We start from the raw sequence: 57,671 nt of genomic DNA, 5'->3' as shown, positions 1-57,671 counted from the left end.
CGCACATTCTCCTCTTTCATCGACTGGCGCAGCCCGCTGACAAATTCCTCGATATAGTGCTCGCGGTCAATGCGGCGTTCGTGCAGCAATTTTGCAATGCGTTTGTATTCCGCCGGATGCAGGTAGCGGAAGCAGTAATCTTCCAGCTCCCACTTCAGTTGCCCGATACCCAGACGGTTCGCCAGCGGCGCATAGATATTCGTACACTCTTTGGCGGCCAGGACGCGCTCGTCTTCCGGCGCATCCTTTACTTCACGCAGATGGGCAACCCGTTCGGCCAGCTTGATCACCACGCAGCGGAAATCATCTACCATCGCCAGCAGCATACGACGAACGTTATCCACCTGCTCGGAAGAGACAGAGTCAGTTTGCGCGGCTTTAAGCTGACGAATGGCTGCCATATCACGTACGCCGTGGATAAGCGCCACGACGGACTGGCCGACGCTTTCACGCAGGACGTCTTCCGTCACCACGTCGGCGTCCGCCAGGGGGAACAGCAGTGCGGCCTGTAGCGTTTCGATGTCCATGTTCAGCATGGAGAGAATTTCAACCATCTCCACGCCGCGCCACAACAGCAGTTCAGCGTCCGGATGCCCCTGCGTTGTGCGTAAACAATAGGCCCAGGTTTCGGTTAAGCGTTCACACGACTGCTGGCTGGAAATCCCCAGACTTGCGATCCATTTTTGAGGGTCAAACTCACCAGCTTTATTTAAATGTGCACTTCTTACCGCAACCATCGTCCTCTCCTTTAGGGACAAGGGCCTGTCGAAGTCGACAAGCCAAACTCATTAGATGTGCTCGAACAACACCATCGATTCCAGATGACCAGTGTGCGGGAACATGTCCAGCATTGCCAGACGCCGAATCTGGTAACCCCCGCTCAATAATGCTTCGCTGTCACGGGCAAGCGTCGCCGGGTTACAGGAAACATAGACCACGCGTTCAGGCGCGAGTTTAATTATATGCTGCATCACGCCCGGCGCACCTGCGCGCGCCGGATCGAGCAGGATCTTATCAAAGCCCTGCTTAGCCCACGGTTGCTGAGTGACATCATCCTCAAGATTTTGATGAAAGAATGTCACATTTTGCAAACCGTTCTGTTGGGCGTTCTCCTGGCCTTTCGCCACCAGCGCCTCAACGCCTTCCACTCCGACCACGCTTGCTGCTCTGCGGGCCAGCGGCAGGGTAAAGTTCCCCATGCCGCAGAACAGATCGAGCACCCGGTCAGTGGGCTGTACGTCGAGCCATTCCAGCGCATTCGCCACCATCTGTTGGTTCACGCCGTCGTTGACCTGGATAAAATCCCGCGGGCTGAACGTTAAGCGTAGCCCGTCTGACGCATACCAGGGCGCTTCTCCGCTGACCTGCTCAAGTATCTCGCTTTGCGGCGCGAGGAAAAGCGCAAGCTCATGAGAATGCGAAAAGCGTTCCAGTTTTTCGCGATCCGCCTTTGACAGCGGCGCGGTGTGGCGCAGCACCATCAGCGGGGCACTGTTGGCCAACACCAGTTCGACATGGCCGAGCGAACGCACGCCATCCAGCGATGCAAGACAGTGGTGCACGTCCGGGAGCAATGCCTCAAGATGGGGCACCAAAACAGGGCACTGCGTGACAGAGACGATATCGCTGGAGCCGGCTTTGCGAAACCCCATCTCCAGCCGCTCGGTTTTGGGCTGGTAGCTGAGGCTCAGGCGAGCGCGGCGACGGTAGCCCCAGGGCCGATCGGCAATGATGTCATTCACGTCGTGCCCGACCAGGCGGGCCAGCGCGCTGCTTTTACTTTTTTGCTGTAATTCAGTGCTGGCATGCTGTTGCTGGCAGCCACCGCAGACGCCAAAATGGGGGCAGCGAGGCGTCACGCGCTCCGGGCTATCATTAAGACGGCGCTTGACCTGACCGCGCGCATACTGACGTTTGTCTTCCGTCAGCGTAATATCTGCACGTTCTCCTGGCAGCAAACCTGTGATAAACAGTGTTTTACCCTTGTGACGCGCCACCCCCTGTCCAAAAGGATCGAGGTCAGAGGCTTCAACAGTTATGATCTGACGCGTCGTCACGCGTCGTTTTGCAGAGTAGAATTGCGCCATCGCCGAGATTGTTCTCAAATAAACATAATTAGCCTGATTGTCCCATAACGGAACTCCATGACCAACTACAGCCTGCGCGCGCGCATGATGATTTTGATCCTCGCTCCTACCGTTCTCATCGGTTTGCTGCTGAGCATTTTCTTTGTGGTGCATCGCTATAACGATTTGCAGAGACAGCTTGAAGATGCCGGGGCCAGCATTATCGAACCGCTGGCCGTCTCCAGCGAGTACGGTATGAACCTGCAAAACCGTGAATCCATTGGTCAGTTAATCAGCGTGCTGCACCGCCGTCATTCAGAGATTGTGCGCGCCATTTCCGTTTACGATGAGCATAACCGTCTGTTCGTCACCTCGAATTTCCATCTGGATCCCACGTCGCTGAAAATCCCGGATGGTACCCCCTTCCCGCGTCATCTTACGGTGTTGCGGCGAGGCGATATCATGATCCTGCGCACGCCGATTATCTCCGAAAGCTATTCACCCGATGAATCCGCCCAGTCCGATGCGAAGTCCAGCAATAATATGCTGGGATATGTGGCGCTGGAGCTGGATCTTAAGTCGGTACGGCTCCAGCAGTACAAAGAAATATTCATCTCCGGCGTGATGATGCTGTTCTGCATCGGCATAGCGCTGATCTTCGGCTGGCGACTGATGCGCGACGTCACGGGGCCTATCCGCAACATGGTGAATACCGTTGACCGGATCCGCCGGGGTCAGCTCGACAGCCGCGTGGAAGGCTTTATGCTCGGCGAGCTGGATATGCTGAAAAACGACATCAACTCAATGGCGATGTCGCTGGCGGCTTATCACGAAGAGATGCAGCACAACGTTGACCAGGCCACCTCTGACCTGCGCGAAACGCTGGAGCAGATGGAGATCCAGAACGTGGAGCTGGATCTGGCGAAAAAACGTGCTCAGGAGGCGGCGCGTATTAAGTCTGAATTCCTGGCGAACATGTCGCACGAGCTGCGCACGCCGCTGAACGGGGTGATTGGCTTTACCCGTCTGACGCTCAAAAGCGAGCTTAACCCAACCCAGCGTGACCATCTGCATACCATTGAACGCTCAGCCAATAACCTGCTGACCATTATTAACGACGTACTGGACTTCTCGAAGCTGGAAGCGGGCAAGCTGATTCTGGAGAGTATTCCCTTCCCGCTGCGCAGCACGCTGGATGACGTGGTCACGCTTCTTGCCCACTCATCGCATGATAAGGGTCTGGAACTGACGCTCAATATTAAAAATGATGTGCCGGATAACGTCATTGGCGACCCGCTGCGCCTGCAACAGGTCATTACCAATCTGGTGGGCAACGCGATTAAGTTCACCGAGAGCGGCAACATCGACATTCTGGTCGAAAAAAGGGCGCTCAGTAATAACAAAGTCCAGATTGAAGTGCAGATCCGGGATACCGGCATCGGTATTCCGGAGCGCGATCAGACGCGTCTGTTCCAGGCTTTCCGCCAGGCCGATGCGAGCATTTCCCGTCGTCACGGCGGAACGGGCCTGGGGCTGGTGATCACCCAAAAGCTGGTGAAAGAGATGGGAGGCGATATCTCCTTCCACAGCCAGCCTAACCGGGGCTCAACCTTCTGGTTCCATATCAACCTTGATCTTAACCCGAACGTGCAGACCGACGGCCCGGTCACCGGCTGCCTGAAAGGGATGCGTCTGGCCTATGTGGAACCGAACGCCGCGGCGGCGCAGTGTACGCTGGATGTATTAAGCAGCACGCCGCTGGAGGTCATCTACAGCCCGACCTTCTCCGCGCTGGCGAACGATCATTACGATATCCTGTTGTTGGGGATTCCGGTGACGTTTACCGGAGAACTGACCATGCAGCAGGAACGCCTGGCGAAGGCGGCCTCAATGACGGACTACCTGCTGCTGGCGCTGCCGTGCCACGCCCAAATCAACGCCGAAGAGCTGAAAAACGACGGAGCGGCGGCGTGTCTGCTGAAACCCCTCACCGCCACACGGCTGTTACCTGCGTTGACCGAATATTGCCGTCTGACGCATCAGTCCCTGCCGCTGGAAAATGACGAACATAAGCTGCCGATGACGGTGATGGCCGTGGACGATAACCCGGCGAACCTGAAGCTGATTGGCGTGCTGCTTGAGGATCAGGTTCAGCACGTTGAGCTGTGTACCAGCGGCGCCGAAGCCGTGGAACAAGCCAAACAGATGCAGTTCGACCTGATCCTGATGGATATTCAGATGCCGGGCATGGATGGCATCCGCGCCTGCGAGTTGATTCGCCAGCTTCCGCACCAGCAGCAGACGCCGGTGATTGCCGTGACGGCGCACGCGATGGCGGGGCAAAAGGAGAAACTGCTGGGTGCGGGTATGAACGATTATCTGGCGAAACCGATCGACGAAGAGAAGCTGCACAGCCTGCTGCTGCGCTACAAGCCGGGACACATTGGCGGGACATACACCATTACAGCTGAATCGCCGGAAATTAGCGTTAACCAGAATGCCACGTTTGACTGGCAACTGGCGCTGCGCCAGGCGGCGGGCAAACCCGATCTGGCCCGCGATATGCTGCAAATGCTGGTGGACTTCCTGCCTGAGATCCGTAACAAGGTTGAAGAACAGCTGGTGGGTGAAAACCCTGAAGGGCTGCTGGAGGCTATCCATAAACTGCACGGCAGCTGCGGCTACAGCGGCGTACCGCGGTTGAAAAATCTCTGCCAGCTGCTTGAACAGCAGCTTCGCGCGGGTACGCCAGAATCCGATCTCGAACCGGAGTTCCTGGAGCTGCTGGATGAGATGGACAACGTGACGCGGGAAGCAATGAAGGTGTTGGGGAGCTAAGACCAAAGCCCGGTGGCGCTTCGCTTACCGGGCCTACAGGAGCACGAACGTTAACGCGACATCCCCTGCCCCATCTTTATCACCGCCGCAATATTCCTTGCGGCCATCTGTACATTCTGTTGCGCATTTTCCAGCGCATCCTCCAGCGAGCAGATGGTGTAAATCACGCTGAATACGGCATCCAGTCCGTGCTCATGCACCACGCCAACATCCGCCGTCAGGCTGCCGGCAATGCCAATAACCGGCTTGTTATAGCGTTTCGCGACTCTCGCCACGCCAACGGGCACTTTTCCGTGGATCGTCTGGCTGTCGATACGCCCTTCGCCCGTGATCACCAGATCGGCGTCCGCGACCTGTTCATCGAGATGCAGGGCATCGGTGACAATCTCAATCCCCTGACGGAGCTGTGCGCCGCAAAATGCATACAGCGCCGCCCCCATTCCGCCAGCCGCACCGCCGCCCGCCAGGTTTAAGACGTCAATATCCAGATCCCGGGCGATAATTTTTGCGTAATGCGCAAGCGCGTTGTCCAGCGTCCTGACCATCTCCGGCGTCGCCCCTTTCTGCGGACCAAATACCGCAGAAGCGCCAGTCTCGCCGATCAGGGGGTTGGTTACATCGCAGGCCACTTCAATTCGACAGGCTGCCAGCCGCTTATCCAGCCCGCTAAGATCGATATGCGCAAGGCTTGCCAGTTCGCCGCCGCCCGGCCCAACGGGCTGCGCTTTCGCATCCAGCAGTTTTACGCCCAGCGCCTGCACCATGCCTGCGCCACCGTCATTGGTCGCGCTGCCTCCAATGCCAATAATGATATGCTTAACGCCCGCATCCAGCGCATGACGGATCAGTTCCCCGGTTCCCCAGGAGGTGGTGATTAACGGGTTACGCTTTGCAGGAGCAACAAGCTCCAGACCGCTCGCTGCCGCCATCTCGATAAAGGCGCTTTTCCCGTCTCCGGATAACCCGAAAAACCCTTCCACGCGTTCACCCAAAGGCCCGGTAACAGGAACATGGACAAGACGCCCATGCGTGGCTGCCACCATCGCTTCCACCGTCCCTTCACCACCATCGGCAACCGGTAATTTGACATAGTCCGCTGACGGGAAAATTTCGCGAAAACCGACCTCTATCGCTGTCGCCACCTCCAGCGCGCTCAAGCTTTCCTTATACGAGTCCGGAGCGATAACAATTTTCATAAGCCATCCTTACGCATGTTAGTTACGTTAAGCATACACCACGTAAGGGACCACTCATGGGAGCGGTCCCAATGAGCTTATCGTACCATGCACGGACGTTTATTGTCGAATCTCCACTCTGGGATCAGGTATTGCATCGCCAGCGCGTCATCACGCGCGCCCAGGCCGTGTTTCTGGTAAAGCTCATGCGCTTTCATGACCTGGTCCATATCCAGCTCAACGCCCAGCCCCGGCGTAGCAGGAACTTGCACCATGCCGCCTTTGATTTCAAACGGCTGTTTGGTCAGGCGCTGGTTGCCCTCCTGCCAGATCCAGTGGGTGTCGATGGCGGTAATGTTGCCCGGCGCAGCGGCCGCCACGTGGGTGAACATCGCCAGCGAGATGTCGAAGTGGTTGTTGGAGTGGGAGCCCCAGGTCAGGCCGAACTCATGGCACATCTGCGCCACGCGAACCGAGCCCTGCATCGTCCAGAAGTGCGGGTCTGCCAGCGGAATGTCCACCGATTGCAGCGAGAGCGTGTGCCCCATCTGACGCCAGTCGGTCGCGATCATGTTGGTGGCGGTTGGCAGCCCGGTGGCGCGACGGAACTCCGCCATTACTTCACGTCCGGAGAACCCCTGCTCGGCGCCGCACGGATCTTCCGCGTAGGCCAGCACGCCTTTAAGCTGCTTACCGATTTTGATCGCCTCATCAAGCGACCAGGCACCGTTCGGATCCAGCGTGACGCGCGCCTGCGGGAAGCGCTTCGCCAGCGCGGCGATCGCCTCAGCTTCTTCTTCACCCGCCAGTACGCCGCCTTTCAGCTTGAAGTCATTAAAGCCATATTTTTCATACGCGGCTTCCGCCAGGCGCACCACCGCGTCCGGGGTCATCGCTTCATCGTGACGCACACGATACCAGTCGCATTTTTCGTCCGGCTGGCTCTGGTACGGCAGCGGGGTGAGTTTGCGGTTGCCGATAAAGAACAGGTAGCCGAGCATTTCCACTTCGCTGCGCTGTTGGCCGTCGCCCAGCAGGGAGGCGACATTGACGCCCAGATGCTGGCCCAGCAGATCCAGCATCGCGGCTTCAATGCCCGTGACCACATGGATAGTGGTGCGCAGATCAAACGTTTGCAGACCACGGCCACCCGCATCACGATCGGCAAAGGTCGTGCGCACGCGAGTCAGCACATTTTTGTACTCGCCCAGCGTTTTACCCACCACCAGCGGAATGGCGTCCTCCAGCGTTTTACGGATCTTCTCCCCGCCCGGGATTTCACCGACACCGGTATGCCCTGAGTTGTCCTTGATCACCACAATATTACGGGTGAAGAACGGCGCATGGGCGCCGCTCAGGTTCATCAGCATGCTGTCATGTCCCGCGACAGGAATGATCTGCATGGAGGTAACTACAGGGGTAGAAAATGTGCTCATCGTTCGATCCTTTTATCAGTGACGTCCAAATACAGGGCGCTTACGGTCAAATGTCCAGCCGGGGATAAGGTACTGCATCGGGCCTGCGTCGTTGCGCGCGCCGCCCGGCAGTTTTTTATACGCTTCATGCGCCTTGTGGATCTGATCCCAGTCAAGCTCCACGCCCAGCCCCGGCGCATCCGGTACGGCAATTGTGCCGTTTTTGATTTCAAGTGGATTTTTGGTCAGGCGCGCTTCGCCTTCCTGCCAGATCCAGTGCGTATCGATGGCGGTCGGGTTGCCCGGCGCCGCCGCGCCAACGTGGGTAAACATCGCCAGCGAAATGTCGAAATGATTATTGGAGTGGCAGCCCCAGGTGAGGCCCCAGTCATCGCACAGCTGCGCCACGCGCACCGCGCCGGAAAGGGTCCAGAAGTGCGGGTCCGCCAGCGGTATGTCCACCGCATTCAGCATCACCGCATGGCCCATTTCGCGCCAGTTGGTGGCGATCATGTTGGTCGCAACCGGCAGCCCTGTAGCGCGGCGGAATTCGGCCATCACCTCGCGGCCAGAAAAGCCCTGCTCGGCGCCGCACGGATCTTCCGCGTAGGTCAGCACGTCGCCCAGCCCTTTGCACAGCGCGATAGCTTCATCCAGCAGCCAGGCGCCGTTCGGATCGACGGTGATGCGTGCCTCCGGGAAGCGTTTTTTCAACGCGCGCACGCTGTCAATCTCCTGCTCGCCCGGCAGAACGCCGCCTTTCAGCTTGAAGTCTTTAAAGCCGTAGCGATCCTGCGCCGCCTCTGCCAGGCGTACCACCGCCTCGCCAGAGAGCGCCTCCTGATGACGCAGGTGATACCACTCGTGGCTACCCGGCGAGCGTTCCAGATACGGCAGATCGGTTTTAGTCCGGTCGCCAACGTAGAACAGATAGCCCAGCACCGTGACCGCATCACGCTGTTTGCCTGGCCCCAGCAGTTCGCAGACCGGCACGTTCAGCGCCTTGCCCAGTAAATCGAGGAGAGCCGCCTCCAGCGCCGCCACCGCGTTAACGCGCAGTTCAAACGTCCAGGCACCTTTGCCGAAGGTATCAAAATCCGCCGACTGGTTGCCCTTATGCACCCGCTGAACCACCTTGTTGAGACGGGCGACCTCCTGCCCAACCACCTGCGGGATGGCGTCGACCAGCGTCTGGTAAATCACCTCTCCGCCAGGCGCTTCCCCGACGCCGGTGTTCCCTGCGCTGTCGGTCAGCACCACAATGTTGCGGGTGAACCAGGCGTTATGCGCGCCACCAATGTTGAGCAGCATGCTGTCCTGCCCCGCCACCGGGATGACCTTCATCTCCGTCACGATCGGGCTTGATTGCGTTGTCATCATCCGCGCTCCCCAACAGGTTTCAGTTCGATTCGTTTGATGTCACCCACCAGCACCAGGTAACTGAGTACCGCCACCAGCGCATGGACGCCTACATAAATCAGCGCACCATTGAAGGAGCCGGTGGTGCCGACGATGTAACCGATAGCGATTGGGGTGACAATGCCGGAAATGTTGCCAAACATGTTGAACAGACCGCCGCTCAGGCCGCTGATCTCTTTCGGCGCGGTATCTGCCATCACCGCCCAGCCCAGTGCGCCAATGCCTTTACCGAAGAAGGCCATCGCCATAAAGCCGATAATCATCCACTCCGCGCTGACGTAGTTACAGAACACCATGGTCATGGAGAGCAGCATGCCGAGCACGATTGGCGTTTTACGCGCAATATTCAGCGAACCGGTACGACGCATCAACCAGTCGGAGATGACCCCGCCAAGCACTCCACCCACGAAGCCGCAGATGGCCGGCACGGAGGCGACAAACCCCGCCTTCAGAATCGACATGCCGCGCGCCTGCACCAGGTAAACCGGGAACCAGGTGATGAAGAAGTAGGTTAAGGCGTTAATGCAATACTGGCCGAGATAGATACCGATCATCATTCGTGAGCCGACGAGTTGTTTGATCTGCCCCCATTTCTGGCTGAACGGGACCTTAGCTTTCTGGGTTTTCTGATCCATGTTGATCAGCGCCCCGCCTTCAGCAATGTAGTCCAGCTCTTTCTTGTTCACGCCCGGATGCTGGTTTGGTTCGTGGATCACTTTCAACCAGATGAAGCTGATGACGATCCCCAGCCCGCCCATGAAGAAGAAGACGTGTGACCAGCCCACCTCATGCGTCAGCCAGCCCATGATTGGCGCGAAAATAACCGTCGCAAAGTATTGCGCCGAGTTAAAGATCGCTACCGCCGTTCCCCTCTCCTGCGCCGGGAACCAGGCGGCCACAATACGGCTGTTGCCAGGGAACGATGGCGCTTCCGCTAAGCCCACCAGGAAGCGGAGGGTAAAGAGCGCAATGATAATGCCGAAGCCGCTAAAGATATCCACGAAGCCCTGTAACAGGGTAAACATCGACCAGATGAAAATGGACCAGAAATAGACCCGTTTTGAGCCAAAGCGGTCCAGCAGCCAGCCGCCAGGGATTTGGCCGATTACGTAGGCCCATGAAAATGCGGAGAAAACATACCCCATACCCACCGGATCAAGTCCGATGTCCTTTGCCATCTCAGAGCCGGCAATGGATAACGTGGCACGGTCGCCGTAGTTGAAAGAGGTGACGATAAACAGCATCACCACTATCCAGTAGCGGGCGTTGGTGCGCTTCTCAGCGCTGCTCGCCGCGTGGCTTAATGTACTCATTGTTGCACTCCTGAAACATAGCTTTCGCCTGGTTCATTCTGTACAGCACCTGTAGGGTAATCAGAATGAGAGATTTGTGTTTGGTTTTGGTACGGCCAGAAGCCGTTTTATAGTGACGGGAAAAGTATATGAAGGAGTGACCGGTTCTCTCACCGTGCAGGAACACAACATTGACGGGCGTGGGGAACGTGGTTTGGGGCATAAGCCCAAAGTGGTGGAAGATACTTCACGGAATTGAGGATAGGATGCGGCTTCGTTGCCGGGTGGCGGCTTCGCCTTACCCGGCCTGGCGTTCGTTTAGTACAGGGTTAGTTCAGGAGCGTGGCCCAGTGTTCAACCCAGGGATTTGACTCGCTTTCTGGCTCAGGGTGTTCACCCGCATCAATCAGCAACATATCTCCGACGCGCTGAGCGCTCTGTTCCTGCAACAGCGCGTCGAACTGTTTACCGCCGCCGCAGAAATTGGCGTAAGAGCTATCGCCGAGGGCAATGATGCCATAGTGAACATCTGGCTGATAGCCAAGCTGGTCTTTAATGCCCTGGAAAAGCGGGACGATGCTGTCCGGTAGATCGCCCTGCCCGGTGGTGGAGGTCACCACCAGGATGTATTTATCTTTATACTTTTCCCAGTCCGCCAGCTCCGGATCTTCATAGACCGTTGCTTTATGGCCCTGGTTTACGAGGATTGCTTCCGCTTCCTCCGCCACCAGCAGCGAGTTGCCGTACATCGTGCCGACAAAAATGCCTACTTCAGCCATGCTTTGCTCCCGTAATTATTGCGCTTGCTGTTCATCCTGAACGTTGCCTGCGGCAAACTCAACCCTTTCATTTTCGGGGAGTTGTCCCAGCCAGCCAAACTGTGACAGCGCCTGCATCCAGACCTTGTCCAGCCCCGCGCGAATAGTCAGCGGTTCGCCGGTAAACGGGTGCGTCAGGCGTAGCTCGCTGGCGTGCAGCATCAGCCGGTTACAGCCAAAGTGCTCGGCCGCGCTGCGGTTCTGGCGCAGATCGCCGTGCTTGCTGTCGCCGATAATGGGGTGGCGCAGATGTGCAAGGTGACGGCGAAGCTGGTGCTTGCGCCCGGTTTTGGGCAAAAGCTCCACCAGACTGTATCGCGTGGTCGGAAATTTGCTGGTCGCCACCGGCAGTTCTGTGGTCGCCATACCACGATAGTCGGTCACCGCTGGCTGCGGGCCTTTATCGTCGCGGGCAAATTTATCGGCGATTTTATCCAGTTCCTCCACCAGGGGATAATCAAGCGTGGCGGAATCCATCAGCCAGCCACGCACGATGGCGTGGTAGCGTTTCTGGATCTGGTGCTGTTCAAACTGCTGCGCCAGCAGGCGCCCGGCCTCACTGGAAAGCCCCATCAGCAGAACACCAGAGGTTGGCCGATCGAGACGATGGGCAGTAAAAACGTGCTGACCGATTTGATCGCGCACGGTTTGCATGACCACCACTTTCTCATCGCGATCGAGCCAGCTACGGTGCACCAGCCAGCCGGACGGTTTATTCACCGCCACTAACCACTCATCCTGATAAAGGATCTCAAGCGTCATGCATCGTCACCGGCGAAAAGCGCATCCAGCTTCTCCAGCTCCACCAGCATCATGGCACGCGCCGGGTGGGTCGCTTCCAGCGCCATTTCGTAATAGGGAGAGACGGCAAAAGACGCGGGCAACGCGTGGCCACCTTCCAGCAGCGCATGCATACGCGGAATTAAGACCCACTGGAGCCACTCGAACGGGTCCAGCGTATCCAGACAAAACGGTTGGGTGCTGGCGAACGCGTCTGGCTGCGGCGCGTTATCCTGCCACAGCTGATGCTGGCGCATAAGGGCTTCGATGGCGTGCAACTGCGCACGAACGCTGTCATGATGCGACATATATACCTCAACTGAAAAACGGAATGGCGCGAAGCATAGCATTGCGGAAGACAGAAATAAAAAAGGGAGCACTGTAAAAACAGTGCTCCCGGTTCGTTTCGCAGCATTCCAGCTACAATACGTGCTCCCTGCTCATCCGTGACAACTTTTCCTGATGCCCGAAGGCCTGGTCATCCCTTTACCTTTTGCTTCCTGCTCACATCGTCCTGATGTGTAGGTTTCATCCTGAAACGTCCTGGCCATCCTGACCCACCGACCATCCTGACCGGCTCTCGTTCTCCTTCCTGGAGGTGTCCCTTACGCATCCTGCGTGATCCACTTTGCTTCATCCTGAAGCCTTCCTGCGGCGTCATCCTGACGTGTCCCTGGTAAGAAACGCCATCATCCTGATGTTCGTTTCTCGTGTCGGCATCCTGTCGACACAGATAGAATCCGCTATTCTGCTTCGTCTTACAACCCACCTTGTGAGCAATGTAAGCCAGGCGAAACGGGGGATTTCCTTTCAGAAAACCACTAACTTATTGAAAGAGAAGTTAATATTAATCTGAAATTCCTAAGACAATGCTAATTGTTTCGGCGATGTCTCACAGCGCGTGTAAGAGATCTCTCACACGCCCACTAGCATCATGGATTACAGAAGCGGCTCAATTCGGGTAAGGAAATCCGCAAGTGAAGGCGCGAGAACGTCGCGATTGCGGGTGCCGAGCGTCTCTTTAATGACCTCGCCAGACAGGTTGCAGACAGAAATGACGTCCAGTTCACTGTCGAGCGTCGCAATAAAGAGAGTCGGAGAGAGCTTAAGCCGTTTTTGCGTGACCAGGTGACCAATGAGGTTTTCCTGAACGCGTTGCAGATCGTCTTCGCTCCAGGTTTGCAGCAGCGTCAGCGGCTGTCCTGCAAAACATGCAGTCATATCCCCGGCAAACTGCGTGGTATAAAATGCATGAAGCGCAGGTTGTATCACAAGGTCCATCGCGCGTTCAACAGCATTTACATTCTGCTCGCCCATGAACGGTTTCGGTTGCCAGATAACGTAATCATCCTGCGAAGCGATAATGCACGGTGACGGCACGCCATATAAGTCAGTACTTTGCGGCCACGTCCCCCGCTTTTCATGCCAGGCATCGCAATAGCGGGTCGTGAAGGACGTCAGGGCATTTGCAGTTTCGATATCCACCGATTTCTCTCTTCTTGTAAGACAGGATAAACTCAGCCCATAAGTGTACCTGTAAAGTGGCTATGAAACATGTCTTACGAAAATCATCAGGCGTTAACGGGCTTAACGCTGGGAAAATCGACCGATTACCGCGACACCTACGATGCAAGCCTGTTGCAGGGCGTGCCGCGCAGTCTGAACCGCGATCCGCTCGGGCTGCACGCTGACGCGCTGCCGTTTGTCGGCGGCGACATCTGGACGCTGTACGAACTCTCCTGGCTGAATGCGCGCGGTCTGCCGCAGGTGGCCGTGGGCCACGTTGAGCTGGATTACGCCAGCGTAAACCTGGTCGAATCCAAGAGCTTTAAGCTCTATCTCAACAGCTTTAACCAGACCAAATTTAACAGCTGGGACGAGGTGCAACAGACGCTTGAACGTGATTTAAGCGCGTGCGCGCAGGGGAACGTAACCGTCTCGTTATACCGTCTGCATGAGCTGGAAGGTCAGCCCATCGCCCATTTCCACGGCACCTGCATCGACGGTCAGGACATTGAGGTGGAAAGCTATGAATTTAGCAGCGACTACCTGGAAAACGCGGCGGGCGGAAAAGTGGTCAACGAGACGCTGGTTAGCCATCTGCTGAAATCCAACTGCCTTATCACCCATCAGCCGGACTGGGGCTCGGTACAGATCCAGTACCGCGGCCCGCAGATTGACCGTGAAAAGCTGCTGCGTTACCTGGTGTCATTCCGTCATCACAACGAATTCCACGAGCAGTGCGTGGAGCGCATCTTCAACGACATCCAGCGTTTCTGCCAGCCCGAAAAGTTGAGCGTTTACGCCCGCTACACCCGTCGCGGCGGTCTGGATATCAACCCGTGGCGCACCAATACCGATTTTGTGCCTGCCACCGGACGACTTGTGCGCCAGTAAGATAAATATTTTCACAATATGCGGGCGGTATTCCGCCCGAAGTGTTGTGAAACGTCATAAGCCAGGGCTATTGTAATCAACAGGGAAAGACGATAATCGTCCCATAAGGAGCTCACTTGATTACACATATTAGCCCGCTTGGCTCTATGGATATGTTGTCGCAACTGGAAGTGGACATGCTTAAACGCACCGCCAGTAGCGACCTTTATCAACTGTTTCGTAACTGTTCACTTGCCGTACTGAACTCCGGAAGCCTGACCGACAACAGTAAAGAGCTGCTGTCCCGCTTCGAAAGTTTTGATATCAACGTGCTGCGCCGCGAGCGCGGGGTGAAGCTCGAAGTGATCAACCCGCCGGAAGACGCTTTTGTCGACGGGCGTATTATTCGCTCACTTCAGGCCAACCTGTTTGCCGTGCTGCGCGACATTCTGTTTGTTAACGGACAGATTAGCAATGCCGGACGTTTCCAGCATCTTGACCTGGAAAGTTCCGTTCATATCACCAACCTGGTCTTCTCCATTCTGCGTAACGCCCGTGCCCTGCACGTGGGCGAAGCGCCGAACATGGTCGTCTGCTGGGGCGGTCACTCCATTAACGAAACCGAATACCTGTATGCCCGCCGCGTAGGGACGCAGCTCGGCCTGCGCGAACTGAATATCTGTACCGGTTGCGGTCCTGGCGCGATGGAAGCGCCGATGAAAGGCGCGGCAGTAGGACACGCACAGCAACGCTATAAAGAAGGCCGTTTTATCGGCATGACCGAGCCATCGATCATCGCCGCTGAGCCGCCTAACCCGCTGGTTAACGAACTGATTATTATGCCGGATATCGAAAAACGTCTTGAGGCGTTTGTCCGTATCGCGCACGGCATCATCATCTTCCCGGGCGGCGTAGGCACGGCGGAAGAGCTGCTTTATCTGCTGGGGATCCTGATGAACCCGGCTAACAAAGATCAGGTTCTGCCGCTGATCCTGACCGGCCCGAAAGAGAGCGCCGACTACTTCCGCGTGCTGGACGAGTTTATCGTGCATACGTTGGGCGAAGATGCGCGCCGTCACTACCGCATTATTATTGACGATGCCGCAGAAGTGGCCCGTCAGATGAAAAAAGCGATGCCGCTGGTGAAAGAGAATCGTCGTGATACCGGGGATGCCTACAGTTTTAACTGGTCCATCCGTATCGCACCGGATCTTCAGATACCCTTCGAGCCGTCGCATGAGAACATGGCGAACCTCAAACTCTATCCGGATCAGCCGGTGGAAGTGCTGGCTGCCGACCTGCGTCGCGCCTTCTCTGGCATCGTGGCGGGGAACGTGAAAGAGGTAGGGATCCGCGCAATTGAAGAGTTCGGGCCGTATAAGATCCACGGTGACCCGGAGATGATGCGCCGCATGGATGACATGTTGCAGGGCTTTGTCGCTCAGCACCGCATGAAGCTTCCAGGCTCTGCCTATATTCCGTGTTACGAAATCATCAAGTAAAGCGACATTTCTCTCCTCTCAAGCCGGATCGTCATCCGGCTTTTTTATTAGTGATGCAATTCATAGCGATCTTCAATGTTATTAACAAATCTGACGCCTGCGCAAACGATTACCTCGATTTTGAAACCGTAAATAATCAGCCTTAATCGAAATTACCCGCCAGAAAATCCTAAAATCCCATTTCTTTACAGCGAAAGACACCTATCTCGCGGGTCGACCTTTTCGAAAACATGTCGTTAATGGTAGCCTTCGCGCCCGTAAATTCTCTTTGATGTTTTTTTAACAGATAAATGGTCTAAAGATACCCACATCACAAGTGGATTATTGCATTTGGGATCGCGATCACTGATAGATTCATAACTAGAATGTATCTTTCCGCCCGCCAATAGTTACGGGCAAAAATTATTAAAAAACCGTCACTGAACGAATTTCATATTACCGTCAGGCACTTTTTCATCGGATTTGACTAAAAACCTGACAATTTGCTTCCTCCAGGAGATACAGATGGAAACCACTCAAACCAGCACCGTTGCTTCGATTGAATCCCGAAGCGGTTGGCGCAAAACGGATACCATGTGGATGCTTGGCCTGTACGGCACAGCAATCGGCGCTGGTGTACTGTTCCTTCCTATCAACGCAGGTGTCGGCGGTATGATCCCGCTGATCATCATGGCCCTCATCGCTTTCCCGATGACCTTCTTTGCACACCGCGGCCTGACCCGCTTCGTGCTGTCCGGTAAAAATCCGGGCGAAGACATCACTGAAGTCGTTGAAGAACACTTCGGCGTCGGCGCAGGTAAGCTGATTACCCTGCTCTACTTCTTCGCGATTTACCCGATTCTGCTGGTGTACAGCGTTGCTATCACCAACACCGTTGAAAGCTTTATGATGCACCAGCTTCAGATGACCCCGCCGCCGCGTGCGATTCTGTCCCTGATCCTGATCGTCGGTATGATGACCATCGTGCGCTTCGGCGAGCAGATGATTGTGAAAGCGATGAGCGTGCTGGTGTTCCCGTTTGTTGCGGCTCTGATGGTGCTGGCTCTGTACCTGATCCCACAGTGGAACGGCGCTGCGCTGGAAACCCTGTCTCTGAGCAGCGCATCCACGACCGGCAACGGTCTGCTGCTGACCCTGTGGCTGGCGATCCCGGTGATGGTATTCTCCTTCAACCACTCGCCAATCATCTCTTCCTTCGCAGTAGCGAAGCGTGAAGAGTACGGCAATGGCGCAGAGAAGAAGTGCTCCAGCATCCTGGCTCGCGCGCACATCATGATGGTACTGACCGTAATGTTCTTCGTGTTCAGCTGCGTGCTGAGCCTCTCCCCGGCGGATCTGGCGGCGGCGAAAGAGCAGAACATCTCTATTCTGTCTTACCTGGCAAACCACTTTAACGCACCGCTGATTGCGTGGATGGCGCCGATCATCGCGATTATCGCCATCACCAAATCCTTCCTGGGCCACTACCTGGGCGCACGTGAAGGCTTCAACGGCATGGTGATTAAATCTCTGCGTGGTAAAGGCAAGACCATTGAAATCAACCGTCTGAACAAAATCACTGCACTGTTCATGCTGGTGACCACCTGGGCGGTAGCCACCCTGAACCCAAGCATTCTGGGCATGATTGAAACCCTGGGCGGCCCGATTATCGCGATGATCCTGTTCCTGATGCCGATGTACGCGATTCAGAAAGTGCCTGCGATGCGCAAATACAGCGGCCATATCAGCAACGTGTTCGTTGTTGTGATGGGCCTGATTGCCATCTCCGCTATTTTCTACTCGCTGTTCAGCTAATACCTCCTGCGCCGTCTGCGGACGGCGCACTTCTCCCCTCTGACTGAAGCAATGGACGCATCATGATTAGCGTATTCGATATCTTCAAAATCGGTATTGGTCCTTCCAGCTCTCACACCGTCGGACCAATGAAAGCCGGTAAACAATTCACGGATGACTTGATTGCACGCGGCATTTTGCACGACATCACCCGCGTGGTTGTCGATGTATATGGTTCCCTTTCCCTGACCGGTAAAGGCCACCATACCGATATTGCCATTATCATGGGGCTGGCGGGTAATCTGCCGGATACCGTTGATATTGATGCAATACCTGGCTTTATCCAGGACGTGAACACCCACGGTCGTTTGCTGCTGGCGAACGGCGAGCATGAGGTTGAATTCCCGGTTGATCACTGCATGAATTTCCATGCGGATAACCTGTCGTTGCACGAGAATGGCATGCGCATTACCGCGCTGGCCGGCGACAAAGCGGTTTACAGCCAGACGTATTACTCCATCGGCGGCGGGTTTATCGTCGACGAGGACCATTTTGGTCAAAGCACCAATTCTGCTGTTGATGTGCCGTACCCTTACAAAAACGCGGCCGACTTACAGCGTCACTGCCAGGAGACAGGGCTTTCTCTCTCCGGCCTGATGATGAAAAACGAGCTGGCCCTGCACAGCAAAGAGGAACTGGAACAGCACTTCGCTAACGTCTGGGAAGTGATGCGCAGCGGCATTGAGCGCGGGATCACCACCGAAGGCGTGCTGCCGGGTAAACTGCGTGTTCCGCGTCGTGCGGCTGCGCTGCGCCGCATGCTGGTCAGCGCCGACAAAACCACCACCGATCCGATGGCCGTCGTCGACTGGATCAACATGTTCGCGCTGGCGGTGAACGAAGAGAACGCCGCGGGCGGCCGCGTCGTCACCGCACCAACCAACGGGGCGTGCGGCATTGTTCCGGCGGTCCTGGCGTATTACGACAAGTTTATCCGTGAAGTGAACGCAAACTCACTTGCACGCTACCTGCTGGTCGCCAGTGCGATTGGCTCACTGTACAAGATGAACGCCTCAATTTCTGGCGCGGAAGTAGGCTGTCAGGGTGAAGTGGGCGTAGCCTGCTCTATGGCGGCGGCGGGTCTGGCCGAATTGCTGGGCGCAAGCCCTGCGCAGGTTTGTATCGCGGCGGAAATCGGCATGGAACATAACCTGGGGCTGACCTGCGATCCGGTCGGCGGACAGGTCCAGGTGCCATGCATCGAACGTAACGCCATCGCCTCGGTGAAAGCAGTGAACGCGGCCCGTATGGCGCTGCGTCGTACCAGCGAACCGCGCGTCTGCCTCGACAAGGTTATCGAAACCATGTACGAAACCGGCAAAGATATGAACGCCAAATACCGCGAAACCTCCCGCGGTGGCCTGGCGATGAAGATCGTCACCTGCGATTAAGCCTCTCAGGAAGCCTCGTTTTGCGAGGCTTCTTCCTGTTTTCCCCACCATTCATAGTTTCATGCTGCGCTCAGTGTTACCCTTCACCCATTAGACAGAAGGGAGATTATCTGTGGCCGTTCATTTGCTTATCGTCGATGCTCTTAACCTGATTCGCCGTATTCATGCGGTACAGGGCACACCCTGCAAGGACACCTGTTTACACGCGCTGGAGCAGCTTATCCGCCACAGTGAACCCACCCATGCGGTCGCGGTTTTTGATGACGAAGCCCGCAACACGGGCTGGCGGCACCAGCGCCTGCCGGACTACAAAGCCGGGCGTGCGCCGATGCCGGACGATCTGCACGCAGAAATGCCCGCTATCCGCGCGGCCTTTGAGCAGCGCGGCGTTCCGTGCTGGGGCGCCCACGGTAATGAGGCTGACGATTTAGCCGCAACGCTGGCGGTTAAAGTCGCGAGCGCCGGACATCAGGCGACTATCGTTTCAACCGACAAAGGCTACTGCCAGCTGCTCTCCCCCACTATCCGTATTCGCGACTATTTTCAAAAACGCTGGCTGGACGCGCCGTTCATTGCCAGCGAGTTTGGCGTATCGCCTGAGCAACTGCCGGATTACTGGGGGCTGGCGGGGATCAGCAGCTCTAAAGTGCCGGGTGTCGCCGGTATTGGACCCAAAAGCGCCGCACAGCTGCTGACGGAGTTTCAGAGTCTGGAAGGGATGTACGCCCGGCTGAACGAGGTGCCGGATAAATGGCGCAAAAAGCTGGAGGCGCATAAAGAAATGGCGCTTATCTGCCGGGAGGTGGCGACGCTACAGACTGATTTACAGCTGGACGGGAATTTACAGCAGTTAAGGTTAGAACGTTAAAACAACTACACGATTTTGTAGGCCCGGTAAGCGCAGCGCCACCGGGCGTTACAAACGTTATCGCTCGTCGCGACGCCCCCCCACGGCCGCCCACCAGCGACGGATATGCACAGTCACTTCTTCGCGGTCGTGATAAAGCTGACGCGCCTGGATTTCCGCGTTAATCCCGTGTTCATCCAGCTGCTGCTGAATATAAGCCAGGTTCTGCGACACCTCTTCGTAGCGCTTTTTCATCGGCAGCTTGAGGTTGAAAATCGTCTCACGACACCAGCCGTTCACCAGCCAGGAGGCCATCAGCGCGGCCACTTTCGCCGGTTTTTCTACCATGTCGCACACCATCCAGGAGATGTTGTTGCGGTTCGGGCGATAGCGGAAACCGTCTTCACGCAGCCAGGTGACCTGCCCGGTGTCCATCAGGCTTTGCGCCATCGGGCCGTTATCCACAGACGAAACCCACATGTTGCGTTTCACCAGCTGATAGGTCCAGCCGCCCGGGCACGCGCCAAGGTCGACGGCATACATGCCGTTTGCCAGCCGTTCGTCCCACTCGTCCGCCGGGATAAAGACGTGAAACGCCTCCTCCAGCTTGAGGGTTGAACGGCTCGGCGCATCTGCCGGGAAGCGCAGACGCGGGATCCCCATAAAGAACGGCGAGTTATTGGTGGTATACGAGTAGCCTGCGTAACAACATCCTGGCGCAATAAAGAAGATATGCACGACTGGGCGCTTTGGCGTTTCGTAGTTTGTCAGCACACCCGCATCACGCAGCGCCGCGCGCAGCGGCACGGTGAACTTACGGCAGAACTTCATCAGCTCTTTGCTTTCGTTGGTGTCGGCCACTTCCACGCGCAAATCGCCGCCCTTCTCCACCACGCCCTGCAACAGGCCAACAATCGGCGTGATGCGATCTTCCGGCGGAAGATCTTTCAGCAGTTCACCCGCGACAAACATCTGACGGGCGAAAATCAATGAGCTGAACGGCAGTTCGCGCGCCAGCTTGTCGGCATCATCAGGCTGATAGCATTCAAATACCACATAGCCCGCGTTCTCTTTGACGCGAGCGAATCCAAAGACTTCACGCTTCGCCGCTTTATCGGTGATTTCCGCGGCGCACTCTTTCTCAAACCCCGGGCGACAATATAAAACAACCTTATTCATGAACAACGCCCTTGCGTTTCAGACGGATAGCTCCGATAAACATTAACACCCAACCCGCCAGGAAGCTGACGCCGCCGACAGGTGTAACAAACGCCCACAGGCGTAAATGCGACAGCGCCAGACAGTAAAGACTGCCGCTGAACAGTACGGTACCCAGCGCCAGAAAGACGCTGCTCCAGTAAAACCAGATGCTGATGCGGCGCTGCATCGCCACCGCCAGCCCAAAAATTGCCAGCGTGTGGAACGCCTGATATTCAAGGCCGGTCTGGATCCACCCCATCTCCACAACGCCCAGAGATTTGCTTAAGACATGCGCGCCAAACGCGCCCAGAGCTACAAAAATAAAGCCACTCACCGCGGCGAAAATCAGCATGAATCGGCTGGTCATGTTTAAGTCCTGAATTGATGCGTGCCCGGCACACAAACGTTATTGTTCATACCTGAAGCGGAATTTTTCTTGCTCGCTTGCCGCTTTCGCCAGTATCCACTGCCGGAAAGCGGCTATTTTACCCAGTTCTGCCTGACTGTCATGACAAACCAGATAAAATGCATTCTTGCTGACCAGTACATCGTTAAATGGGCAAACCAGACGGCCTGCCTCAATTTCGGACTGCGCCATAACATTGTTTGCCAACGCCACGCCCTGCCCGTGAATGGCAGCCTGTAGCACCATCGCGCTGTGGCTAAAAATGGGCCCCTGCTGCACGTTTATATGATTAAGACCTAACTGGCGGGTATAAGTTTGCCAGTCGCGACGCGACGCATCGTGCAAAAGCGTATGTTGCGCCAGATCGGCGGGCGTTTTGAGCGCTTTATCCCCCGTCAGCAGCAGCGGTGAACAGACCGGCAACAGATATTCTGCGTATAATTTTTCCACACGCAAGCCCGGCCAGTTACCGCGACCGTAAAAAATCGCCACGTCCACATCATCTGCAAGCTTGTCTTCCTGACGGTCCACCGCCTGGATTCGGACATCGATTCCCGGATAAGTTGAGTTAAAGCTTGAGAGTCGCGGCACCAGCCACTGAATGGCAAAACTGGGCAATAAACTCACAGTCAGAGCGCCTTTTGCGCTCCGGGCCTGAAGCTTGCGAGTGGCTTCCGTCAGCTGGGAAAAAATCTCTTTAATATCCTGAAAATAGCTCTGCCCCTCTTCGGTCAACAGCAACGAACGGTTGCGTCGACGGAACAGCTTAAGCCCCAGAAAATCCTCCAGAGACTTGATTTGATGACTTACTGCGGCCTGTGTCACAAAAAGCTCATCGGCTGCGCGCGTGAAGCTGAGGTGGCGTGCTGCTGCATCAAAAACACGTAATGCATTAAGGGGTGGCAATCGCTTGGACATGGTTATCTGGCTTAGATGTTAACGAGATTTAACATATAGGAAACAACGTTTAACCTATTAGTTTTTTTTATCTGAGCCATTATAATTTGTCCGTTGAGGAACTACCAGCAAATACCTATAGTGGCGGCACTTCCTGAGCCGGAACGAAAAGCTTTTTTTGGAATGCGTGTTCTGAAGGGCTTTTGGCTTACGGTTGTGATGTTGTGTTGTTGTGTTTGCAATTGGTCTGCGATTCAGACCACGGTAGCAACGCTACCAATTTTTCACTTCCTGTACATTTACCCTGTCTGTCCATAGTGATTAATGTAGCACCGCCAACTTGCGGTGCTTTTTTTTCGCTTATCTAACTGTTAATGCTCGATTTCCTTCATCTCTTTCACGTCAGTGCGATTGATCTGCTGTTTGTTCCCGTTAGCATCTTTGTATGAAATCATCCCGGTATCATTATCGGTTGTCGGTTTCCCTTCAGAGACGATAGATCGACCATCGTTGGTATGCATTACGTAGTTATTTCCAGAACAGGCGCTCAGGGCAAAGGTCAACGCACAGGCAGAAATGATTGCAGCTGTCTTTTTCATGATTATCTCCTTTAGCAATTAATGCTATTCAAACCTCGATTTATAACAGGCTAAAACATCCGCCTAACACTATTTAGCATAACCTGCTTTTTCAGACTCGCCAGGATAAGCAGACAAATCTGATAGATATCAACTTCCTTGCCCTGCCGATGAATTTGCGCGACGATCGTAGAATCGATATGAGGAATTCCATGAACGCTTTCAGTCCTGCGCAGTTTCGCGCACAGTTTCCCGCGCTGGCCGATGCCGGCATTTATCTTGATAGCGCTGCCACGGCCCTTAAACCGCAGGCGGTGATTGAGGCAACCCGCCAGTTTTACAGCCTGAGCGCCGGGAACGTGCACCGCAGCCAGTATGCCGACGCGCAGCGCTTAACGGCGCAATACGAAGCCGCACGGGATCAGGTCGCGCGCCTGATCAATGCTGACAGCGGTAAGAACATCGTCTGGACGCGGGGCACCACCGAGGCCATTAACATGGTGGCGCAATGTTACGCGCGTCCGCTGTTGCAGCCCGGGGATGAGATTATCGTCAGCGAGGCGGAACACCACGCCAACCTGGTGCCCTGGCTGATGGTGGCCGAACAAACCGGGGCACAGGTTGTAAAGCTCCCGTTGGGTGCGGACTTCCTGCCTGACGTGGCGCGTCTGCCTGAGCTGATTACGCCGCGCAGCCGTATTCTGGCGCTGGGGCAGATGTCCAACGTCACTGGCGGCTGTCCGGATCTGGCGCGTGCCATTGAGATTGCCCATGCCAGCGGCGTGGTGGTGATGGTCGACGGTGCGCAGGGTGTGGTGCATTTTCCGGCTGATGTGCAGGCGCTGGATATCGACTTCTATGCCTTCTCAGGGCACAAATTGTACGGGCCAACCGGTATCGGCGCGCTGTACGGCAAACCCGAACTGCTGGCCCGGATGACGCCGTGGCTCGGCGGCGGCAAGATGATTACCGAAGTCACCTTCGACGGTTTTAAAACGCAGGATGTGCCCTACCGCCTGGAAGCAGGTACACCGAACGTGGCTGGGGTTATTGGCCTGAGCGCGGCGCTCGAATGGCTGGCAGAAACGGACGTGGTTCAGGCTGAAAGCTGGAGCCGGGGTCTGGCGACGCTGGCGGAAGAAGAACTGAAAAAACGTCCGGGTTTTCGCTCGTTCCGCGTGCAGGACTCCAGCCTGCTCGCCTTTGATTTCGCGGGCGTGCACCATAGCGACATGGTAACGCTACTTGCCGGATACGGCATTGCCCTGCGTGCCGGACAGCACTGCGCCCAGCCGCTGCTGGCGGCTATTGGCGTGAGCGGTACCCTGCGCGCCTCGTTTGCACCGTACAATACAAAAAGTGACGTCGATGCGCTGGTTTCCGCCGTCGACCGCGCCCTGGAATTACTGGTGGATTAATGACAAGTTCAGCTTTAGCCGGACACCCTTTCGGCACCGTTATTACTGAAGAGACGTTAAAACAGACCTTTGTCCCGCTCACGCAGTGGGAAGATAAATATCGTCAGCTGATCCTGCTGGGCAAACAGTTGCCTGCACTGTCAGACGAGCTGAAATTACAGGCGAAGGAGATCGCAGGCTGCGAGAACCGCGTCTGGCTTGGGTTTAGCGTATCCGGTGAGAAACTGCATTTCTTCGGCGACAGCGAGGGACGCATTGTTCGCGGTCTGCTGGCGGTGCTGTTGACCGCAATCGAAGGGAAAAGCGCCGCAGAGCTGCTGGCGCATTCTCCGCTGGCGCTGTTTGATGAGCTGGGACTTCGCGCGCAGCTTAGCGCCTCGCGCGGTCAGGGACTGATTGCGCTAAACGACGCGGTGCTGGATGCCGCCCGTCAGGCTCAGGCCTGACGTTCCGCCTTCGCCATCATCTTCTTCAGGGCGTGAGAGACCGCCACAAAGCCGAAGGAGGCGGTCACCATGGTGGCCGCTCCAAACCCAGAGGCACAATCCATCCGCTTTGGCCCTTCCGCCGTGCTTTTCATCGCACAAACTGAACCATCCGCCTGCGGGTAGACCAGCGCTTCGGTGGAGAACACGCAGTCGACGCCCAGCTTGCCCTTGCTGTTCTTCACCACATTGAAGTCGCTCTTCAGGCGTTCACGCAGCTTGGCAGCCAGCGGATCCTGAATGGTTTTCGCCAGATCCGCCACCTGGATCTGCGTCGGATCGATTTGCCCGCCCGCGCCGCCGGTCGTGACCAGCGGCACCTTGTAACGACGACAGTAAGCGATCAGCGCCGCTTTTGGCCGCACACTGTCGATGGCGTCAATCACATAGCTGTAGCCTTTGCTCATGTACTCCGCGACGTTATCTGCCGTCACAAAGTCGTCGATCACCGTCACCCGGCACTCCGGGTTGATGAGACGAATACGCTCCGCCATCACCTCGGACTTCGCCAGACCGACGTTATCACGCAGGGCGTGGATCTGACGGTTAGTGTTAGTCACGCAGACATCATCCATATCAATCAACGTAATTGCGCCAATGCCGGTTCTCGCCAGCGCTTCTGCCGCCCACGAACCCACGCCACCAATGCCCACCACGCAGACATGCGCATCCGCGAACAGTTGCAGGGCTTTTTCACCATATAACCGTGCCGTGCCGCCGAAACGCTGGCGCCAGGCATCGCTGATTACCACAGACATAAAACCTCAGATGTAAAAAGGGTGAGGTATTCCTCACCCTGAACCGTAATCCGTCTTGCGCTCAGAATACCACAATCAGCCGCTGAATACGTTTCCGGTACCCGGCGCTGTCTTCAGCACCCACACGCGTCCGTAGTGGTTATACCAGCCTGCACGATGGCCGGCATCCGGGCCGATGCCCTGATAAATGTCGAAGTGCTGGCCTTTGATCGCCCCACCCACGTCCAGCGCCACCATCAGGCGTAATTCATATTTGCCGTTGAATTTGCCGTTGTTGTCGAGGAGTGGAACTTCCGCCAGCAGCGTGGTACCCGCCGGAATAATCGAACGATCCGATGCCACAGAAGCGCGGCCAATCAGCGGGACGGCGCTCGCCCCTTTCACCGGCGCAAAGTTCTGCGGTTTGAAGAAGACAAACGATGGGTTCTGCTCAAGCAGCTCACGCACTTCCGCTTCGCTGTGCTTTTCGCCCCACTCGCGGATAGCCTGCATCGACATATCTTCTCGTTTCACTTCGCCACGGTCGATCAGCACCTTACCGATGCTGCGATAGGCATGGCCATTTTTACCGGCATAGCTAAAGAAGTTCAGCGGCGAGCCGTCGCCAAAATCAATATAGCCACTGCCCTGCACGTCCATAATGAAGTTGTCCATCAGCGAGTTGCTGTAGGCCAGAACATAATTTTCGCTCAGCGCGCCGGCGTAGATCTCGGCGCGGGACGGTAGACGACCGCGTTTCGGCGGCATACGGTAAATGGGATACTGGAACTCGCCCTGGCGCGTGTGTCGCGCCTGGACAACCGGGGTGTAGTAACCGGTAAACTGGACGTTACCGTAGTTATCCGCCCCCTCCATCTGCCAGGCATCGATACCAAACTGGCGCATATTGCGGGTATCACCGCCTGCACGCAGCCAGTCCTGCACGGCACTATAAACGTTGTTCTGTGCGCCATACAGGCGCGGCGACGCTTTGCGGATCTGGTACACCTGCTCGGAGAAATCCCCGGCATTGATTGGAGCACCCACGGCATCGGGCTGGTTAACTAAAGAGAAAGGCTGGGATAACTTCCCGTCTTTATACTGTTGACCGCGATCGGTCGGTTTGGAAGAGCAGGCCGCAAGAATCGCCACCATTGCGCCTGTCATCAGATACTTCGCCCAACGTCCTTTCATTATATCTCGTCTTTTAGTTGCCCAATTCCGCGAGATGAAGATAACAAACCCACCGTGTTAATGAAATGCAATCGCCTTCCCTTTGGCAAATTCTGCACAAAAAATAGTCCAAAGTGGCTTTTGCCGTTCATTTTGCATACAAAATAATGAATTATGTGAAAAAGGGGTTGCATCACAAACCTATCCGAGTATAGTGCGCTTCCACGGACGCGGGGTGGAGCAGCCTGGTAGCTCGTCGGGCTCATAACCCGAAGGTCGTCGGTTCAAATCCGGCCCCCGCAACCAATTAAAATTTGATGAAGTATCTTCTACGACTGTAGAAGTTTTTGCGAAGTAGTTCGAATCACAGCAAGGCGACGACGCAGTGAATCCTTAGGAGCTTACTCCAGTAAGTGACTGAGGTGAACGAGGAAAGTCAACGCAGATGTGGTTTGAAATACGAAGCAAAAAGACGGACGCGGGGTGGAGCAGCCTGGTAGCTCGTCGGGCTCATAACCCGAAGGTCGTCGGTTCAAATCCGGCCCCCGCAACCAATCAAATTTGAAGAAGTAAGTTTCTACAAGTGTAGAAAGACGGACGCGGGGTGGAGCAGCCTGGTAGCTCGTCGGGCTCATAACCCGAAGGTCGTCGGTTCAAATCCGGCCCCCGCAACCAACACTTCTTAAAACAATAAACACCCTGAAGGGTGTTTTTTTGTATCTGGCGTTTGTGAAAATGCCGGGCATGATACCCGGCTTAATGCCCTACCCCCGCCGCGCCAGCGTTTCCCCGTCTGAGAAGTAGGCCCGGATCCCCGCCAGAATCGACTCCGCCACTTCCTGCTGGAATTTAGCCGTCTTGAGCTTACGTTCCTCTTCCACGTTACTGATAAACGCGGTTTCGACCAGAATGGAAGGAATATCCGGCGCTTTCAGTACCGCAAATCCGGCCTGCTCGACGCTGTTTTTGTGCAGCTTGTTGACCCGGCCCAGTTTGCCCAGCACCGCTTTACCAAACTTCAGGCTGTCGGTAATAGTCAGCGACTGCACCATATCAAACATCGTATGGTCGACGTAATGGTCGCCACTTTTGCTCACACCACCGATTAAATCCGAGGCGTTCTGCGTGTCCGCCAGGTATCTCGCCGCGGTGCTGGTCGCCCCTTTTGTTGACAGGGCAAACACTGAGGATCCGCTCGGCTGGCGGCTGGTGAAGGCATCCGCATGAATAGAGACAAACAGATCCGCGCGCTGCTTTTGCGCTTTTGCCACGCGGACCTTCAGCGGAATAAAGACATCTTCGTTGCGCGTCATATAGGCGCGCATATTGCCCTCTTTGTCGATCAACGCCTTCAGACGACGGGCAATTTGCAGCACCACATCTTTTTCGCGGGTGCGATATTTCCCGACGGCGCCGGAATCTTCTCCGCCGTGGCCAGGATCGAGCATGATCACAATCGGGCGATCGCGCCCCGCCTTGCCAGGCTTTGGACCACTTTGCGCTGGCGGAACCTGGCTGTCGAGATCGCCTTTGTTGTAATCCTCAAGTAATGCCAGGAGCGGATCCTGAATATCCGTCGCATTCGCCGGATAGAGATCCATCACCAGACGCTCCTTAAAGGCGGCAACAGGCGCAAGGGCAAAGAGCTGCGGTTTCACGTTCTGCTTCAGCTCAAACACCATGCGCACGGTTTGCGGATCGAACTGCCCGACGCGCGCCGATTTGATAAACGGATCGTCGCCACGGATTTGTGCTGCCATGCCTTTAAGCACGGAGTTGAGGTTCACACCTTCGAGATCAACCACCACACGTTCAGGATTGCTGAGGGCAAATTGCTTGTATTTCAGCACGCGATTGGACTCGACCGTCACGCGCGTATAGGTCGACGACGGCCAGACGCGCACCGCGACTACCTGGCTTGTGGCGGCAAGACCCACCTGGCTGACGCTAAGCAACCACATCGCCCCGGCCCCTTTTAACAGGCGGCGGCGGCTTATTGCTGAATTGGATCCCGACATGCTTCTCCCGAGCAAGAAATCTGATTGATGAACAAAACGCCCAAATTGACCGAAAACTTTAACGAATGACGCATAAACTGTCATCTATAAAAGGGTAAACAATCATACGTTAACGCACGGATTACTTATTATTTTCTGTGGGTCGCAGAAAATTTAGGCTTGCACACGCGGCCACGATCGAATAAAAATACATAAATTACGAATAAACATTCACTAAGGGTTGTGTCATGGTTAAGGAACGCAGAACCGAACTGGTCCAGGGATTCCGCCATTCTGTTCCCTATATCAACACCCATCGGGGAAAAACGTTTGTCATCATGCTTGGCGGCGAAGCCATTGAGCATGAAAACTTTTCCAGCATCGTCAATGATATCGGCCTGCTGCACAGCCTCGGCATCCGTCTGGTGGTGGTGTATGGCGCACGTCCGCAAATCGAAGCCAACCTGGCCGCCCATCACCATGAGCCGATCTACCACAAACACACGCGCGTGACGGATGCGAAAACCCTCGAACTGGTCAAACAGGCGGCGGGTCTGTTGCAGCTCGATATCACCGCCCGCCTGTCGATGAGCCTGAATAATACGCCGTTGCAGGGCGCGCACATTAACGTGGTGAGCGGCAACTTTATCATCGCTCAGCCGCTCGGCGTGGACGATGGCGTGGATTACTGCCACAGCGGCCGCATCCGCCGTATTGATGAAGACGCCATTCACCGCCAGTTAGACAATGGCGCGATCGTCCTGATGGGGCCCGTTGCCGTCTCCGTAACGGGTGAAAGTTTTAATCTGACCTCAGAAGAGATTGCCACCCAGCTGGCCATCAAGCTGAAAGCGGAAAAAATGATCGGCTTTTGCTCCTCGCAGGGTGTCGTGAACGATGAGGGCGTAATTGTGCCAGAACTTTTTCCGAATGAAGCCCAGGCGCGCGTGGAAGCGCTGGAAGCAGAAGGCGATTACTATTCCGGTACCGTGCGTTTTCTGCGCGGCGCCGTTAAAGCGTGCCGCAGCGGGGTGCGCCGCAGCCACCTGATCAGCTATCAGGAAGACGGTGCGCTGTTGCAGGAACTGTTCTCCCGGGACGGGATCGGTACGCAGATCGTCATGGAGAGCGCCGAGCAGATCCGCCGTGCCACCATCAACGATATCGGCGGCATTCTGGAGCTGATCCGTCCGCTGGAACAACAGGGCATTCTGGTTCGCCGCTCCCGGGAGCAGCTGGAGATGGAGATCGACAAGTTCACCATCATTCAGCGCGATAACCTGACCATTGCCTGTGCGGCGCTTTATCCGTTCCCGGAAGAGCAGATTGGCGAAATGGCGTGCGTTGCCGTGCACCCGGATTACCGTAGCTCCTCGCGGGGGGAACTGCTGCTTGAACGCGTGGCGGCACAGGCGCGCCAGATGGGTCTGAGCAAGCTGTTCGTGCTCACCACGCGCAGCATTCACTGGTTCCAGGAGCGCGGCTTCACGCCGGTGGATATTGATTCCCTGCCGGAAAGTAAGAAAGAGATGTACAACTACCAGCGCCGCTCGAAGGTGTTAATGGCGGACCTGGGATAACAGTCACCCTCTCCTGTTGGAGAGGGCGTTCACTCAGACAGATTCAAATATCGCGCTTAATCCGCTTCTGCGCTCGGTACGGGTGGCAATAGCCTGGCTCAACACGCGCTCATCCGCATATAGCGACAGGCGCTGGCGCGCACGGGTAATGGCTGTGTAGACCAGTTCGCGGGTCACTACCGGCGACAGCTGTGTCGGCAGGATCAGCGCCGCATGGTTGAACTCGGAGCCCTGAGATTTATGTACCGTCATCGCCCATGCCGTTTCATGCTCTGGCAGGCGGCTGGGCTGGACGGACTTCACGCTACCGTCCGGTAGCTGGAACCAGACGCGCAGACCGTTACCGCGATCGAGCGCAATGCCGATATCCCCGTTGAACAGCCCCAGCGCACTGTCGTTGCGGGAGATCATCACTGGCCGGCCTTCATACCATCGCGAATGCAGCTGACGGTTAATTTTGCGTTTCTGCATCAGCAACTGCTCCAGCCTGTCGTTCAGGCCCGTGACGCCAAACGGCCCTTCCCGCAATGCGCACAGAAGCTGGTATTCGCCAAATGCGGCGATGACCTGTCCGGGCTGACTGCGCTGCTGCACGCAGCTCAGAAAATGCTGGTATCCCTGGAGAGCCTCCTCAAGCATAGCCTGATACTCTTCCCCGCTTTGCAGCGATTTCTTTTCAATGTCAGTGAAGGTACCGTCAAACACCGTGCGCGTGGCGTGCCTGTCGCCACGGTTGACCGCCGCAGCCAGCTGGCCGATGCCGGAGTCGCTACCGAAACGGTAGCTTTTTTGCAGCAGGCAGAGGCTGTCACGCAGTGCGCCCGCGATCGGCGTGTGATCGGGTTCAAGCGAGCAACCGGTCAGACGGGCTAGCTCCTGCGCCCGCGCGGCGGTATAACCGTAACTGGCGTAGGTACAGATATCTCCCAGCACCGCCCCGGCTTCTACAGAGGCGAGCTGGTCGCGATCGCCCAGGAAAACCACCCGCGCATGGGGTGGCAGAGCATCAATCAGGCGCGACATCATGGTCAGGTCGATCATGGAGGCTTCATCCACCACCAGCACGTCCAGATGCAGCGGATTACCCGCATGGTAGCGCAGCCGCTGGCTACCCGGCTGCGCGCCGAGCAGACGGTGCAGAGTACTTGCTTCACCCGGGAAAAGCGCAAGCTGCTCCTGAGTGAGCGGCAGCTGTTGCATCGCGCCGCCCAGTGATTCGGTCAGACGCGCCGCAGCCTTCCCGGTGGGCGCCGCCAGACGAATACGGCATCGCTGCTCTCCTGAAAGCTGTATCAGGGCTGCCAGCAGCTTTGCGACGGTCGTTGTTTTCCCCGTTCCCGGGCCGCCGGATATCACCGAGATCCGCCGCGTCAGGGCGACGGCCGCCGCCACTTTCTGCCAGTCTGTGCCCTCACCGGAGTCAAACAGCCTGTCCAGCGTCTGGCGAAGCTGTGCTTCGTCGCAGGGAAGCGGCGCATTGGTCTCACTAAAAAAACGCGCTACCGTCAGTTCATTTCGCCACAGGCGGTTCAGGTATAAGCGCTCCCCCGTCAGGATCAGCGGTGCCTGGTTGTCTCCCGGCCCAACGGCTGACGATTCCCGCAAGATTTTCTGCCAGTCCACCTTATCTCCCAGCAGCGCAAAGCAGGACTGGAGGACAGGCGGCATTTTCTCGTCAACCACCAGACGCGAGAGCGGCAGACACACATGCCCCTCTCCGGCATCTTTACTCAACAGGGCAGCGGCAAGCATCACGGCGGGCTGGTCAGCGGCAATCATCATGGCAAACTGCACGTCCAGCTGACGCAGCACGCGTTGCTCTACCGCATCCAGCAATAAGTCCTGCATCGTCATGCCATCTCCTCCGTGTTTGCTGCAAAAAGGTTATCCATTTTATTAATCAATTCCGCATCCGGACGAGTGCTGAAGATCCCGGAGCGCGGATCGGCAGCATCAACCCCGCGCAGGAACAGGTAGATGATACCGCCAAAATGATCGTCGTAGCGATAATCCGCAATACGGTGGCGCAAATAGCGGTGCAGCGCCAGGGTATAGAGCTGATATTGCAGATCGTAGCGATGCATTTGCATGGCGGCCGCCATCGCCTGCTGGGTATAGGCTTCGCTGTTCTCGCCCAGCCAGTTTGATTTGTAATCCAGCAGGTAGTACCGTCCTTCGTGACGGAAGACCAGGTCGATAAACCCTTTCAGCATGCCCTGCACCTGACGGAAGTTCAGCGGCGGGCAACCGGCTGACAGCGGATCGTACTGACGGATAAGCGCATCGAGCGCGTCGGCCTTAAGCGGGCCTGCGACGGGCAGATAAAACTCCATCTCAACCTGCTTATTTTTGGCCGTTAACTGGCGAAGAGAGAAGCCCTGCGCCGTCAGCGGCGCCTGCAAAATGGCGTTGATCCAGTCAGTGAGAACGGGCTGCCAGTGCGCGTCATAGCCTCCGCTCTGCAACATCTTCAGCACCCACTCCTCACTGACAGGCTGGGTGAAATCAAGCTCTTCAAAAAGGCTGTGCAAAAAGGTGCCCGGCGACGCGCCGCGTGGGAACTGATGCGGAGTTAACGTCGGTTCAACCGGAACATCGCCTACCCCTGCGGCATCCACGTCCAGCTTCGGCATGAGATCCTGCGCAATACTTTGCCCGTGCTGTTGCAGGCCAGAATAGCTGGTGACGCGCCAGTCGTCGGCAAGCACCCGTGTGATCTGGCGCGCGTTAAGATCGGTCACGGGCTCTTGCGCCATTTCCCAGCGGCTGTTGTCTGGCAGAGAAGGGATATGCAGGGCGATATCGTCTCCGCAAAGCGACTCGATACAGAGGCGCAACCCCGCCGCATCTTTCGGCTCACCACGCTGAATAAGCCGCCCTAAGGCGCTTAAATGGAAATCGCTCTCCCCTGTTTTCTCCCCGCGACGGCGGAAAACCGGCGCGACGCCCAGGCTGCAATGCCAGACAGAACGGGTCAGCGCCACGTAAAGCAGGCGCAAATCCTCCGCCAGACGCTCCGCTTCCGCCAGCTCAACGCTGGTTTCCGCCTTGCTGAGATCGAGCACCGCATCGAAAGTCTCGCGGTCATGATAATAGGCCTGATCCTGAACGCGGTAGTTGGCGATAAAGGGCAGCCAGACCAGCGGATACTCGAGACCTTTCGATTTGTGAATGGTGACGATTTGCACCAGATGCTTATCGCTCTCAAGACGCATCTGCTGGCTTGAGGCGTTACTGTTTGGATCCGCGATTTGCTGCGCCAGCCAGCGCACGAGGGCATGTTCACTTTCAAGCTGGGTGCCGGCTTCCTGCAACAGTTCGCTAATGTGTAAAATATCGGTAAGACGCCTTTCACCGCCGGATGACGCCAGCATATTTTCGGCAATCTGACGCCGCGTCATCAATTCGCGCAGCATCGCCATGACGCCGCGTTTTTGCCAGCGTTCACGGTAATGGACAAACTCTTCCACCACCGCATCCCATGCGTTTTCGTCATGGTTGAGCTCATCAATATCGCGCGCGTTCAAACCCAGCATAGAGCTGGCCAGCGCGCTTCGAAGCGTATTTTCGCGCTCCGGCGCCAGTACCGCCTGAAGCAGCCAGAGCATTTCCTGGGCTTCCAGCGTGTCGAACACGCTGTCACGGTTAGAGAGATACACTGACGGAATATCCAGCAATGTTAGCGCATCGCGGATTAACGCCGCTTCCTGACGACTGCGCACCAGCACGGTAATATCAGAGGCTTTAACAGGATTTGCCTGTTCCCCCTTCCACAGCAGCGCCTCGCCGCGGTTGCCTGCGCTCAGCCAGTCACGGATTTGCGCGGCGCAGTGCTGGGCCATCGCCGCCTGATAATCAGCAACGCCATAGCCTTCCCCTTCAAGCAGCCAGAAGGTCATGGCGGGCTGCTCCGCGCCACTGACTTCGAAGCGCAGGGATGCGTTTTTTGGGGCGGATTTCACCGGCAGAAAAGGGATTTCCTTGAACATGAACGCCGTCTCCATACGGCTGAACAGCGCATTGACGCTCTCAACCATCCCCGGAGCGGAACGCCAGTTGGTGTCTAACGTGTAATGCGCGACAACTTCACTACGGGCTTTCATATAGGTGAAGATATCTGCCCCACGGAAGGCGTAAATCGCCTGTTTAGGGTCGCCAATCAACAACAGGGCAGTGTCGGGCTGCTGTCGCCAGATGCGGCGAAAAATGCGGTACTGCTGGGGGTCGGTGTCCTGAAATTCGTCAATCATCGCCACCGGAAAACGGGTACGGATCGCGCTGGCGAGCGCTTCACCATTCTCGCTGGACAGGGCTTCGTCCAGGCGGCTCAGCATGTCATCAAACCCCAGCTCGCCCCGGCGACGTTTTTCGCGCGCGACGGCCTGGCGGATCTCCGTCATGGCGCGGGTGATCATCAGGTCATTGAGCGTTAATGGCTCCGCAAGCAGCGCTTCAATCGCCACAAACAGGGGATGCTCAGGCACAATACCGTCGGCTTTGGTTCGCTCGGTCAAAAAGCGTTGCGAAAATTTTTCCAGTGCGTCCGGAAGCTGGTAACCCCGCGTCTCCTCCTGGGCCCAGGCGCTGATCTTTTCGATCCACTTCCCCTGGTTCCCACGGTTGAACTTGCGTCTGTCGATGCCTGAGTTTTCGATGATTGCATCAATTTCACCAACCGACTCATTCCACTTCTGCTTAAGCGCGGTAATTTTGGCGACGATCTTTTCATGGCGCGAGGCCAGCGTTTCATCGGCAGGCGGAGGAGATTTAATGACCGGCGCCTCGCCTTGCAGGTAACGGTCGATGGCGCGAAGAAGCTCTTCCGGACCTTTCCACAGGGCGTGAACCGCTTCGGCAATGTCGCGCTGCAACGGATAACAGTGTCGACGCCAGAAATCCGCACAGGCCTGATAGCGAAGCTCGGATTCATCTTCAATAAGCTGCTGCTCAAAGAGCATGCCGGATTCAAACGCATTCAGGCTCAGCATGCGCTGACAAAAACCGTGAATGGTGAAGACGGACGCTTCATCCATTTGCCGTTCGGCCAGCAGCAGCCATTGCGCAGCCTGTTGCTTATCCGCAATCTCGTCCAGCAGGCTCGCGTAGAGGGGGTTATCCGTCGTCTGACGCAGACAGGCGATGCGCAGCTCATGAATGTTGCTGCGAATACGGCCACGCAGCTCGGCAGTGGCCGCTTCGGTGAAGGTTACCACCAGCAGCTCTTCCACGCTTAACGGGCGCGAAAAAGCGGCGTTGCCGCCGAGCCCCAACAGCAGACGCAGATAGAGCGCGGCGATGGTATAGGTTTTTCCCGTTCCCGCTGAGGCTTCAATCAGTCGCTCACCCTGTAGAGGTAAACTTAGGGGATCAAGCGGCTCAGCGGTATGGGTCATTCTTTCTTACTCCAGGGCATTGTTTGTTGCAGCGCGCTGACGCTCTTCCAGACGGTCCACTCTTTTGATTTTACGTAGTCCGTTTTCCCGTTCTGGCTGCCAGAAACCTGAGACAGGATGGCCATACCCTGCGGTTTTACTACCGCCTGATGGAAGAAATCGGCAACCTTTTGTGGCGTCAGCTGTTTTATTTCGGCCACTATTTTATCACGCGAATCAAATTTCATATTACCGCGATCAAAATCTTTGCTCAGCTGCGAGGTCTCTTCACCCAGCGTCTGCGGCGGTTGCATCACCTGGGCGATAACCGCCTGCTGGATTTGGGCAAACTCTTCCGGCTTCATGGCGCGCAGTTTTGCTTCCGCCTGCGGGAAGAACGCCTGATAACGCTGCCACAGGTAAGCGGGTTGCTTGTCACTGCTTTGCAGAAGGAAGCCCAGCCCCCACTGACGGCCCACATTCATGGAGAAAGCGAACACCGCATAGCCCAGCTGCTCTTCGGTGCGCAGCTGGTTGTAAAACCACGGCTGAATAATTTGACCAAGCACAGCACTCTGGGCAGAGCTGGTAAATTCGTCATAACCGACAGGGACAAACACCGCGGCCAGCGCGGAATCCGTGCTGCTTCCCGCTTTTTCGAAGATCACGTTCTGCTTTTTCTCTACCAGCACATCCTGGTTACGGCACCACTCATCGCCTTTTGAACCCAGTTGCGCACGGACGTTTTGCGCCAGCGTTTTAGCCTGATCTTCGCTCATATTCCCTACAACCAGGAACTCCGGACGGGTATTGGTTTTCAGCGCATCACGGTAAGCCAGCACCTCTTTTAAGGTGACTGAGGGCAATATCGCGCGGCGATCTTCGCGCTGGAAGTACGGAATTTGCGACAGCATCTGTGCTGGCATAATCGCCTGATCGTAGGCTTTACCCTTCTCGGCAGAATCCATCATCTGGGCATACCAGGACTTAGCCTGCTCGAGCTGTTCTTCCGTAGGCGTATAGCTGAAATAACCGTCCAGCAGCGCCTGGAACAGCTGCGGCAAACGCTGGGTATAGCCGTTGGCATTCACCATCAGGCCGTTATTGGCGTTGGTGGAGAAACTGATACCACCAACGGCAGCCTGGTTGCTGAGCTGATCGAGGGCAATACCGGCCAGATAATCATTAAGCGCAAACAGCACCTGGTTTCTGGCGCTGTCCATTGCTTTGGGGTTACGCAGCACCACGCTGACATCCGCTTTTGGCTCGTCGGCGAAATAGCGGCTTGGGGTGTAGACCACGCGCAGCGTCGGCTCATCAACAATCAGCTCCGGGTGCGGATACGCCTTTGCGGGTTTGATCAGCGAGAAATCGTCCGGGATGTAGGGGTTAAGCTCCGGTAACTTCAGCGCAATTTCCCCCGCCTTTTTCTGCCAGCCCGCGAAGGTCTGTTCGCTGATTTTTTCAACCTGATACGGGGCATCAACGAAGTAGGCCATTTTGTTATGCGGTTCGTTCGGGCTGATATACCAGACGCGGGCATTCTGCGGAGTCATCATCGCCAGACGCGCTTTGAGCGCTCCGGCGTCAAACTGGTCGGCAATATTTACCGCATCCAGCGTATGTTCCACCGGCACGCGGATCATGGTATCTGCCAGCCACTCAACGTAGTCCATATCACGCGTGATAGAGGGATAGCGGAAATCGAGATCCAGCACATGCGCCAGCTCGTCAAAGTAGCGTTTATCGACGCCTTTGTCGCGCAGCAGAGAGAGATAACTGAAAATGGCCGCAACGACGTCGTTCCGGTGAGCCAGCCCTTTATCGGTCAGCGTCGCGGAGATGGCCAGCACGCCGCTATTCCCATTTACAACGGGATCGGAGTCAGCGCGAATACCTTCCACCAGCCCCTGCTTTTGCAGCCAGTCGGAGAGCGTACCCGGGCTGCGGTTGCCGATAAGATAAGTCACCAGCTCGTCGGTTTTGCTGCGGAACTGCGCCGTGTTGTTATCAATACGGAATTCAACGCGTAACACCTTGCGCGGCAAGGCCGGCACATAGTGAATAACAATGCCTTTTTGCGCGTCCGTGACAACCGGCACGTTAATCTGCGGCAGATCGATATTTTTATTTGGCACCCTGCCGTAGGTCTGCGCGGCCATGTTTGCCAGCGTCGGCAACGGTTTATTGCTGTAGATAACCGCTTTCATCAGATTGGCGGAATAGTATTTTTCACGAAACGCATGCAGCGCATCGAGCACCGGGCTACCTGGCTTGTCGCTCAGCGTTTCAAGGTTGCCGCCTGAGAAGCGCGAACCCGGGTGCGCCGGATTGATGGTTTCAGCACTAACCTGCGCCATGCGCATACCGTCTCGCGTGCGCGCCATCGTCAGTTCGGCGTTCACGGCATTACGTTCACGGTCAGCGTATTTTTTATCCAGCAGCGGTGCGGCGATGGCATCCGCCAGACGATCCACCGCCCCATCAAGCGCATCATTTTCCACTTCCAGGTAAAACGCGGTGCGATACGGCGCGGTACTAGCGTTGTGGCTGCCGCCATGCATTTTCAGAAATTCGGACAGGCTGTCAGGCTGTGGGTATTTTTTAGATCCCATCAGCGTCATGTGCTCAAGGTAGTGCGCCAGTCCCGGATGGGCGTCAGGATCTTCCAGCGAACCCACCGGCACAACCAGCGCGGAGAGCGATTTCACCGCCTGAGGATCGGAAACCAGCAGTACGGTCATCCCGTTATCAAGACGAATCGCCTGATACTGACGGGTGTCCTTATCGCTCTTACGGATTGTTTCCTTGACAGGTTGCCAACCGGAATCGGCCTGTGTGACGGGAGCCCAAAGGGCGATAAACAAAACAAACGCTTTGAACAAGGTGCTGCCTGGCATTACGACCTCTTTATCACGGCTACATCATTAACAACGTGCGTGCTGGACACGCCAGCATCTCTTTCTTTGGGTACATCAGTCCGTGATAAGAGGTGCATCATAAATGAACACCTCATACTGCGCAATTTTTATACAGCACTCAGGACTGATTAAATTTGTATAACGGTAACAGGTAGCGTTGCGCCTCCTGGGTGATAATGTCGAAATATTCTGGCTCCAGCGTTCGCCATAAACGTTGATACCAGACATCGTCACCTTCGCCACGTACCATCATGTTCCCTTCGTAGGCCTGCAAAAACTTGCTGCGCGCTTTCTGGAGCGAAGCCTCATCCGTTAACATGGCATCATTCTGCGCGTCATAACAGGCTTTTATCCATGCCCCCCCACTTTCAGGCAGCAAAAGCAGGGGTTTGTTCATGCCCTGACGGTAACCTTCAATATAAAGCGACAGGTACGTCAACGCCTGCTCAGGCTCCATCCGCGGGAAGCGCCATTCGCCGTCCTTACGTACAAACAACCGGCTTTCACCTTCGTGACCACTCGCACTGTAGACAAGATGTTCGAGCCAGAGTTGCAGGCCATGTGAAACGCTGAGCATGGATGGGCGCCAACGCAGCAGCCCGTCAGACTGCACGTGCGTGAGCCAGCCGCTAAGGTGCATACCGTTACAATCGAGATCGATTTCAATGCTGCTCGCCGGCTGCCGACACGCGATAACGCGGTCAGCTAGCGCTCGCATCTCCTCGCACTGGGCATCCCAGACGATTTCGCCGAATGCACCATACGGAAGTAATCCCGACGCCCTGTAACGTCGAAACAGTTTACTGGCGTCTTCTTCGTCAACCAGCGCATTCAGAAGCTGGGAATTAAGCTTAAAACGCTCCAGCCCATCAAGAATAAACGGTTCCGCATCGGGGATTTCGCTCTCTTCAGAGCGGAAATTCACCTGCAAGCGTTGCTGGAAAAACGCCCGAACCGGGTGTGCCCAAAAGCGCTGTAGCTGCTCAAACGTGAGGGTGTCTATAGCGCGCGGTTCGAGCGCCTGAATAAAATCGGTTTGCGGCGTCCCCGCTTTCTTCGCGGCGGGAAGCCACTCGCGGGCATAGCTTTGCAGTTCATCAGGAACGTAGTTGACAGGATCGAACGGCATACGGCTATGGTGGCAAGTGATATGCGCTATCACCCGACGTTCGCTTTCGTCGCAGTTGCAGGCTTCATCGCCCGGCAGATAGTGGCTCTGTCCAATGTAGTCCACTAGCTCCTGCACCAGCACAGACGGGAAACGCTCGCTGTTATCCTGAATTGAACGTCCGATATAGCTGATATAAAGCCTGCTTTGCGCAGACATCAGCGCCTCAAGGAAGAGATAACGGTCATCATCGCGGCGGCTGCGGTCACCCCGCTTCGGTTGTGCGCTCATAAGATCAAAGCCCAGAGGCGGCAGCGCACGCGGATAAATACCGTCGTTCATGCCAAGCAGACAGACCACTTTGAACGGGATTGAACGCATTGGCATCAGGGTACAAATATTCACCGGCCCCGCAAGGAAGCGCTGGCTGATGCGCTCCTGATCGAGACGTTGCGTCAGCTCATCACGCAGAAGCGAAAGGGGAACCGCCTCGTGATAGTGCGAATTAACCCCTTCATCAACGATGGCCTGCCACTGCTTCTCGATAAGCGCCATGGCGGCTTCAGTTTCGCTGTCCGGCAGGAAGAAATCATTCAGCATTTCGCGGCAAACTGGCAGCCACTCTTCGAGCGGGCGGGGCTGCATCAATGCACGGCGCCAGCGGTTGAGCTGCATAAGCAGCGAGGCTAAGTGACCAACCAGTTCCGCGATCAACCCACTGGATTCATCGTACGGCAGCACGTCATTCCATTCGCCGTGGATGCTCTCCATTGCATACCCCAGCAGCATGCGCGTCAGCCCAAACTGCCAGGTATGCTGGCCGGTTGCTGGCAGTTCGAACTCCTGGACGTTATCATCGTCGATACCCCAGCGGACACCGGATTCGTTGACCCACTGGCGCAGATAGCGCAACCCCTCTTCGTTAATGTTGAAACGTGCGGCCAGAACTGGCACATCCAGCAGTGCCAGCACATCCTCAGAGATAAACCGGCTATCAGGCAGCGAAAGCAGGCTGATAAAGGCCTGTAGCGCCGGGTGTGACTGACGAGCGCGACGGTCAGAGATTGCGTAGGGCAGATAGCGGTCGCCCGTTGCGCTGCCAAATACCGCCTGAATAAACGGGCTGTAGCTGTCGATATCCGCCACCATCACCACGATATCGCGCGGTGTCAGGGTTGGGTCGTCCTGCAACATGGCCAGCAGGCGGTCATGAAGAATTTCAACTTCACGCTGTGGGCTGTGACAAACGTGGATCGCGATACTACGATCGTCAGGATCCAGTTTTCGCTTCTTATCGCTTCGCGCAAACTCCTCGGCAGTGATCCCGGCAACGGCACGGTTCTCTAAATCCAGAATATCAAGCTGAATATTGTGCAGCAGGCTATCCGGCGTAATATCGGCAAACGCATCCACATCCCCTTCTCCCGAGGAGGTGATATCTGAAAGCAGATAAATATAGTCACGTCCGAGCTTGCCCCACGAGGCAAGCAGCGGGTTCGGCAGGTTCTGAATCCCCTCTTCATCAAAAAGCTGCGCCGCGTTTTCACTGTCTTTAAACAGCGGCACCGCGCGTTCTTCAAAGAGACGTTTTCTCTGACGGGTGACCAGCCGTGAAAGCCAGCGCGGATCCTGAATATCCCCCCAATAGTGCCGACACGGGTTGGTAAAGAGGATATGGATATCAGTGTGCTTACCGAGCGCTTTTAGCGCGTTCAGGTAGACAGGCGGCAACGCGGAGATACCGCAAATGAACACGCGTGACGGCAAACGGGCTGGCCGTTCTGCGCTGTTCTCAAGTATCGAGATAAAGCGATCGTACAAGTTAGCACGGTGCCACTTAGGCTGACCGAGTTTCCCGGTATGCTCGACCAGCGCTTTCCAGAGCGGCGCCTGCCAGATTTGCGCTTCCGGTAACCCATCGACTAATTCTCCCGCTTCCCAGCGAATCAGCCAGTCTGCACGGTAAACCAGATACTGGTCATAGAGGTCGGCAGTACGTGAGGCCAGCTGGAAAAGTTTACGCTTGTCGGTGTCGTCATTCAGGTAGTGCCGCAGCATGGCAAACTCATCACGCGCCAGCATGTCCGGCAGCAGCGTCATCAGTTTCCAGGCCATGCTTTGTTTGTTGAAGGCGCTCTGCTCAGGGATGTCCGGCAGGACGCGAACAAACATCTCCCAGATAAAGCTCGCGGGCAGCGGAAAATCGATGTTCGCCGCAATGCCAAATTTCTGCGAAAGGGACATTTGCAGCCACTGCGCCATACCGGTGCTCTGCACCAGCACCATTTCTGGCTCAAACGGATCGTCAAGACGCTCTTGCTCAACGATATACTCCATCAGTGCTTCCAGCACATCCAGACGATTTGAGTGGTAAACCCTTAGCATAAACGCTCCCGACTAGCGGCTAACCGGGCAGTGCAGACGCGTTAACGCGCCCTGCCGCCCCATAGGAGAAATAAGTGTGACCGTGATGCTGACACATCCGGACTGTGTTGTCTGCCCCCGACTGACCTGCCAGCCCGGCGGGAGCGTTAATGTTGAGATCTGCGATTGATTCCACGCATGATGCCATAGCTGACGATACTGGCTAAGCGCCGCATACCGGGCTGCCAGCGCGCGATGATATCCGGATAACGCCGTCACAACCACAACCAGCAACATCATTGCCAGCAAAACCTCCACCATGCTAAATCCTTTTTGTCTGCTCAGGGTAACTGACATAGCGTACTTTCCTTAAGGGGGCAGAAATCACTCCAGCCGTGGGCGGAAAAGCGTATCTGCCCTTCCGCGATGTCCCCGCCTTGCCATAGCAACAGATCGTCATTGCCGGCAATAAGCAAAACACGCTCCCCAAACAACCTTACACAGACCCGCAAACGCTGTGTCTGTTTGCACTGAACCTCTGGCTGTAAAGCCCATTCCTGAACGCGCCCCCACTCCAGTGCAGATTGCACGGCAGCCTGCTGGCGAACAGACAAACTCTCGCCACTTACCAGCGTGCTAAAGGTTTGCAACTGCTGATTTAATCCGGTGAGGATCAGCGTGCCGAGCACCAGCAATAGCAGGACCAGCGCCAGCGATGACATGCCCCGCTGACGATTCACAGATTAAACCCCGTTACGGTATGGCGAGCCGAAAAGGGGGCGGTCAGTTCACCTTTACGGCGGGCACGCAGCTCGATACTGATGACCGGCGCAAAGCCAGCACGATCGGTTTTAGTGACCATAAATTGCTCTATCAGGACCCGATCCGGGTCGGTGAGCTTATCCCATCCCTTACCGTCACAGGATGTGGCGCCCCGCAGCGTTTCAAGCGATCCGGACTCAAGCCGGAATCCCGTACTGTCGTTTTCCGACGCGGTGCTATCCCACTGGCCGTTGCTGTTCGCATCCCATTGCACAATCGCACATCGTCCTTGCCTGCCGATGATCATCCCCTGTCCCTGGCAATGCCCTGCACAGTATCCTGCTCTCTGAAACTGTTTACCGACCGCGAACAGACGTTGCCAGACCTCATCCTCCAGCTCCTGCTGCCCGGATTGCAGTAAAACCCCCCGCTGTAGCCCCGGTAAAAAACGTGACGTGCTGAGTAACAGAATGCTGCTTATCGTCATCGCAATCAGCACTTCCAGCAGGGAAAACCCTTTTCGATTTACTGGCATGCACCTTCTCCTGCGGCATTACACAGCCTGATACGTCCGCCATTTGAGACAATAACCCACCACCCACCAGCGCGGCTCTGCACCCGGATATGTCCGGCCCACGCGGTATCTCTTAAACCGTAAAATCCCAGCGCAGGTGTTATGTCGCTTATCGTGACCCCTGGCCACATCGGCTTCATCACGAACGGTCCGCCGCTGTCACAACCGGTCACCGCTGAACTGGCCAGACAGTTCTTTTCACCGTCGTTATACAGCGCGATCCTGTGCTCGCTGTTGTGACGGTTGGCGTCATTGCGCAAAAACACCAGGTAATCCCGCACCTGGCAGGCGGTTTGCCAAAGCCGCTGCCGCTGCTGCCAGCTGTCCCAGCCATAGAGTCCTGTGGCGCTGAGGATCACTGCCAGCGAAACGGCGATAAGGGTTTCGATAAGCGTAAAGCCTTGTTCGTTTTTCATGGCGGGAGTGTGGAGGAATAGCAGAAAGGGTGCGAGCGTCAAACCAGAACTTTACGAGCCGCTTTCAGGAGAATTTCACCCGTTGCAACGCGTTGCATCATCTCTGGAAACAGGCTCGAAAAACAAAACGGGCGTGAAAAAAAACCGGCGCTAAAGAGCACCGGTTGTGTCAGGATTTGCCGTATCAGATGGCGACAGGAGCTTTAATGCCGGGATGCGGGTCGTAACCCTCAATCTCGAAATCATCAAAACGGTAATCGAAGATCGAGTCCGGTTTACGTTTGATCACCAGCTTCGGCAATGCACGCGGTTCGCGCGTCAGCTGGAGATGCGTCTGTTCCATATGATTGCTGTAGAGGTGGGTATCACCGCCCGTCCAGACAAAATCGCCCACTTCAAGATCGCACTGCTGCGCCATCATATGCACCAACAGCGCGTAGCTGGCGATGTTAAACGGCAGGCCGAGGAACACGTCGCAGGAGCGTTGATAGAGCTGGCAGGAGAGCTTGCCGTCCGCCACGTAAAACTGGAAAAACGCGTGGCAAGGCGCCAGCGCCATTTTATCCAGTTCACCCACGTTCCAGGCAGAGACAATGATACGGCGCGAGTCCGGATCATTTTTCAGCTGGTTTATGACGGTCGTGATCTGGTCAATATGGCGGCCGTCCGGGGTAGGCCACGCGCGCCATTGCTTGCCGTAGACCGGACCCAGGTCACCGTTCTCATCTGCCCACTCGTCCCAGATGGAGACATTGTTTTCATGCAGATAAGCAACGTTGGTATCGCCTTGCAGGAACCAGAGCAGTTCATGAATGATCGAGCGCAGATGGCAGCGCTTCGTTGTCACCAGAGGAAAGCCTTCTTGCAGATTGAAGCGCATCTGGTGGCCAAAAATGGAGAGCGTACCGGTGCCGGTGCGGTCGTTTTTCGGCGTGCCCTCGTCGAGCACTTTTTTCATCAATTCAAGATACTGTTTCATGATTCCTCAGGAAAGTTGTTGCTGTGGACGACGACGATACGCCCAAATCATCATAATGGCACCCGCGACAATCATCGGGATGGAGAGGATCTGCCCCATGCTGATGTACTGTACCCATTCACCGGTAAACTGCGCATCCGGCTGGCGGAAGAACTCGACGATGATACGAAACGCGCCGTAGCCAATCAGGAACAGACCGGAGACAGCCCCCATTGGACGCGGTTTGCGGATATAAAGATTCAGGATGATGAACAGCACCACGCCTTCCAGCGCCAGCTCATAGAGCTGTGACATATGGCGCGGCAGGACGCCGTAGGTATCGAAAATGGACTGCCACTCAGGATGCGAAGGCAGCAGCGCGATATCCTCTGCGCGGGAGCCCGGGAACAGCATGGTAAACGGCACGCTCGGATCGACACGCCCCCACAGCTCACCGTTGATGAAATTGCCCAGACGCCCTGCGCCCAGCCCAAACGGGATTAACGGCGCAATAAAATCAGCCACCTGGAAGAAGTTGCGTTTGGTGCGTCTGGCGAAGATCACCATCACGAGGATCACACCAATCAGTCCGCCGTGGAAGGACATACCGCCGTCCCAGACGCGGAACAGATAGAGCGGGTCGTTCAGGAATACCGGGAAATTATAGAACAGGACATAACCGATGCGACCTCCCAGGAATACGCCGAGGAAGCCGGCATAAAGCAGGTTTTCCACTTCGTTCTTCGTCCATCCACTGCCCGGACGACTGGCGCGACGGCCAGCAAGCCACATGGCAAAAACGAAGCCCACCAGGTACATCAGACCGTACCAGTGCAGCGCTACAGGTCCTATTGAGAAAATAACCGGATCGAATTCCGGAAAATGCAGATAACCACTGTTCATCTGTCACCACAAGATGTTGTTATTCCGCTGAAAGTGGACAGCGGGTGAATTGCATTCCCGCCGTTGGCAGGTGCTCCAAAGTTGCGAATCATAGCATAAGGCAGGCGCGGAGGATGCGCCTGAGATGTAAAAGATGTGTATAGGGGTTCATGCACGCAGTTCTCCCTCACCCCATCCCTCTCCCTCAAGGGAGAGGGGTCGTCCGAGCAGTCATTATTTTGTGGGGATCAGCGGCCGCCGCGGATCAAACCGCCCATGCCGCGTCGCTCCATAAACGCAGCCACCTGATGGCGCACTTCGGCTGCCAGCTGTGCTTCCAGGCTACGCGCGGCCAGTTCGCGCGCCTCATCTTGTTCGATGTGACGTAACAGGTATTTCACACGCGCAACGGAACGTCCGTTCATTGACAGGTGACGGAAACCGAGACCAATCAGGATCGCCACGCACATCGGATCGCCGGCCATTTCACCGCACAGGCGCAGGTCGATATTATGCTGCTCGGCTTCGCGGGCGATCATCGCCAGGGCACGAAGCATCGCCGGGTGCAGGCTATCGTAGATGCTGGCAACACGCGTATTGTTGCGATCGACTGCCAGAATGTATTGCGTTAAGTCGTTGGTACCAACGGAGATAAAATCAACGCGGGTCGCCAGCTGCGGCAACATAAAGACCATCGAAGGCACTTCAAGCATCACGCCGATACGGGGTTTAGGGATCGCATAGCCGATCATCTCTTCCACTTCGCGCCCTGCACGTTCTATCAACCGCCGCGCTTCGTCGATCTCGTCAATACTGGTGACCATCGGCAGCAAAATGCTGAGATTCCCCGTGGCCGCGTTGGCACGCAGCATGGCACGAACCTGGATAAGGAAGATTTCCGGCTGATCGAGGGTTATGCGGATCCCACGCCAGCCGAGGCAGGGATTCTCTTCACTGATGGGCATATAGGGCAGTTGCTTATCCGCGCCGACGTCCAGGGTGCGCAACGTGACGGGTTTGTCATTAAACATCTGCAACATGCCCTGATACTGCGCCACCTGCTCCTCTTCTGACGGGAAGCCGCTTTGCAGCATAAACGGTATTTCAGTGCGGTAGAGGCCGATGCCATCGATGCGGCTGCCGAGCTTCTCTTCATGCTCGGGGCTTAAGCCAGCGTTGAGCATCACCTTCACCCGCTCACCGCTCTTGAGCTGCGCGGGCAGGTTGACGTCATCTTCCGCCAGCTTGCTTAATTCATTCTCTTCGCTGATAAGACGCTGGTACTCCTGAAGGAGAACCGGTTCAGGATCCACCAGCAACTCACCACGATATCCGTCCACCACCAGCGTACGGCGATGCAGTACGGAGGGCTGAATATCCGCCCCCATCACGGTCGGAATACCGAGCGCGCGCACCATAATGGCGGCATGGGAGTTAGCAGCGCCATCGCGCACCACCACGCCCGCCAGCCTGTCCTGCGGTAATTCAGCCAGCGTCGTCGCTGAGAGTTCATCGGCCACCAGCACAAACCGGTTCGGCCAGGCGTTCGCCCCCTGAATAGTATCATCGAGGTGGAACAGCAGACGTTGCCCAAGCGCGCGTAAATCGCCGGCGCGCTCTTTCAGATAACCGTCAGTCAGCACCGCAAACTGCTCAGCAAATTTTTCAATGACCTTTTTAACCGCCCATTCTGCCACCGACCCTTTATCGACCTCGGCAAATAACTCACGACGCAAACGCGCATCGGAAAGCAGGTGTGAGTAGAGATCGAAAATAGCCGCCGTCTCTTTTTGCGCGCCAGCGGCAAAGCGTTTGCTGTAGCGACGAAACTCATTCGCCGCCTCTTCCAGCGCAGCGGTAAGCCGTTCGCGCTCAAGCGCTTCATCCAGCGTCGAGGCTTCGTAGACCTGCTCCATCAGCGGGAGCGTGGCATCCATCCAGCCTTCGGCAATCGCGACGCCCGGCGAGGCCGGAAGCGCGCGGATGCGGGTATGACGATACTGCCCAAAAAGGGCTGCCAGCTGAGACTGGGAGAGGATAGCAGCCATCTGCGTTGCCAGCGTGACGAGGAAAGACTCCTCGCTTTCGTCGTACTGCCGCAACTCTCGTTGCTGGACAACAAGCACGCCAAGCAGTTGGCGGCGCTGAATAATAGGCACGCCAAGGAAAGCGCGGAACCGCTCCTCTTTGACGGAAGGGATATATTTGAAGCTGGGGTGTTTTTGCGCATCGGCAAGGTTGATTGGCTCCGCCAGTCGCCCGACCAGGCCAACAATACCTTCATCAAACGCGAGCGTGACGGTGCGTCCCCGTGGTTTTTTTAAACCGCGGGTTGCCATCAGGTAGTAGCAACGTCGGTCATGATCGGCCAGGTAGACCGAACAGACCTCGGTTTCCATCGCAAGACAGATGTCCGTCACCAGAATATTCAGCGCCTCGTTGAGGCGAGGCGCACTGGCAACCTTTTCAACTATTTCTCGCAAGCGGGTGAGCATGATTTGCGTAGCTTAACCTCTTTTACGTCGCCAGGCAGGTGCGCTCTGTGGCTTCGGAGGCGTCTCCTGAAGCTGCATCACGACACTTGCGAACTCTTTCATCACCCTACGATATACATCGCGCTTAAATGACACGACCTGACGAACCGGATACCAGTAGCTTACCCAGCGCCAGCCATCAAACTCTGGCGTGCTGCTGGTTTGCATATTGATATCTGAATCGTTGCCCACCAACTGCAAAAGAAACCACTTCTGTTTCTGGCCGATACAAACCGGCTTTGTGTCCCAACGCACCAAACGTTTCGGTAACTTGTAACGCAACCAGTTGCGGGTCGAAGCCAGAATACGAACATCTTTTCGGCTTAAACCAACCTCTTCAAACAGCTCCCGGTACATCGCTTGTTCTGGGGACTCTCCAGGATTGATCCCGCCTTGCGGGAACTGCCAGGAGTGCTGACCATATCGCCGGGCCCACATCACCTGGCCCTGACGATTACAAATTACTATTCCTACGTTTGGGCGGTAGCCATCGTCATCAATCACCGGACTACCCCAAACTAAATCTGATATATGAATGATTGTTTCACACTACAGGGAGGCGGTAAACCACTCTCTTACAGGCCTGCAACCTAATAACATTTGAATAACTCACAATTTAGTGAGGAGTTATAAACAGATGCGGGCGACAGAGACCATTTTTATTCACCTTTTCTGTGGATATAGTTGTGAAGAAGTGCGGAATTACCGATGAACAACCTTTTAACCCGACGAAACGCCACTTTACCCTGCCAAAAATAAATCATTTAAATTCATAATATTATATTGGAATTAAGGGTGCCAGAGGCGATTAACGTGACGATCGTCACATCAAAGATCCTCCTGCTGATGAAAGATCGAACAGCGTCGGTTTTATCCACAGATTGTGCCAATAAGTTAGGCACAATTTGTGTGAAAATTCGATTTTCATCGCACGTCAAGGCTGTAAATTGAAACAGTAGTGGCAGTTATTCCCAGTTATCCCATTTTTCTGTGGATAACATGGTGTAAGATCCTGTTTATTGTCAGTGACCAGAATTGCACAACCTGTTTTTTAGCCGCGGCGCGACGGGCTATAGTCTAAAAAAGATGAAATAAATCATACGCATGGGATATTCACTCAGAAAAAGGTAAACTCTGTCCACAAGGGATAAAATATCAGCTCATTTTTTAATCAAAAGGTTGTTAGTATGCATTCTCTCGCCCCACTGCTCTCCCCTCCCGTCAGTGAAGCCCAGTTGCTCCAGCAGGCGCAACGTCTGGCAGGCTATTCACTGGGCGAGCTGGCCGTGATGGCGGGGTTGACGATACCCAACGATCTAAAGCGTGATAAGGGCTGGATCGGCGTGTTGCTGGAACGCTGGCTGGGCGCAAGCGCGGGCAGTAAACCCGAGCAAGATTTTGCGGCGCTGGGGGTGGAACTGAAGACGATCCCCATCGATAGCCAGGGGCGGCCGCTGGAAACCACCTTTGTCTGCGTTGCGCCGCTCACGGGTAACAGCGGAGTGACCTGGGAAACCAGCCACGTCAGGCATAAGCTGAAGCGGGTGTTGTGGGTACCCGTTGAGGGCGACAGGCAGATCCCGCTGGCAGAGCGTCGCGTTGGCGCCCCGCTGCTCTGGAGTCCGAATGATGAAGAGGAGAGACTGCTTTCCCAGGACTGGGAAGAGCTGATGGACATGATTGTGCTGGGACAGGTTGAGCGGATCACCGCCCGGCATGGCGAAGTGCTGCAACTTCGTCCTAAAGCCGCCAATAGCAAAGCGCTCACTGAAGCGGTAGGCGCACAGGGCGAACCGATCCTGACGCTGCCGCGCGGTTTCTATCTTAAAAAGAATTTCACCGGGGCACTGCTGGCACGCCACTTCCTGTTGAAAACATAGTTTTTTACTAATTTTGCGCTCCGGCTAACATAATCTCCTCCATTTTAAGATTTCCCCCCTTTCACCTGTCGTAATATCAGGTTATTACTACACTATGATTTGATACGAGCCAGGTGAGGATGAGAACGATGAAAAAATGGGCAGTAATTATCTCAGCAGTCGGTTTAGCGTTTGCGGTATCGGGTTGTAGCAGCGACTATGTCATGTCAACGAAAGATGGTCATATGATCCTGACCGATGGCAAACCCGAAGTCGACGACGATACCGGTCTGGTGAGTTACCGCGATCGCGAAGGCAATCAAATGCAGATTAATCGCGACGAAGTCTCCCAGATCATCGAGCGTTAAACAGATAAAGGTCAGTAGCTTGCTGGCCTTTTTGATTTTTTCCTTCCCCTTTTGCCTTCCCTCTGCCATGTTTATATTCCTTTGTCGGGAGGCTCCTGACGCAGTCTGTATGTCTAAAAAAGGAAACCGGCTATGCATTATCATCGTATCCCCCACAGCGCTCTGGAGATCAGCCAACTGGGGTTGGGCACCATGACATTTGGTGAACAAAACAGCGAAGCCGATGCCCATGCACAACTCGATTACGCCGTCAGCCAGGGCATTAACCTGATTGACGTGGCGGAGATGTACCCCGTTCCTCCCCGCCCGGAAACACAAGGTCTTACTGAAACGTATGTCGGCAACTGGCTGGCGAAACGCGGCAATCGCGAAAAGCTGGTCATCGCCTCCAAAGTCAGCGGACCTTCCCGTAATAACGATGCCGGGATCCGCCCTAATCAGATCCTCGATCGCAAGAATATCCGTGCGGCGCTGGATGCAAGCCTCAAGCGCCTGCAAACCGACTATCTCGATCTTTATCAGGTGCACTGGCCGCAGCGTCCGACGAACTGCTTCGGTAAGCTTGGCTACACCTGGAACGAAAGTGCTCCGGCCGTTACCCTGCTGGAAACGCTGGAAGCGCTCACGGAGTGCCAGCGGGCGGGTAAGATCCGCTACATCGGCGTTTCCAACGAGACGGCGTTTGGCGTGATGCGCTATCTGCATCTGGCCGATAAACACGATCTGCCGCGCATCGTGACCATTCAGAACCCGTACAGCCTGCTGAACCGCAGTTATGAAGTGGGTCTGGCGGAGGTGACGCAGTACGAAGAGGTGGAGCTGCTCGCCTACTCCTGTCTGGGCTTCGGTACCCTGACGGGCAAATACCTGAACGGCGCGAAACCGGCTGGCGCGCGTAACACGCTTTTCAGCCGCTTCACCCGCTATAGCGGCGAGCAGACGCAAAAAGCCGTTGCGGCCTACGTGGATATCGCGAAACGCCACGGACTCGATCCGGCGCAGATGGCGCTGGCCTTCGTGCGTCGTCAGCCATTTGTGGCGAGTACCCTGCTCGGCGCAACGACGATGGATCAGTTGAAAACCAATATTGAGAGTTTCAATCTGAACCTGAGTGAAGAGGTATTAGCGGAGATAGAAGCGGTGCATCAGGTTTATACCTACCCGGCACCGTAATAAAAGCAAAACGGCAACGCACGTTGCCGTTTTTAGGGTTTTCACCCTCTCTCTGTGGGAGAGGGCCGGGGTGAGGGCATCAGGCAGCACAATTCAACGACGACGCTGCCAGACCCACAGCCCGCTAATCGCCAGCGCGAACAGCGCGCCGAATCCTACCCCGATTGCCACGACCGGCGCACCTGCTTTTACCGCCAGCGAGTAAATCCCCAGCATCAGCAACATCGCCATGTTTTCACCAAGGTTTTGCACCGCAATGGCGTTACCCGCCCCAACGGTCTGCTTGCCGCGCTCCTGCAACAGCGCGTTTAGCGGCACCACAAAGAAACCGCCTAACATGCCGATCAGCAACAGCAGGGCATAGGCAGGCAATAGGGCATGTTGCAGGGAGAAGAACAGAACGCCGACGCCAATCAGGATCCCCGCAGGCATGCAGCGCGCGACGGTTTCCAGCGTCACCAGTTTTGCCGCAGCCCCGGCCCCGACAACAATCCCGACGGCGACCATGGCATTCAGGTAAGTCGGCGTGGCGTTGTCAGTAATGCCCAGCGCCACCGGCACCCATAGCACCAGCAGGAAACGCAGCGTAACGCCGGCCCCCCAGAACATGCTGGTGCCCATCAGCGAGAAGCGTGTTTCACCGTTACGCCACAGTACGCGGCAGGCGTTGAAGAAGCTGCCGGTCATGGGCCCGAAGCGCCAGGATTGCCCCGGACGCGCCACGGCCAGTTTGGGGATAAACAGGTTGGCGATCACCGCGCCACCGTACATCAGGGCGCAGATGCCAAGCGCGGCGAGCACATGCCAGTCTGCCAGTACGCCACCCGCCACCGAACCCAGCAGAATAGCCGCAATGGTGGAGGACTCCATCAGGCCGTTGGCCTTCACCAGCTTATCACCGGTGGTGAGCTCACCCAGAATGCCGTACTTCGCCGGGGAGTAGGCTGCCGCACCAATGCCCACCAGCGTGTAGCCGACGAAAGGATTGATACCAAAGCAGATACTTGCCGCGCCCAGAAGCTTAAGGCTGTTGGCAAACATCATGACCCGACCTTTCGGGAAGCTGTCCGCCACCTGGCCGACAAACGGCGCAAATACGATGTAAGCACCCACAAACACCATCTGTAGGATCGGCTGGCTCCAGTCGGGATAAAACTCAGCTTTCAGCAACGCCAGCGTGGCAAACAGCAACGCGTTATCGCCGAACGCGGAAAGAAACTGGGCGGCGATAACCGCCATCATGCCTTTCGACCAGATTGAAGTGTTAGTGTGCACTGACTCACGCATTTTGCTGTTCCGCCTCTTCAACCATGCCCTTCAGGGTCACGAAATCGGGTTTACCGCTGCCCAGCACCGGTAACTGTTTGAGGTAACGAATATCGCGGGGGACCGCCAGCTCGGGGATACCGTGTTCGCGTGCATACCTGAGCAGCGCGTCACGCTTCAGTTCACCGTCTGTTGTGAAGAGCACCAGCGCCTCGCCTTTACTGGCATCACTTTTCACCACGGTCGCATGCATTTTCTCTGCTGAGACTGCGGTCGCCAGCGTCTCGACCATTTCAAGAGAGACCATTTCCCCGGCGATTTTGGCGAAGCGTTTTGCGCGTCCCTGGATCTGCACGAAGCCCTGATCGTCGAAGCGCACGATATCGCCCGTGTCGTACCAGCCCGTTTCAACCTCGCCATTGACGTTCTCAGCCGTCGGCGCCTCAAGCACCCCCGGGTTTTCCACACGCAAATAGCCGTTCATGACGTTCGGCCCTTTCAGCTGAAGACGTCCGCCGTCTTCAATACCCGGCACCGCCAGCAGACGCGCGTCCAGCCCCGGCAGAATGCGGCCAACCGTTCCGGGTTTTGCCGCCATCGGAACGTTGATGGAGACCACCGGCGCGCACTCCGTCACGCCATAGCCTTCCAGAATGCGCAGGCCAAACTTGTCCTGCCAGATTTGGCGCGTGCTGTCCTGGAGTTTTTCCGCCCCCGCCACCACGTAGCGCACGCGGAAGAAATCATACGGGTTGGCGAAGCGCGCGTAGTTTCCGAGGAAGGTGGACGTCCCGAACAGCACCGTGCAGTTACGGTCATAAACCAGTTCCGGCACAATGCGGTAGTGCAGCGGGCTTGGGTAGAGGAACACCTCGGCACCGGTCAGCAGCGGCGTAAAGAGCCCCACGGTCAGACCAAATGAGTGGAACAGCGGCAGCGCCGACATAAAGCGATCGTTGGCGGTAAAGTCAGCAATGGTTTTAATCTGTTCGACGTTCGCCAGAATGCTTTTGTGACTGTGAACCACACCTTTCGGGTTGCCTTCAGAGCCGGAGGTAAAGAGGATAATGGCATCATCCTCCGGCTGCTGCTTAACCTGCGCCAGACGCGGCAATAGCAGGTGCGCGAAAATCCACAGCTTGTCGGCGGTCGTGACGTCTGCTTTCAGATCTTCCAGGAACACCCAGCGCACCTGCGTCAGCTGTTCCGGCAGGTGCCACAGCTTGCCTTTATCCAGGAACTGGCGGGAGGTAAAGACGGTGTTGATTTGCGCCGCGGTAATCGCGCTGGAGAGCCCTTTCACGCCCGCCGTGTAGTTCATCATCGCCGGAATGCGGCCCCGGGAGACGGCACCAAAGATCACCGCCGCGCTGATACCCGCGTTTGGCAGCATCAGGCCGATCTTTTCACCCTGTTTGCTGTATTTTTCCAGGATACGCCCGACAAACAGCGTTTTGGTCAACAGCTTACGGTAGGTATCCGGCGTAAAGTTGATGTCTTCGATGCAGTTTTTCTTCGCACCGTAGCGATACTGGGCCGACAGCAACGATTCATACAGCGTCTCGCGCGGGCGAACGGCCATGCGTGCTTCCATCATAATCTGGTGCAGCATTTCCCCGGCGATTTTACGGCGGTCGCGCGCACGCGGCGCCTCGGGCATCGGCAGTGACGTCGGCGGTAATATATGCAGCGTAATTTTCGGGAACAGACGCTGCTTCACCAGCCCTTTCAGACGACTGAAAAAGGTCAGCTCAGCCCCGTCGATGCGTAGCGGCACGACGGTGGCCTGAGACTTCGCCGCGACAAAACCGGCCCCATCGTAAATTTTCATCAGGGAGCCCGTCACTGAAATCCGCCCTTCCGGGAAGATAACCACCGGACGCCCCTGCCCAATCAGACGCACCAGATGTTTAATCATCATCGGTTTGGTTGGATCGAGCGGGACAAAATCAATCAGCGGTTTGAGCCAGCGCATGTACCATTTTTCACTGATGGAGCTGTACACCGCGAAGACGGGCCGCACGGGCAAAAACAGCGCCAGCAATACGCCATCAAGAAAAGAGACGTGATTCGGTGTGATAAGAACACGCTCGCCATAGAGTGCCTGCGTATCGCCAGTCACGCGGATGCGAAACAGGACACGAAACAGTGTGCGGAAGAACCCAAAAAGCATTTCAACTCCCTTTGCCAGCCAGTGTGAAAGGTATAAATGGTGGCAGATTACACGAGAAGTAGTGAGGGAGCGATAGCAAAAACAGAGGCGAAAAAAAACCTGCGCATCCGCGCAGGTTGGTGCAAGAGAAGAGTACGAAAACGTACCAGGAATTCTCACCAATCAATACCTCTGGGATCTTGATTGTGGCCTCCGGCGACAGGCTTCGCCAGCGGGAAAACGCAAGGGAATGAGCCGAAGTGCAACCAGGTGTGAATATTCTCTTTTGCTGTTACAGGTTGAACTTACAGGCAAAAAAAAACCTGCGTAAAACGCAGGTTGGTGTAAATCGTGTTAATCAACCGAAGTTGATTCCACCTATCAATACCTCTGGGATCTCGACTCTAGCAATTCATAACGCATCGTTGCTAACGGACAATCGCAACAGCCTGAGGCAAAGTGTAACTAAAGGTTCAGATTACCATTATTCAGACATGACTGGCCGTGTAACGATTACACCGCGAGGGATGTTCTGCTTCACGTTTGCAGAGGACGCTCACCCGCTCCCCTTGAATGCGCGCCGCTTTTCCGCAACACTAGTTAGTGTGTAAACGCTTACCCCTATAAGAAGGTATTGAATGGCGACAATTAAGGATGTGGCTCGTCTGGCCGGTGTTTCCGTCGCGACCGTCTCCCGCGTAATCAACAACTCCCCTAAAGCGAGTGATGCATCGCGCCAGGCCGTGCAGGACGCCATGGAAAACCTGAATTATCACCCTAACGCCAACGCGCGCGCCCTTGCCCAGCAGTCGACAGAAACCATCGGGCTGGTGGTCGGGGATGTATCCGATCCGTTTTTCGGTGCGATGGTCAAAGCCGTAGAACAAGTCTCTTATCACACCGGAAATTTCCTGCTGATTGGTAATGGCTACCACAATGAACAGAAAGAGCGCCAGGCCATTGAGCAGCTGATCCGTCATCGCTGTGCGGCACTGGTGGTCCATGCCAAAATGATCCCCGACGCCGAGCTGATCCATCTGATGAAACAGATGCCGGGGATGGTGATTATCAACCGTATTATTCCCGGTTTTGAAACCCGCTGCGTGGCGCTCGACGACCGTTACGGCGCATGGCTCGCAACCCGTCACCTGATCCAGCAGGGCCATACCCGAATTGGTTATCTGTGCTCCAACCACCCAATTTCCGATGCGGAAGATCGCCTTCAGGGCTATTACGACGCGCTGCGCGAAGCCGGCCTGCCCTGCAACGATCGCCTTGTGGCGTACGGAGAACCGGATGAGAGTGGCGGCGAGCAGGCGATGACCGAGCTGCTGGGACGCGGGCGGAATTTCACCGCCGTGGCCAGCTATAACGACTCCATGGCCGCCGGCGCAATGGGCGTGCTGAATGATAACGGGATCGACGTCCCGGCAGAAATTTCGCTGATTGGCTTTGATGATGTGCTGGTGTCGCGCTACGTGCGCCCTCGCCTGACAACCGTGCGCTACCCGATTGTAACCATGGCAACGCAGGCGGCAGAACTGGCGTTAGCGCTGGCCGAGCATCGCCCGCCGCCGGAAATTACTCACCTGTTCAGCCCAACCTTAGTGCGCCGTCACTCGGTGGTATCGCCCGCGGAAGCCGTGAGCGAACAGCGATAGAGATGGACGGTTTTATCCGGGTATTCCAGCGCATCGCCGATGTAGTGCCAGCCGTAACGTTCGTAGAAGTCGCGGCAGGCAGACCAGAGATGAAGCTCGTGATACCCGGCGCGTCGCGCGTAGCCGATAACATGCTGCTGAAGTTTTCCCGCCAGCCCGTTTCCCCGGGCGGCTTCATCGACATACAGCGCAGCCAGCCAGGGGTGGAGATCCTGTCGGGAAATTAAATCGCAACGCCACAGCCCAACGGTGCCCAGCAGCTGGTCATCCTCAACGGCAATAAAGGTGAGCGGTAACTCGCCCGGCGTCAGGCTATGCTCGACAATGCTCTGGAAAAAGGCACGCGGCATACCTTCACCAAACGCGTACCAGATCCAGTCGATCACCTGCTGTGTAAACTGCGGCGCAGCGTGAAGCGGCAGTATATTCACACCAGCTTCCCCTGGAAAAGAGGGACCGATTCGAAGAGATAGCCGTCGAAATCGGGTGCGTCTTCGTCTGACAGCTCAAGCAGGCTCTTTTTGACGTTTTCAAGATGCTGGAACATCGCCTGCCACGCCCCCATCACGTCGCGGCGGCGGAGCGCAGCGAGAATGGTTTGCCTGTCGCCGAGCCATTTCAGCCGCCATGCGCGGCTGGCGATGTGGCCGTTGAATTGCTGCCACAGTGGGCTGCTGTCCATGTGATGCCAGACGCTTTCAACGGTCGCCAGCAGCATCTGGTTTTGTGTGGCCCCCGCCAGTACAAGGTGGAACATTTTGTTGTTGTCCTGGCTGCGATCGTCGGCGGCAATCGCCCGTTGCTCCTGCTCGATGATGCGGCGCAGGTTGTCGATATCCGCCCGCGTCGCCATTTTTGCGGCAAAGGCGGCAATGTTGCTTTCAAGCAGCTGACGCGCCTGGAGAATTTCAAACGGCCCTACGTCACTGTTCAGAAAACGCTCTTCCTCGTTTTCATGCTCCTCCGGAATGCGCATCACGTACACGCCAGACCCCTGGCGAATATCCACCGTCCCCTGAAGCTCAAGCATCAGCAGCGCCTCGCGCACAATAGTGCGGCTCACGCCATACGTCTCGGC

At 56.1% G+C, this 57,671-nt stretch carries 46 protein-coding genes and 3 tRNA genes (2 of these 49 only partly in view); 16 read left to right on the top strand and 33 right to left on the bottom strand.

All coding sequences use genetic code 11. The features are described 5' to 3' along the window. Both relA and rlmD read right to left on the bottom strand, forming a co-directional pair. Positions 1-737, bottom strand: the start of a protein-coding gene (relA, locus tag CU081_RS08750; protein WP_003862722.1) for a GTP diphosphokinase. 1,495 nt of this gene lie to the left of the window's left edge; only the first 737 of its 2,232 coding nucleotides appear in the window; its start codon is at positions 735-737; the stop codon falls past the left edge of the window. 51 nt (positions 738-788) lie between these two features. Further along, positions 789-2,087, bottom strand: a complete 1,299-nt coding sequence (rlmD, locus tag CU081_RS08745) for a 23S rRNA (uracil(1939)-C(5))-methyltransferase RlmD (protein ID WP_003862724.1) — start codon at positions 2,085-2,087, stop codon at positions 789-791. 57 nt (positions 2,088-2,144) lie between these two features. On the opposite strand from rlmD, the gene barA reads away from it, so the two are divergent. Continuing rightward, a complete protein-coding gene (barA, locus tag CU081_RS08740) occupies positions 2,145-4,904 on the top strand; it encodes a two-component sensor histidine kinase BarA (RefSeq protein WP_100185460.1) in 2,760 nt (919 codons plus the stop codon). Between the two features lie 50 nt (positions 4,905-4,954). Here barA and CU081_RS08735 read toward each other — a convergent pair whose 3' ends face one another. From CU081_RS08735 to syd, 8 genes are all read right to left on the bottom strand, one after another. Further along, the gene (locus CU081_RS08735) at positions 4,955-6,100 is read right to left on the bottom strand and encodes a glycerate kinase (protein WP_003862729.1); all 1,146 of its coding nucleotides are present in this window, start codon (positions 6,098-6,100) and stop codon (positions 4,955-4,957) included. 77 nt (positions 6,101-6,177) lie between these two features. Continuing rightward, complete coding sequence (gene gudD, locus CU081_RS08730) at positions 6,178-7,515, bottom strand: glucarate dehydratase (RefSeq protein WP_003862731.1); 1,338 nt, start codon at positions 7,513-7,515, stop codon at positions 6,178-6,180. A gap of 15 nt (positions 7,516-7,530) precedes the next feature. Then, the gene (locus CU081_RS08725) at positions 7,531-8,871 is read right to left on the bottom strand and encodes an enolase C-terminal domain-like protein (protein WP_003862733.1); all 1,341 of its coding nucleotides are present in this window, start codon (positions 8,869-8,871) and stop codon (positions 7,531-7,533) included. Further along, positions 8,871-10,226 carry a galactarate/glucarate/glycerate transporter GudP gene (gene gudP, locus CU081_RS08720; protein WP_003862734.1) on the bottom strand — a complete coding sequence of 452 codons (1,356 nt, stop codon included), beginning with the start codon at positions 10,224-10,226 and terminating at the stop codon, positions 8,871-8,873. Before gudP ends, CU081_RS08725 begins: the two co-directional genes overlap by 1 nt. Positions 10,227-10,534: 308 nt before the next feature. Continuing rightward, positions 10,535-10,984 (bottom strand): flavodoxin, encoded by a 450-nt coding sequence (locus tag CU081_RS08710; RefSeq protein ID WP_003862736.1) that lies wholly within the window; start codon positions 10,982-10,984, stop codon positions 10,535-10,537. A 15-nt stretch (positions 10,985-10,999) separates the two neighbouring features. Beyond that, positions 11,000-11,785, bottom strand: coding sequence for a tRNA pseudouridine(65) synthase TruC (truC, locus tag CU081_RS08705; RefSeq protein ID WP_003862739.1), 786 nt, complete (start codon positions 11,783-11,785; stop codon positions 11,000-11,002). Continuing rightward, a complete protein-coding gene (locus tag CU081_RS08700) occupies positions 11,782-12,111 on the bottom strand; it encodes a YqcC family protein (RefSeq protein ID WP_003862740.1) in 330 nt (109 codons plus the stop codon). The genes truC and CU081_RS08700 overlap by 4 nt, the downstream gene beginning before the upstream one ends. 631 nt (positions 12,112-12,742) lie before the next feature. Continuing rightward, the gene (gene syd / locus CU081_RS08695; protein WP_003862744.1) at positions 12,743-13,288 is read right to left on the bottom strand and encodes a SecY-interacting protein; all 546 of its coding nucleotides are present in this window, start codon (positions 13,286-13,288) and stop codon (positions 12,743-12,745) included. A gap of 69 nt (positions 13,289-13,357) precedes the next feature. Between syd and queF the strand changes: the two genes are divergently transcribed. The 5 genes from queF (at position 13,358) to xni (ending at position 19,773) form a co-directional block, all read left to right on the top strand. Further along, a complete protein-coding gene (queF, locus tag CU081_RS08690; protein WP_039269087.1) occupies positions 13,358-14,200 on the top strand; it encodes an NADPH-dependent 7-cyano-7-deazaguanine reductase QueF in 843 nt (280 codons plus the stop codon). A gap of 116 nt (positions 14,201-14,316) precedes the next feature. Then, positions 14,317-15,681: a nucleotide 5'-monophosphate nucleosidase PpnN gene (ppnN, locus tag CU081_RS08685; RefSeq protein WP_003862748.1), complete on the top strand. Its 1,365-nt coding sequence runs from the start codon at positions 14,317-14,319 to the stop codon at positions 15,679-15,681. Between the two features lie 504 nt (positions 15,682-16,185). Then, positions 16,186-17,475 carry an HAAAP family serine/threonine permease gene (locus tag CU081_RS08680; protein WP_003862749.1) on the top strand — a complete coding sequence of 430 codons (1,290 nt, stop codon included), beginning with the start codon at positions 16,186-16,188 and terminating at the stop codon, positions 17,473-17,475. Between the two features lie 62 nt (positions 17,476-17,537). Next, a complete protein-coding gene (locus CU081_RS08675; protein WP_003862751.1) occupies positions 17,538-18,905 on the top strand; it encodes an L-serine ammonia-lyase in 1,368 nt (455 codons plus the stop codon). Positions 18,906-19,017: 112 nt separating this feature from the next. Next, positions 19,018-19,773, top strand: a complete 756-nt coding sequence (xni, locus tag CU081_RS08670) for a flap endonuclease Xni (protein ID WP_022651787.1) — start codon at positions 19,018-19,020, stop codon at positions 19,771-19,773. A gap of 57 nt (positions 19,774-19,830) precedes the next feature. Here xni and rlmM read toward each other — a convergent pair whose 3' ends face one another. The 4 genes from rlmM to CU081_RS08650 all read right to left on the bottom strand — a co-directional run bounded on the left by rlmM (position 19,831) and on the right by CU081_RS08650 (position 22,854). Further along, on the bottom strand, positions 19,831-20,931 hold the full coding sequence (gene rlmM / locus CU081_RS08665) for a 23S rRNA (cytidine(2498)-2'-O)-methyltransferase RlmM (RefSeq protein ID WP_003862754.1): 1,101 nt from the start codon (positions 20,929-20,931) through the stop codon (positions 19,831-19,833). Beyond that, positions 20,924-21,319, bottom strand: coding sequence for a DUF423 domain-containing protein (locus CU081_RS08660; protein ID WP_003862756.1), 396 nt, complete (start codon positions 21,317-21,319; stop codon positions 20,924-20,926). Before CU081_RS08660 ends, rlmM begins: the two co-directional genes overlap by 8 nt. Before the next feature lie 39 nt (positions 21,320-21,358). Continuing rightward, a complete protein-coding gene (gene gcvA / locus CU081_RS08655; RefSeq protein ID WP_003862758.1) occupies positions 21,359-22,276 on the bottom strand; it encodes a glycine cleavage system transcriptional regulator GcvA in 918 nt (305 codons plus the stop codon). A 350-nt stretch (positions 22,277-22,626) separates the two neighbouring features. Continuing rightward, positions 22,627-22,854: a YgdI/YgdR family lipoprotein gene (locus CU081_RS08650; RefSeq protein ID WP_003862759.1), complete on the bottom strand. Its 228-nt coding sequence runs from the start codon at positions 22,852-22,854 to the stop codon at positions 22,627-22,629. A gap of 191 nt (positions 22,855-23,045) precedes the next feature. On the opposite strand from CU081_RS08650, the gene csdA reads away from it, so the two are divergent. Both csdA and csdE read left to right on the top strand, forming a co-directional pair. Then, on the top strand, positions 23,046-24,251 hold the full coding sequence (gene csdA / locus CU081_RS08645; RefSeq protein ID WP_022651789.1) for a cysteine desulfurase CsdA: 1,206 nt from the start codon (positions 23,046-23,048) through the stop codon (positions 24,249-24,251). Then, positions 24,251-24,697, top strand: a complete 447-nt coding sequence (gene csdE, locus CU081_RS08640) for a cysteine desulfurase sulfur acceptor subunit CsdE (protein WP_003862762.1) — start codon at positions 24,251-24,253, stop codon at positions 24,695-24,697. Before csdA ends, csdE begins: the two co-directional genes overlap by 1 nt. Here csdE and tcdA read toward each other — a convergent pair. Then, entirely contained in the window at positions 24,688-25,494 is an 807-nt protein-coding gene (gene tcdA, locus CU081_RS08635; RefSeq protein WP_006811804.1) for a tRNA cyclic N6-threonylcarbamoyladenosine(37) synthase TcdA, read from the bottom strand. The genes csdE and tcdA overlap by 10 nt on opposite strands. Positions 25,495-25,569: 75 nt before the next feature. After that, entirely contained in the window at positions 25,570-26,667 is a 1,098-nt protein-coding gene (mltA, locus tag CU081_RS08630) for a murein transglycosylase A (RefSeq protein ID WP_003862765.1), read from the bottom strand. A 208-nt stretch (positions 26,668-26,875) separates the two neighbouring features. Here mltA and CU081_RS08620 point away from each other — a divergent pair. The 3 genes from CU081_RS08620 to CU081_RS08610 all read left to right on the top strand — a co-directional run bounded on the left by CU081_RS08620 (position 26,876) and on the right by CU081_RS08610 (position 27,321). Continuing rightward, a tRNA-Met gene (locus tag CU081_RS08620) sits at positions 26,876-26,952 on the top strand. 171 nt (positions 26,953-27,123) lie between these two features. Beyond that, a tRNA-Met gene (locus tag CU081_RS08615) sits at positions 27,124-27,200 on the top strand. Positions 27,201-27,244: 44 nt separating this feature from the next. Then, positions 27,245-27,321, top strand: a tRNA-Met gene (locus CU081_RS08610). 89 nt (positions 27,322-27,410) lie between these two features. Here CU081_RS08610 and amiC read toward each other — a convergent pair. Continuing rightward, the gene (gene amiC / locus CU081_RS08605) at positions 27,411-28,664 is read right to left on the bottom strand and encodes an N-acetylmuramoyl-L-alanine amidase AmiC (protein WP_039269089.1); all 1,254 of its coding nucleotides are present in this window, start codon (positions 28,662-28,664) and stop codon (positions 27,411-27,413) included. Positions 28,665-28,891: 227 nt separating this feature from the next. Here amiC and argA point away from each other — a divergent pair, with 227 nt between their 5' ends. After that, positions 28,892-30,223, top strand: coding sequence for an amino-acid N-acetyltransferase (gene argA / locus CU081_RS08600; RefSeq protein WP_003862767.1), 1,332 nt, complete (start codon positions 28,892-28,894; stop codon positions 30,221-30,223). Between the two features lie 33 nt (positions 30,224-30,256). Here the strand turns inward: argA and recD are convergent, their stop codons facing one another. The 12 genes from recD to rppH form a co-directional block, all read right to left on the bottom strand. After that, entirely contained in the window at positions 30,257-32,077 is a 1,821-nt protein-coding gene (gene recD, locus CU081_RS08595; RefSeq protein WP_022651790.1) for an exodeoxyribonuclease V subunit alpha, read from the bottom strand. Then, complete coding sequence (gene recB / locus CU081_RS08590) at positions 32,074-35,616, bottom strand: exodeoxyribonuclease V subunit beta (protein WP_022651791.1); 3,543 nt, start codon at positions 35,614-35,616, stop codon at positions 32,074-32,076. The genes recD and recB overlap by 4 nt, the downstream gene beginning before the upstream one ends. After that, entirely contained in the window at positions 35,613-38,495 is a 2,883-nt protein-coding gene (gene ptrA / locus CU081_RS08585; protein WP_003862771.1) for a pitrilysin, read from the bottom strand. Before ptrA ends, recB begins: the two co-directional genes overlap by 4 nt. A 139-nt stretch (positions 38,496-38,634) precedes the next feature. Further along, positions 38,635-42,009, bottom strand: coding sequence for an exodeoxyribonuclease V subunit gamma (gene recC / locus CU081_RS08580; protein WP_003862774.1), 3,375 nt, complete (start codon positions 42,007-42,009; stop codon positions 38,635-38,637). 12 nt (positions 42,010-42,021) lie between these two features. After that, entirely contained in the window at positions 42,022-42,345 is a 324-nt protein-coding gene (locus tag CU081_RS08575) for a prepilin-type N-terminal cleavage/methylation domain-containing protein (protein ID WP_003862776.1), read from the bottom strand. Then, a complete protein-coding gene (locus CU081_RS08570; protein WP_003862778.1) occupies positions 42,330-42,728 on the bottom strand; it encodes a DUF2509 family protein in 399 nt (132 codons plus the stop codon). Before CU081_RS08570 ends, CU081_RS08575 begins: the two co-directional genes overlap by 16 nt. Continuing rightward, a complete protein-coding gene (locus CU081_RS08565) occupies positions 42,725-43,285 on the bottom strand; it encodes a prepilin peptidase-dependent protein (RefSeq protein WP_003862779.1) in 561 nt (186 codons plus the stop codon). Before CU081_RS08565 ends, CU081_RS08570 begins: the two co-directional genes overlap by 4 nt. Continuing rightward, positions 43,276-43,740: a prepilin peptidase-dependent protein gene (locus tag CU081_RS08560; RefSeq protein WP_003862783.1), complete on the bottom strand. Its 465-nt coding sequence runs from the start codon at positions 43,738-43,740 to the stop codon at positions 43,276-43,278. Before CU081_RS08560 ends, CU081_RS08565 begins: the two co-directional genes overlap by 10 nt. A gap of 184 nt (positions 43,741-43,924) precedes the next feature. Continuing rightward, positions 43,925-44,719, bottom strand: coding sequence for a thymidylate synthase (thyA, locus tag CU081_RS08555; RefSeq protein WP_003862785.1), 795 nt, complete (start codon positions 44,717-44,719; stop codon positions 43,925-43,927). A gap of 6 nt (positions 44,720-44,725) precedes the next feature. After that, the gene (gene lgt / locus CU081_RS08550; RefSeq protein ID WP_003862787.1) at positions 44,726-45,601 is read right to left on the bottom strand and encodes a prolipoprotein diacylglyceryl transferase; all 876 of its coding nucleotides are present in this window, start codon (positions 45,599-45,601) and stop codon (positions 44,726-44,728) included. 227 nt (positions 45,602-45,828) lie between these two features. Further along, positions 45,829-48,075: a phosphoenolpyruvate--protein phosphotransferase gene (gene ptsP, locus CU081_RS08545; protein ID WP_003862789.1), complete on the bottom strand. Its 2,247-nt coding sequence runs from the start codon at positions 48,073-48,075 to the stop codon at positions 45,829-45,831. Between the two features lie 12 nt (positions 48,076-48,087). Next, positions 48,088-48,618: an RNA pyrophosphohydrolase gene (gene rppH / locus CU081_RS08540; RefSeq protein WP_003862791.1), complete on the bottom strand. Its 531-nt coding sequence runs from the start codon at positions 48,616-48,618 to the stop codon at positions 48,088-48,090. Between the two features lie 683 nt (positions 48,619-49,301). Here rppH and mutH point away from each other — a divergent pair. The 3 genes from mutH to CU081_RS08525 all read left to right on the top strand — a co-directional run bounded on the left by mutH (position 49,302) and on the right by CU081_RS08525 (position 51,514). Beyond that, on the top strand, positions 49,302-49,994 hold the full coding sequence (mutH, locus tag CU081_RS08535; protein ID WP_003862792.1) for a DNA mismatch repair endonuclease MutH: 693 nt from the start codon (positions 49,302-49,304) through the stop codon (positions 49,992-49,994). A 128-nt stretch (positions 49,995-50,122) separates the two neighbouring features. Then, positions 50,123-50,341, top strand: coding sequence for a YgdI/YgdR family lipoprotein (locus tag CU081_RS08530; RefSeq protein ID WP_058647460.1), 219 nt, complete (start codon positions 50,123-50,125; stop codon positions 50,339-50,341). Positions 50,342-50,473: 132 nt separating this feature from the next. Next, positions 50,474-51,514 carry an NADP(H)-dependent aldo-keto reductase gene (locus tag CU081_RS08525; protein WP_003862795.1) on the top strand — a complete coding sequence of 347 codons (1,041 nt, stop codon included), beginning with the start codon at positions 50,474-50,476 and terminating at the stop codon, positions 51,512-51,514. Positions 51,515-51,607: 93 nt separating this feature from the next. Here the strand turns inward: CU081_RS08525 and lplT are convergent, their stop codons facing one another. Both lplT and aas read right to left on the bottom strand, forming a co-directional pair. Then, positions 51,608-52,801: a lysophospholipid transporter LplT gene (gene lplT, locus CU081_RS08520; RefSeq protein WP_003862801.1), complete on the bottom strand. Its 1,194-nt coding sequence runs from the start codon at positions 52,799-52,801 to the stop codon at positions 51,608-51,610. Then, positions 52,794-54,953: a bifunctional acyl-ACP--phospholipid O-acyltransferase/long-chain-fatty-acid--ACP ligase gene (aas, locus tag CU081_RS08515; RefSeq protein ID WP_003862804.1), complete on the bottom strand. Its 2,160-nt coding sequence runs from the start codon at positions 54,951-54,953 to the stop codon at positions 52,794-52,796. The genes lplT and aas overlap by 8 nt, the downstream gene beginning before the upstream one ends. Positions 54,954-55,570: 617 nt before the next feature. Here aas and galR point away from each other — a divergent pair. Continuing rightward, a complete protein-coding gene (gene galR / locus CU081_RS08510) occupies positions 55,571-56,593 on the top strand; it encodes an HTH-type transcriptional regulator GalR (protein ID WP_003862806.1) in 1,023 nt (340 codons plus the stop codon). Here galR and CU081_RS08505 read toward each other — a convergent pair. Together CU081_RS08505 and CU081_RS08500 are read right to left on the bottom strand one after the other, a co-directional pair. Further along, on the bottom strand, positions 56,548-57,024 hold the full coding sequence (locus tag CU081_RS08505) for a GNAT family N-acetyltransferase (RefSeq protein ID WP_003862808.1): 477 nt from the start codon (positions 57,022-57,024) through the stop codon (positions 56,548-56,550). The two genes, galR and CU081_RS08505, sit on opposite strands and share 46 nt — an antisense overlap. After that, positions 57,021-57,671: the 3' portion of a GntR family transcriptional regulator gene (locus CU081_RS08500; protein ID WP_003862809.1), read on the bottom strand. 123 nt of this gene lie beyond the right edge of the window; only the last 651 of its 774 coding nucleotides appear in the window; its start codon lies off the right edge, out of view; its stop codon occupies positions 57,021-57,023. Before CU081_RS08500 ends, CU081_RS08505 begins: the two co-directional genes overlap by 4 nt.

It is taken from the genome of Enterobacter sp. CRENT-193 (assembly GCF_002787395.1).
GTDB lineage: Bacteria > Pseudomonadota > Gammaproteobacteria > Enterobacterales > Enterobacteriaceae > Enterobacter > Enterobacter hormaechei_C.
The sequence above is the reverse complement of the archived record's forward strand: the minus strand, read 5'-3'. Positions and strand labels throughout refer to the sequence as shown.

What these genes read in the sequence shown, in the direction of transcription:
- rlmD (WP_003862724.1), bottom strand. Translation starts at nt 2,087, where the DNA reads ATGGCGCAATTCTACTCTGCAAAACGACGCGTGACGACGCGTCAGATC.
- barA (WP_100185460.1), top strand. Translation starts at nt 2,145, where the DNA reads ATGACCAACTACAGCCTGCGCGCGCGCATGATGATTTTGATCCTCGCT.
- CU081_RS08735 (WP_003862729.1), bottom strand. Translation starts at nt 6,100, where the DNA reads ATGAAAATTGTTATCGCTCCGGACTCGTATAAGGAAAGCTTGAGCGCG.
- gudD (WP_003862731.1), bottom strand. Translation starts at nt 7,515, where the DNA reads ATGAGCACATTTTCTACCCCTGTAGTTACCTCCATGCAGATCATTCCT.
- CU081_RS08725 (WP_003862733.1), bottom strand. Translation starts at nt 8,871, where the DNA reads ATGACAACGCAATCAAGCCCGATCGTGACGGAGATGAAGGTCATCCCG.
- gudP (WP_003862734.1), bottom strand. Translation starts at nt 10,226, where the DNA reads ATGAGTACATTAAGCCACGCGGCGAGCAGCGCTGAGAAGCGCACCAAC.
- CU081_RS08710 (WP_003862736.1), bottom strand. Translation starts at nt 10,984, where the DNA reads ATGGCTGAAGTAGGCATTTTTGTCGGCACGATGTACGGCAACTCGCTG.
- truC (WP_003862739.1), bottom strand. Translation starts at nt 11,785, where the DNA reads ATGACGCTTGAGATCCTTTATCAGGATGAGTGGTTAGTGGCGGTGAAT.
- CU081_RS08700 (WP_003862740.1), bottom strand. Translation starts at nt 12,111, where the DNA reads ATGTCGCATCATGACAGCGTTCGTGCGCAGTTGCACGCCATCGAAGCC.
- queF (WP_039269087.1), top strand. Translation starts at nt 13,358, where the DNA reads ATGTCTTACGAAAATCATCAGGCGTTAACGGGCTTAACGCTGGGAAAA.
- CU081_RS08680 (WP_003862749.1), top strand. Translation starts at nt 16,186, where the DNA reads ATGGAAACCACTCAAACCAGCACCGTTGCTTCGATTGAATCCCGAAGC.
- CU081_RS08675 (WP_003862751.1), top strand. Translation starts at nt 17,538, where the DNA reads ATGATTAGCGTATTCGATATCTTCAAAATCGGTATTGGTCCTTCCAGC.
- rlmM (WP_003862754.1), bottom strand. Translation starts at nt 20,931, where the DNA reads ATGAATAAGGTTGTTTTATATTGTCGCCCGGGGTTTGAGAAAGAGTGC.
- CU081_RS08660 (WP_003862756.1), bottom strand. Translation starts at nt 21,319, where the DNA reads ATGACCAGCCGATTCATGCTGATTTTCGCCGCGGTGAGTGGCTTTATT.
- gcvA (WP_003862758.1), bottom strand. Translation starts at nt 22,276, where the DNA reads ATGTCCAAGCGATTGCCACCCCTTAATGCATTACGTGTTTTTGATGCA.
- CU081_RS08650 (WP_003862759.1), bottom strand. Translation starts at nt 22,854, where the DNA reads ATGAAAAAGACAGCTGCAATCATTTCTGCCTGTGCGTTGACCTTTGCC.
- csdA (WP_022651789.1), top strand. Translation starts at nt 23,046, where the DNA reads ATGAACGCTTTCAGTCCTGCGCAGTTTCGCGCACAGTTTCCCGCGCTG.
- csdE (WP_003862762.1), top strand. Translation starts at nt 24,251, where the DNA reads ATGACAAGTTCAGCTTTAGCCGGACACCCTTTCGGCACCGTTATTACT.
- tcdA (WP_006811804.1), bottom strand. Translation starts at nt 25,494, where the DNA reads ATGTCTGTGGTAATCAGCGATGCCTGGCGCCAGCGTTTCGGCGGCACG.
- mltA (WP_003862765.1), bottom strand. Translation starts at nt 26,667, where the DNA reads ATGAAAGGACGTTGGGCGAAGTATCTGATGACAGGCGCAATGGTGGCG.
- amiC (WP_039269089.1), bottom strand. Translation starts at nt 28,664, where the DNA reads ATGTCGGGATCCAATTCAGCAATAAGCCGCCGCCGCCTGTTAAAAGGG.
- argA (WP_003862767.1), top strand. Translation starts at nt 28,892, where the DNA reads ATGGTTAAGGAACGCAGAACCGAACTGGTCCAGGGATTCCGCCATTCT.
- recD (WP_022651790.1), bottom strand. Translation starts at nt 32,077, where the DNA reads ATGACGATGCAGGACTTATTGCTGGATGCGGTAGAGCAACGCGTGCTG.
- recB (WP_022651791.1), bottom strand. Translation starts at nt 35,616, where the DNA reads ATGACCCATACCGCTGAGCCGCTTGATCCCCTAAGTTTACCTCTACAG.
- ptrA (WP_003862771.1), bottom strand. Translation starts at nt 38,495, where the DNA reads ATGCCAGGCAGCACCTTGTTCAAAGCGTTTGTTTTGTTTATCGCCCTT.
- recC (WP_003862774.1), bottom strand. Translation starts at nt 42,009, where the DNA reads ATGCTAAGGGTTTACCACTCAAATCGTCTGGATGTGCTGGAAGCACTG.
- CU081_RS08575 (WP_003862776.1), bottom strand. Translation starts at nt 42,345, where the DNA reads ATGTCAGTTACCCTGAGCAGACAAAAAGGATTTAGCATGGTGGAGGTT.
- CU081_RS08565 (WP_003862779.1), bottom strand. Translation starts at nt 43,285, where the DNA reads ATGCCAGTAAATCGAAAAGGGTTTTCCCTGCTGGAAGTGCTGATTGCG.
- CU081_RS08560 (WP_003862783.1), bottom strand. Translation starts at nt 43,740, where the DNA reads ATGAAAAACGAACAAGGCTTTACGCTTATCGAAACCCTTATCGCCGTT.
- thyA (WP_003862785.1), bottom strand. Translation starts at nt 44,719, where the DNA reads ATGAAACAGTATCTTGAATTGATGAAAAAAGTGCTCGACGAGGGCACG.
- lgt (WP_003862787.1), bottom strand. Translation starts at nt 45,601, where the DNA reads ATGAACAGTGGTTATCTGCATTTTCCGGAATTCGATCCGGTTATTTTC.
- ptsP (WP_003862789.1), bottom strand. Translation starts at nt 48,075, where the DNA reads ATGCTCACCCGCTTGCGAGAAATAGTTGAAAAGGTTGCCAGTGCGCCT.
- mutH (WP_003862792.1), top strand. Translation starts at nt 49,302, where the DNA reads ATGCATTCTCTCGCCCCACTGCTCTCCCCTCCCGTCAGTGAAGCCCAG.
- CU081_RS08530 (WP_058647460.1), top strand. Translation starts at nt 50,123, where the DNA reads ATGAAAAAATGGGCAGTAATTATCTCAGCAGTCGGTTTAGCGTTTGCG.
- CU081_RS08525 (WP_003862795.1), top strand. Translation starts at nt 50,474, where the DNA reads ATGCATTATCATCGTATCCCCCACAGCGCTCTGGAGATCAGCCAACTG.
- lplT (WP_003862801.1), bottom strand. Translation starts at nt 52,801, where the DNA reads ATGCGTGAGTCAGTGCACACTAACACTTCAATCTGGTCGAAAGGCATG.
- aas (WP_003862804.1), bottom strand. Translation starts at nt 54,953, where the DNA reads ATGCTTTTTGGGTTCTTCCGCACACTGTTTCGTGTCCTGTTTCGCATC.
- galR (WP_003862806.1), top strand. Translation starts at nt 55,571, where the DNA reads ATGGCGACAATTAAGGATGTGGCTCGTCTGGCCGGTGTTTCCGTCGCG.